Source organism: Mycobacterium kyogaense (assembly GCF_003254575.1).
Taxonomy (GTDB): domain Bacteria; phylum Actinomycetota; class Actinomycetes; order Mycobacteriales; family Mycobacteriaceae; genus Mycobacterium; species Mycobacterium kyogaense.
Window position 1 is genome coordinate 57456 of record NZ_QJUA01000016.1, and the last position, 51998, is coordinate 109453.

The following is a 51998-nucleotide window of genomic DNA, read 5'->3' on the forward strand; positions in this document are numbered from 1 at the left end:
GCCCGCCACGGCCACCGAGGCCGCCGACACCGCTTCCCGCCGCCGGCGATGCGCGATCCGCGACACCAGCCGGCCCACCGTGGCGGCTGCCGGCGCCACCAGCACCACGATCACGAGGACGAACCACTCGGTGCGGGTCGGGGTGCCGTCGATGTCGATCGTGTGCTTGCCCGTCACCGCGACGATCACGATCGAGAACGCCATACTCACCGCGAACGCGGCCAGCGCCGGCGCCGACCGGGACCACACCCCGCGCACCAGCGTGCCGGGCCGCAGCACCGCGGGTAGACCGCGGCGCAGGAACCACTGTTCTGCGGCCGAGCGCAGGTCGGAGTCGCCGGAACGGGTGATCATGATCGCCCTCATCTCACCACGCCGCCCAGCTCACCGACGGTATTCCGCACCGGGGCGCTGTGAGCCGTTCTGGGCGCACCTCTACGCTGGACGGCATGCAACGGATCATCGGAACGGAGGTCGAGTACGGCATCTCCTCGCCGTCCGATCCGACCGCGAATCCGATCTTGACGTCCACCCAGGCCGTGCTGGCCTACGCCGCGGCGGCCGGTCTGCAACGGGCCAAGCGCACGCGCTGGGACTACGAGGTCGAATCCCCGCTGCGGGATGCCCGGGGCTTCGACCTGAGCCGCTCATCGGGGCCGCCACCCATCGTCGACGCCGACGAGGTCGGTGCCGCCAACATGATCCTGACCAACGGGGCCCGCCTCTACGTCGACCACGCCCACCCCGAGTACTCCGCGCCCGAAGTCACCGACCCGATGGATGCGGTCATCTGGGACAAGGCAGGTGAGCGGGTCATGGAGGCGGCGGCCCGCCACGTGGCGAGCGTGCCCGGCGCGGCCAAGCTGCAGCTCTACAAGAACAACGTCGACGGCAAGGGCGCGTCGTACGGAACGCACGAGAACTACCTGATGAGCCGCCACACGCCGTTCTCGGCGGTCATCGCCGGCCTGACGCCGTTCCTGGTGTCGCGGCAGGTGTTCACCGGCAGCGGCCGCGTCGGGATCGGCCCGTCGGGCGACGAGCCGGGCTTCCAGCTGTCGCAGCGATCGGATTACATCGAGGTCGAGGTCGGCCTGGAGACGACGCTCAAGCGCGGCATCATCAACACCCGCGACGAACCGCATGCCGACGCCGACAAGTACCGCCGGCTGCACGTCATCATCGGCGACGCGAATCTGGCCGAGACGTCGACCTACCTCAAGGTCGGCACCACCGCGCTCGTCCTCGACCTGATCGAGGAGGGACCCCAACTCGGCCTCGACCTGTCCGACCTCGCGCTGGCGCGCCCCGTGCACGCGGTGCACGTGGTGTCGCGCGATCCGTCGCTTCGCGCCACCGTCGCGCTGGCCGACGGCCGTGAACTGACCGGCCTTGCGCTGCAGCGGATCTACCTCGACCGGGTGGCCAAGCTCGTGGACAGTCGAGATCCCGACCCGCGCGCCAGCCACGTCCTCGAGACATGGGCGCACGTTTTGGATCTGCTCGAGCGGGACCCGATGGAGTGCGCCGACCTGCTCGACTGGCCGGCCAAGCTGCGTCTGCTCGAGGGTTTCCGCCAGCGGGAGAACCTGAGTTGGAACGCGCCGCGTCTGCACCTGGTGGACCTGCAGTACTCCGATGTGCGGCTGGACAAAGGGCTCTACAACCGGCTGGTGGCCCGCGGCTCGATGCAGCGGCTGGTCACCGAGCAACAGGTGCTCGACGCCGTGGACAATCCGCCCACCGACACCCGGGCGTACTTCCGCGGAGAATGCCTGCGCCGCTTCGGTGCCGACATCGCGGCCGCCAGCTGGGATTCGGTGATCTTCGATCTCGGCGGTGACTCGCTGGTGCGCATCCCCACCCTCGAGCCGCTTCGGGGTAGCAAATCCCATGTCGGTGCACTGCTGGACTCGGTGGACAGCGCGGTCGAGCTGGTCGAACAACTCACGACCTGATCGGGCTATCCCCGGCAATCGGACGGCTGACCGGTAGTGTGGGGGAACGGCGAGCTGGGACATCTCGACATATCGCGGTGTCACCACTCGGAGTGAGAGACGCAGGAGGCAGCGATGGCGCAGGAGCAGACCAAGCGCGGCGGCGGAGGCGGCGAGGACGACGATCTCACCGGCAGCACGGCGGCCGGCCAAGAGCGCCGCGAGAAGCTGACCGAGGAGACCGACGATCTGCTCGACGAGATCGACGACGTCCTGGAAGAGAACGCAGAAGACTTCGTGCGTGCGTACGTGCAGAAGGGTGGACAGTGACCTGGCCGCATCGCGATCAGACCTCTGCCAACCAGGTACCGGGAGCCTTTGACGCCCTACCCGCAGGGCTGTCGCATGGTGGCGTGAACCCGTCGTCGTTCTCCGACTTCCTTCGTCACCAGGCTCCCCATCTGCTGCCGGGCGCCGGAGGCTCAGGTCTTCAGGTACCGGCGGCAGTGCCGACCGTCTTGCCGACCGACGCGGTGCCGCACGGCACCACGATCGTCGCGCTGAAGTTCCCCGGCGGTGTGCTGATGGCCGGGGACCGGCGCGCCACCCAGGGCAACATGATCGCCAGCCGCGACGTGCAGAAGGTGTACATCACCGACGACTACACGGTCACCGGCATCGCCGGCACCGCGGCGATCGCGGTCGAATTCGCCCGCCTCTACGCCGTCGAGCTCGAGCATTACGAGAAGCTCGAGGGTGTCCCACTGACGTTCCCGGGCAAGGTGAACCGTCTGGCCACGATGGTGCGCGGCAACCTCGGTGCCGCGCTGCAGGGCTTCATCGCGCTGCCGCTGCTGGCCGGTTACGACCTCGATGATCCGAATCCCGAAGGGGCGGGGCGCATCGTGTCGTTCGACGCCGCCGGCGGCCACAACCTCGAAGAAGAGGGCTACCAGTCCGTCGGCTCGGGTTCGATCTTCGCCAAGTCGTCGATGAAGAAGCTCTACTCCCGGGTCCGCGACGCCGATTCGGCGCTGCGGGTCGCCATCGAGGCGCTCTACGACGCGGCTGACGACGATTCCGCCACCGGTGGTCCGGATCTGGTGCGCGGCATCTATCCGACCGCCGTCGTCATCACCGCCGATGGCGCGGTCGAGGTGACCGAGCAGCAGATCGCCGGGCTGGCCCGCGAGATCATCGACAACCGTTCGCGGACCGACACTTTCGGGCCCGACGCTGAGCCTGTCCGGGGTGACGAGCTGTGAGTTTCCCGTATTTCATCTCACCCGAGCAGGCGATGCGCGAGCGTTCCGAGCTCGCTCGCAAGGGAATCGCCCGCGGTCGCAGTGTCATCGCGCTGGCCTATGCCGACGGCGTGCTGTTCGTCGCGGAGAACCCGTCGCGCTCACTGCAGAAGGTGAGCGAACTCTACGACCGCGTCGGCTTCGCCGCCGTCGGCCGCTTCAACGAGTTCAACAACCTGCGCAGCGGCGGGATTCGGTTCGCCGACACGCAGGGCTATGCGTACTCCCGCCGCGACGTGACGGGACGCCAGCTGGCCAACGTGTACGCCCAGACCCTCGGCACCATCTTCACCGAGCAGGCCAAGCCGTACGAGGTGGAGCTGTGCGTGGCCGAGGTGGCCCACTACGGCGAGACCAAACCCCCCGAGCTGTATCGGATCACCTACGACGGGTCGATCGCCGACGAACCGCACTTCGTGGTGATGGGCGGGACGACCGAGCCGATCTCGACGGCGCTGACCGACTCGTATTCGGAGAACCTGAGTCTCGGCGAGGCAGTGTCGGTCGCCGTGACCGCGCTCGGCGCGGGCGGAAACGGCAGCGAGCCGCGCGTGTTGGGCCCGGGCACCCTGGAGGTCGCGGTGCTCGACGCCAACCGGCCGCGGCGCGCGTTCCGGCGCATCACCGGCACCGCGCTCGAGGCGTTGCTGCCTGCCTCGGACACACCGGCTGCCGACACCGCCGAAAGCTGAACTCCTGCCCGTTCTCCGCGCGCGTGGTGCCCTGACTGGGTAGTGTCCCCGCTGGCGACGTCGAGACACCAGGCGAGGAGGCCGCAGCGGGCATGGACGGTCAACCTGACCTCTGTATCGGGGGTACCTGGCGGCACGCCTCCGACGGCGGCACTCGCGACATCGTCAACCCCGCCGATGGCAGTGTGGCGGCCGTGGTCGACGAGGCCACCCCTGACGACGCGCTCGCGGCGGTCGCGGCCGCTCGCGCCACGTTCGACGACGGGGCCTGGCGCGCCACCACGGCGTCCGAGCGCTCGGAGTTGCTGCACCGCGTCGCGGAGTTGCTGCAGCGAGACAAAGAAGACCTCGCGCTCCTGGAGACTCGCGACACCGGAAAGACGTTGGCCGAGAGCCGAATCGACATCGACGACGTCACGTCGGTGTTCCGCTACTACGCTCGCCTGATCGGCGTCGAGACCGATACTCTCGTCGATGTCGGCAATCCGGCGGTGATCAGCCGGGTGGTGGCCGAACCGATCGGCGTGTGCGTACTCATCGCGCCGTGGAACTATCCGCTGCTGCAGATGTCGTGGAAGGTGGCCCCGGCCCTGGCGGCGGGGTGCACGATGGTCGCCAAACCCAGCGAAGTCACCCCGTTGTCGACCATCGCGTTCGTCCGGCTGCTCGACGAGGCGGGCGTACCGCCGGGGGTGGTGAACCTGCTGCAGGGCAGCGGCGCAACGTTGGGCGCGGCGCTCACCGACAACCCGGACGTCGACTTCATCTCGTTCACCGGCGGCCTGTCGACCGGGCGCACCATCGCCGCGACCGCCGCCGCGCACGTCACCAAGGTGGCCCTCGAACTCGGCGGCAAGAACCCGCACATCGTCTTCGCCGACGTCCGCGACAGCGGCGACTGGGACGCCGCCGTCGACCACGTCCTGACCGGGGTGTTCCTGCACTCCGGGCAGGTGTGCTCGGCGGGTACCCGGGTCATCCTCGAAGAGTCCATCGCCGACGACTTCGTCGCCGCGCTCGCCCAGCGCGCCGCGACGATCCGCGTCGGCAACGGAATGGACCCGGCCAGCGAGACCGGGCCGCTGGTCTCCGAACAGCATCGCGCCAAGGTCGAAAGCTATGTGGCGCTGGGGATTTCCGAAAGTGCAACGCTGGTGTGCGGCGGCGCACGGCCGTCCGATCCGGCCCTTGCCGACGGCTACTTCTATCTGCCCACGATCTTCGACCACTGCGACCGGTCGATGCGCATCGTCACCGAGGAGACCTTCGGGCCGATCCTGACCGTCGAGCGGTTCGCCAGCGAGGACGAGGCCATCATGCTGGGCAACGACACGCGCTACGGGCTGGCCGCCGGTGTGCGCACGTCGGATGCGGCGCGCGGCGAGCGTGTGGTGCGTGCCCTGCGCCACGGCACCGTGTGGCTCAACGATTTTGGCTACTACACCGCTGCCGCGGAATGGGGCGGCTTCGGCGCCTCGGGGAACGGACGCGAGCTCGGGCCCTCTGGCTTGGCCGAATACCAAGAGCTCAAACACATCTGGCACAACACCGCCCCCGCTGCCGCGGGCTGGTTCCACAACTGAGAGCAGTCCCCTTCAGAAAGGCTCATCATGGTGATCAAACAGCCCCACCACGACAGCGGCATGGAGGATTTCGGCTACAAGGAATCGCTGGACCGCAGCATCGGCAAGTTCGCCAGCTTCGCCGCCGGGGTCAGCTACATCTCGATCCTCACCGGCACGTTCCAGCTGTTCTACTTCGGATTCTCCAGCGCCGGACCGGCGTACCTGTGGTCCTGGCCCATCGTCTTCGTCGGCCAGATGGCCGTCGCCCTGTGCTTCATGGAGCTCGCGGCCAAGTACCCGGTCGCCGGCTCGGTCTACAACTGGAGCAAGAAATTGGCCAGCCGGGTGGTGGGCTGGACATCGGGATGGCTGATGCTCACCGCGTCCATCGTGACCATCTCGGCGGTCGCGCTGGCCTATCAGCTCAACCTGCCCCGGTTGTGGAGCGGATTCCAGATCATCGGTGACGGCACCGGCGAGTACGACTACGCCGCCAACGCGGTGCTGCTCGGCACGATCCTCATCGCGTTCACCACCCTGGTCAATGCGCTCGGTGTGCGGCTGATGGCGATGATCAACAGTGCGGGCGTGTTCATCGAGCTGATCGCGGCCGTCCTGATCGCGGTCCTGCTGGCCGTCAACATCGAGCGCGGTCCCGACATCTTCTTCTCCACCAACGGATACGGCGCCGGGGAGTCGATGGGATACCTGGGCGCGTTCCTGGTCGCGTCGCTGGCGTCGGGATACGTGATGTACGGCTTCGACACCGCGTCCTCGCTCGGTGAGGAGACCGTCGAGCCGCGTCGCACCGCACCCAAGGCCATCCTTCGGGCCATCCTGGCCTCGTTCGTGATCGGCGGCGCGATCCTGGTGTTCGCGGTGATGGCCGCGCCCAACCTCGAGGATCCGAAGCTGGGGGAGAGCTCGGGCGGACTGCAGTACATCGTCGAATCGGTGATGTGGGGACCGCTGGGCAAGATCTTCCTGGTCTGCATCGTGGTGGCGGTGACGGTCTGCACGCTGGCCGTGCACACCGCGGCGATCCGGCTCACCTTCGCGATGGCCCGCGACAACGCGCTGCCCTTCGGTGAACGCCTCGCCACGGTGCATCCGAAGACTCAGACCCCGATCGTCCCCGCGGTGACGATCGGCGTGATCTCGGTGATCATCCTGGTGATCAACATCGAGCAGCCCAAGATCTTCACGGTGCTGACCTCGATCGCGATCATCATGATCTACCTGGCCTATCTGATGGTGACCGGTCCGCTGCTGAAGAAGCGGTTGCAGGGGCAGTGGCCGCCGGCGGATCTGAAGGAGGGTGGCTACTTCACGATGGGTCGCTGGGGTCTGCCGGTCAACATCGTCGCGGTGGTGTGGGGTGTCGGGATGGCAGTCAACCTCGCCTGGCCGCGCACGGCGGTCTACGGCGAGCCCTGGTACAACACCTGGGGCGCATTCGTCTACATCGGCGTCATCCTCGGTGCCGGTCTGCTGTGGTACGCGGTCAAGGGCCGCAACCACATCGGAACGCTCGAGTCGCACGCCGCCGCGACCGTCGCCGAGGCGCGTACCGATGGCTGAGACGGGTGTGTTCGACTACGTGATCGCCGGGGGCGGCACGGCGGGCTGCGTGCTCGCCGCCCGGTTGTCCGAGGATCCCGACGTCACGGTGTGCCTGATCGAGGCGGGTCCGTCCGATGTCGGCGACGACAAGATCCTGGTGCTCTCGGACTGGATGCACCTGCTGGACTCCGGGTACGACTGGGACTATCCGGTCGAACCGCAGGAGCGGGGCAACTCGTTCATGCGGCACGCGCGCGCCAAGGTGCTCGGCGGGTGTTCGTCGCACAATTCCTGCATCGCCTTCCATCCGCCGGCCGAGGCGCTCGACGAGTGGGCGGCCATGGGTGCGACGGGATGGAGCGCCGCCGAGGTGCTGCCACTGGTCGACCGGCTCACCCAGACGGTGATGCTGCGCGACGTTCCTCCCGACGATCCCTGCGGCGCATCAGTTCTCGAGGCCGCGGCGATGGTGGGACTGCCGACGGTGTCGTTCAACCGCGGCGAGACGGTGCGCAACGGTGCCGGGTGGTTCCAGATCAACGCCGGAGAAGACGGCATCCGGAACTCGACCTCTCACGCGTTCCTGCACCCCATCCTCGGGACGCGCAAGAACCTGGAGGTCCGGACCGACACCTGGGTGTCGGAGATCCTGTTCGACGACGCCCTGCGTGCGACCGGCGTGCGGTATCAACGCCCTGACCTGACCGGGTACGACACCATCGCGGCCCGCCGCGAGGTGATCGTGACCGCCGGCGCCATCGACACCCCGAAGTTGTTGATGCTCTCGGGAATCGGGCCCACCGCCCATCTGCGGGAGATCGGCATCGACGTCCGCGTCGACTCCCCGGGGGTGGGCGCCAACCTCGACGACCACGTCGAGGGTCTGGTGTTCTGGGAGGCCGCCCAGCCGATGGTGACCACGTCGACGCAGTGGTGGGAGATCGGGCTGTTCACCACGATCGACGACGGTGTGACCCAACCCGACATGATGATGCACTACGGCAGCGTGCCGTTCGACATGAACACGCTGCGCCGCGGGTATCCGACCACCGACAACGGATTCTGCTTGACGCCCAACGTGACTCAGGGACATTCGCGCGGAACGGTGCGGCTGAGCACCCGCGACTTCCGTGATCGCCCCCGTGTCGATCCCCGCTACTTCACCGACCCGGACGGTTACGACGACCGGATCATGCTCGCCGGAGTGAAGCTGGCCCGCCGTATCGCCGAACAGTCGCCGCTGGCGCCCTGGGTGGCGCGTGAGCTCGCGCCTGGGCCCGACGCGACGACCGACGACGAACTGCTCGACTACATCCACCAGTGCCACAACACCGTCTACCACCCGGCCGCGACTGCTCGCATGGGTGCGCCGACGGACCCGATGGCGGTGCTCGACCCGCAGTTGCGGGTCAAGGGGGTCACAGGGCTGCGGGTGGTGGACGCGTCGGCGATGCCGAAACTGCCTGCGGTGAACCCGAACATCACGGTGATGACGATGGCGGAGAAGTGTGCCGACCTCATCCGAGCGGGCTGACCGCGCCGCGCTGCCCCAGTTCCTGGCCGAGCACACCCCGTTCCAGGCCGCGACCGACGACGAGCTGACCGCCCTGGCCGACGGTGCCGCGATCGAGACGTTCCCCGCCGACGTCGTGGTGGCCGACTACGCGTCCCGGGTGCCCGATGCGGTGTGGATGGTGCGCGACGGGCTGGTCACGCTGCGGGCCAGCGGCGACGGCGCGTTGATCGACGTCGTCGGTCCGGGCGGGATCTTCGGCTACCTGCCGCTGCTCAGCGGCGCCGGAATGGATTTCCGGGCAACGACGTCGGCGCCCAGCACGCTGATCCGGTTACCGGGTGCCCTGGTTCAGCAGCAGTTCGCCAAACCCTCGGGACTGGCCTTCCTCGCCGCCTCGGGCTGGAACCGGGCCGCCGAGCGCGCGACCATCGCGCCGGCCACCGACGCCCGGCCGGTGGCCGAGCTCGTGCACGGCGATGTCCTGCTCGTCGAGCCCGGCGAGACGGTGCGCGACGTGGTGATCGAGATGACCGGACATCACGTGTCCTACGCCCTGATCCGGTTGCCCGACGGGGGTCTGGGGATCTTCACCGACCGGGATCTACGGACCCGGGTGGTGGCCGCCGGGCGGTCGGTCGACGTGCCCATCGCGTCGGTGATGAGTGCACCGGCCCGCACCGTCACCTCCGATCTGACGGCCGACAGCGTGCTGATGGAGATGTTGGAGTGCGGGCTGCGGCACATGCCGGTACTCACACCGCGCGGCGACGTGCTCGGGGTCCTCGAAGACGCCGACCTGCTGGCCGCCTCTGCGCGGCAGAGCTTTCTGCTGCGACGCTCGATCGCGCAGGCCGACGATGCAGCCCAGCTGCGCGAGGTGGGTCGGCAGGTCACCGGGACGGCGGTCGACCTGTTCCGTAGCGGCACCAAAGCGGTCGCGACGAGCGCCATCCTGTCTGTGGTCGTCGACAGCCTCGTGCGTCGAGCACTGGAAATCGTTGTGGCACAGGCAGAGAGCCCGCCGCCGGACGGTTTTGCCTGGCTCACGCTGGGCAGCGTCGCGCGCCGGGAGGCGATGCCGTCCTCCGACGTCGACAGTGCGGTGTCGTGGCGCGACGACCTCGACGCGCACGCCGGCCTGTTCCGGCACACCGCCGCGGAGGTCCACGAGCTGCTCGCGCAGGCAGGTCTGCCGACCGACCGCAACGGGGCCACCGCGGACAAGCCGAAATTCTCACGCTCGCAGTCGGAGTGGCGCACCGCCGCGCAGGGCTGGCTGGCCGAACCGCTTCAGGGCCGAGGGTTGATGTTCTCCTCGTTGCTGATCGACGGCCGCGTCGTGTGGGGTGATCCGGGTCTGCACACCGTGCCGTCGGCCTATCACCGCATCCGCGAGCAGTACCCGGAAGCCCTGCGCCTGCAGCTGCTCGACGCGCTGTCGGGCCGGATGCGGACCCGCTCCCTGCGGGATGTGCTGTCGCGGCGCGGAGGCACATTCGATCTGAAGAACCACGCCGTGACCCCGATCGTGAACCTCGCGCGCTGGGGCGGGCTCATGGCCGGGGTCACCTCGGCAGCGACCCCGACCCGCCTCTCCGCGGCCGCCCAGGCAGGGGCCCTGACCGAACGGGACGCCCGCACGCTGACCGAGGTGTTCACGATGCTGCAGCGCATGCGGATGGCGCATCAGGTCGAGCAGATCACCGCCGGCCGCCCGCCCGGGGACATCGTCGCGTCCTCGGAACTGTCCCCGCTGGACCGCAGCCAGCTCGGTGACGGGCTGCGTGAGATCGCCGCCGTGCGACGCCGGGTCGGCACCGTCGGCCTGTCGGGGCGCCAGGGCTGAAGCCGTCAGCGCACGCAGGGGATGCCGGCGCCGGACATCTCGGTCAGATCGGTCGGCGTGGGTGCGTGATTTCCGGTAGCGGTCGCATCGACCGCCGTGACCTTCGCAGTAGCGCCCGTGCTGCTCACGCTGGGCGATCTTTCGTTCTCATGGCCGTTCACGGGGTAGTCGGAGCCGATGGTGACGACGACGGTGTTGAGCGGCACCGCGGAGGACGATTCGGACGTCACGGCGATGGGCAACTCGTCTGCGACCGCGGCGGCTGTGTGCTCGGCGCCGGGGCCGTACTCGACGACGGTGGTGTCCGAGAGCCCGTCGGCGGTGCCGATGTCACCGCGGGTGAAGCCGTGGGCACTCAGTTCGTCGGCGACGCTGGTTGCCAGTCCCTTGTGTCCGGTCGCGTTGACGACGTGAACGATCGACGGCTCATCAGCGGACGGCGAAGGGGCCGCGGTGACAGTCGGGTTCGGTGAACCGGTCTCGAACAGGTTCCGCACGATCGATCGGATCGTCGCGACGTCGACGATGTTCACGTCTTGCCCTAGTGAGTCCTGACCGAATTCTCCGATTGGCAGTGTGTACAGCGACATCGGCTTGTCGCTCAGCGCCGACGCCTGCCCGAGAAAATTCATCATGTCGAATCCGGCGTCGACGGCCACGTTCTGCATGGCCACGTCGGCGAGATGTCGCAGCGCGATGGGGTTCGACAGGGCACCGCCGTCCCGCACGGCTCTCACCAGCGAGACGATGAACGCCTGCTGGCGGCGGGTGCGGTCCAGGTCGGTGAAGAGGTCGTTGTTGAGGTCACGGCGCTGCCGCACGAAGGCCATGGTCTGCGCGGCGTCGATCTGCTGAATCCCGCGGTGGAAGTCGGCGCCGGAGAAGTCGTCTGCGGTGTCGTCGTTCAGGCACACCGTGATCGGTTCGACGACGTGCGCGATCTGGAAGAACGCGCCGAGAGTGACCTCGATGAAGTGGTCGACGGGAACGCGCAGCAGGTCGCTGATCGTGTTGATCTGCGCCTTGCGACCGGCCTCGCGGGCGGCCTGCTCGTCGGCCGCGGGATCGGCGGACGCCGACCCGCTGGTGGCGAGCGAGTTCATCGTCTCCTGGTAGGCCAGACCGTAGGCCTGCTTGATCTTGCCCTGGCACTCGCCACTGGGGCAGCCGTGCAGGTGCACGTAGTCGTCGCGCGGGATCGACACCGCGGTCACGGGACCGTTGCCGCCCGGCACGTGCACGAGGATCAGGACGTTGGCGTTGTAGCCGCCGACCGTCTCGTCGCCGGCGTGCAGGGCGTCGTACACGTCCTTGGGGAGCGGGTTGCCGTGCTGGTCGAGGCGGCTGTCGAGACCCATGATGAGGATGTTCTGGTCTCCGCCAGTCGATGTCGCCGCACCGGCCAGCGCTTCCGACGTGGTGATCCCGACAGCGATGTTGCGGTACACCGACCAACCGATGCCAGTGGTCACCACCGTGGCGACCGCCAGCAGTGCGGTGATCGCGCGCAGCGCCACCCGCCCGCGGCGCCACGCAGTCGGCCGCGGCATGCGGTGCCGCGGGCCTCTCACCTGCGGCAGCACATCCGTGACCAGCTCAGCAGGCTCGCGTTGTGTCATGACGGTTCGAAATTATCTGCGGCGACTCTGAGAAACGCCTGATAGCAGACGTGTGGGAACGAAGTTCAGTCGAGTGACGTGGCACACGAAGTGCTGACCCGGCGTGATGCCCACCAGCGGGCGGAATCAGAGACCGTTGAGCTGAGAGAGGGTTGCGTGGGCAATGAGGAAATAGATGATCAGACCGGTACCGTCGACGATCGTCGCGATCGCTGGGGCCGAGACGAGCGCCGGGTCGACGCGCATCTTTTTCAGTAGTGGCGGCAGAACGGACGCCACCAACGCCGACCACATCACGATCGCCGCGACGGTCAAGGCCACGGTGATGGTGACCTCCGGGCCAACGCCCAGCATCCACGCCCGGATCACCGCCGCGATCCCCATCGTGGCCGCGATCAGGACTCCGGTGGAGAGCTCCTTGACCAGCACCGCCGGCAGATCCCTGAATCGCACGTGCCCGGTGGCCATGGCCCGCACCAACGTGGTGGTGATCTGGGTTCCGGTGTTGCCGCCGGTGCCGATGAGCAACGGGATGAAGAACGCCAGTGCCACGACGGCTTCGAGTTCGTCCTCGAAAGCACGTAGCACGGCGCCCGTATAGGCTTCGGCGGCGAAGAGCAAAAGCAACCACACAATTCGTTTGCGCCACAGCAGCCACGGCGAGGCCCTCAGATACGGAACGTCCAGTGGCTCCGAACCACCCTGCCGCGCAGCGTCTTCGGTGGCTTCCCACTCGGCGATGTCGGCCGCGGAGTCCTCGGTGAGGATGCCCAGCAACCGGCGCTCGGCGTCTACCACAGGGACCGCGACCAGGTTGAAGTCCGTCAGTGCCAGACCGGCCTCCTCGGCGTTGGTCAGCGGTGAGACCATCAGCAGGTCGTCGTTCATCAGCCGGGTCACTGGTTCCCGCGGATCAGCCAAGACCAGATCGCGGAACGCGACGACGCCCAAGAGGTGGGATTGCGCGTCGACGACGTAGATGTAGGCGCCTGTGCGCGAGTCGCTGCGCAGAGTCACCGCATCGTCGCGCACCGCAGCGATGGCCTCGCCGGCGGACATCTCGGGGGTCACCCGCAGGGTCTCGGGCACCATGTGGGCGGCTACCGAATCGTGTGGCCAGGACAGCAAACCACGACATAGTTGGGCGCGGTCCACGGGCAACGCCGCCAGAATGGACTCCCGAGACCCGTCCGGGATTTCCCGCAGGATGGCAACCGCATCGTCGGTATCGAGCGCATCTATGGTCCGCGCGGCGTCGGCGGCGGCCATTGCCGCCAGCAGGCGAGCGGCCACATCCTTGTTGACCGATTCCAGTAGGTCGACGATATCGGCGACATCGGCGTGCTCGCCGAGCCGTTGCAGTTCAGGATCAGACAACCTGAGCAACTGACGCTCGCGATCAACCGGACGGGGCACCTCCTTCAGCCACGCTGAGAGCTTGCGGTGGGCGCCGTCCTCGGTGAAGGCCTGCAGAACGTCGGTGATCAGGAAGCTGGGCGGTCGTGCTGGCATCTCTGCGCTCCTGAATTCGATCGAATGGCGACAAATCGCCGACACGATAGCCCACCCCTTTTCCACGGGTTCTTGCTCTGTACAACCGGCGGCGCGCCTACGGCGGGGTGTCACCCGAGCTTCGCGTGCTGCCAGGTCTCGGCGTCTCCGGTGATGACCGCCAGGATCGTGCGCCACGAGTCCGAGGGCCGGTTCAGCATGCCGCTGTGGGCGCCGAACCCGGCCACGAATCCGCCGTCGTCGTACCGGCCGGTGGCCAGCGGGATCACCCCGGCCATCTCGTCGGGGTCGGCGCCGTGCGGCCCGCCCGGGATGCCCTGGACCATCTCGATGAAATCGCCCGGCGCGGTCATCGAGAACCGCACGACGGCGGGGTTGCGGTTGTGCCACTCCGACGCGTCGTCGACGCCGACACCGGCGCCCGCCGCGGCCAGGAACAGCGTGCGATCCGAGGTCATGCCCATCGTCTCGGCCGTACCGACGATCGAGCCGCCGTAGGAGTGGCCGATGACCGTCACGGGCACGCCCGGGGCCACGGTGCGCTCGACGTCCTCGCTGAACGCGACCAGGCGCGGCGCCATGTCCAGCGCCTTGTCCGGATCGGCCGCATCGAGAAGGACCGCCAGCGGGTTGTGGACCTGTGGGAACGGGCCGCCCAGATAGGTGATCATCGCGACGTCGCCCTCGGATCCCGTCACGAATCGACGCGCCGTCGCGGCGTTGGCGGCCGAGCCCTCCATCGTGGTGTTGACCCCGGGAACCAGGACGGCGACGCCGCGCGCCGAGGCGAGGTCGCCGTGCAGTTCGATCAGCGACGCGCGGGCCGGGTCGAAACCGAGGATCTGGCGTCGGATGCGGCCGCCGGCATGGTTCGGGTCATCGACCTCGGCGAGAAGGTCGCGATAGAGCGCCAGTCGACGCCGCGAGCCGTCGTCGGCGCCGGACTCGGCGAGGATCGCCTCGGCGATGTTGACCCGGTTCGCGGCCATCCGCAGCGGCCAGGGCACGCCGTCGGTGTTGCCGACCTCTTTGGGGAACTCGTGCACCAGCCGGTCGCGTTGATCGGCCGTCATCGCCGCGATCTGGGCTGCGATCGCGTCCTGACCCATCCGCGGCCACGAACGCACCATGCCATCCGGGTCGGCCGGCGCTGTCGGGGCCGGATCGGTCGCGCCGCCGGCGCCCAGCGCGCTGGTGATGTCGGCGGCGGCGTCCTCGTCAGCAGTGGCCAGTCGGGCCAGAGCCGCGGCGATCTGACTCTGCAGGTCGGCGCCGCGCACCTCGAGCATCTGCGCAGCCGCGCCCACGTCTCCACCGGCCAGCAGGACCAGCATGGGGTCCGCGGTACCGGTGTGGCGCACCGAACCGTCGTCGGCGACGACGAAGCCGTCGCGCCGGGCGGTCTCCACGAGCTCGAGCAGATCGCCTCTGGCCGTGGCGATCTGGCCGGCACCATCGTGGGACGCCACGGATGCCGCGATGAGCGCCCGGGCCCGGTCGGCGCCCGCGGCGGCGAGTCGGCGGGCCTGCTCTGCCGCGGCGTCGGCCGCGTGGCCCGCCCAGTGCTCGCGGCTGGCCTCGGTCAACGCGACGACGGCGTCCGCGGCGTCGTCGACTCGCCGCGCGGCAGCATCCCAGGCTTGCGCGAGCTCGGCGAGTGCTCCCGGCCGCCACGCCTGCGCCTGCGTCAGCGTCGGAGCGTTCACCCGCCCAGCCGGTCGCTACCGGCACGGTCTGCACGGTCGAACGCCTCAGCCGACCGGCGGGCCGCCAGGGCCCACCCCCGCAGCCCGGCGACCATGTCGTCGAACTCGTCGACGAGTGCCGCAGCGCCGGCCACGTCGGCCACCGCCGACCCCGGCAGAGCTGACGGGTCCAGAGTCGGGCAACGCAGCGCCTCGATGTCGTCGGCGATCCCGGTGATGCGGTCGGCGAGCTCGATCAGGCGCTGCAGGTCGACCCGCGTGATTTCCCCCATGGCTCATGCTGGCACTCCGGCACCCCTCGTCCCCGGGGTTATCCACAGGCGTCTTGGGCGTGGGCGCCCACGCATGCGCCGACCAGCTTGTAGTCTCGATGAGGTGCAGCGACGGATCATGGGCATCGAGACCGAATTCGGCGTGACCTGCACGTTTCACGGGCATCGCCGGCTGAGTCCGGACGAGGTCGCCCGCTACCTGTTCCGGCGGGTGGTGTCGTGGGGCCGCAGCAGCAACGTCTTCCTCCGCAACGGCGCGCGCCTGTACCTGGACGTCGGCAGCCACCCCGAATACGCGACGGCCGAATGTGACAACCTCACCCAGCTGGTCACCCACGACCGCGCCGGCGAACGCGTGCTCGAAGACCTGCTGATCGACGCCGAACAGCGCCTGGCCGACGAGGGCATCGGCGGCGACATCTACCTGTTCAAGAACAACACCGACTCCGCGGGCAACTCCTACGGCTGCCACGAGAACTACCTGATCGTGCGGGCCGGCGAGTTCTCCCGGATCTCCGACGTGCTGCTGCCGTTCCTGGTGACCCGCCAGCTGATCTGTGGGGCCGGCAAGGTCCTGCAGACCCCCAAGGCGGCGACGTTCTGCCTGTCGCAGCGCGCCGAGCACATCTGGGAGGGCGTCTCGAGCGCCACCACCCGCTCGCGCCCCATCATCAACACCCGCGACGAGCCGCACGCCGACGCAGAGAAGTACCGGCGCCTGCACGTCATCGTCGGCGACTCCAACATGTGCGAAGCCACCACGATGCTCAAGGTCGGCTCGGCATCGTTGGTGCTGGAGATGATCGAAGCCGGCGTGGCATTCCGGGACTTCTCCCTCGACAACCCCATCCGGGCGATCCGCGAGGTCAGCCATGACCTGACCGGCCGTCGTCCGGTGCGGCTGGCCGGCGGCAGGCAGGCCAGCGCGCTCGACATCCAGCGCGAGTACTTCGCGCGCGCCGTAGAGTACCTGCAGACCCGCGAACCCAACACCCAGATCGAGCAGGTCGTCGACCTGTGGGGCCGCCAGCTCGACGCGGTCGAGAGCCAGGACTTCGCGAAAGTCGACACCGAGATCGACTGGGTGATCAAGCGCAAGCTGTTCCAGCGCTACCAGGATCGCTACAACATGGATCTCTCCGACGCCAAGATCAGCCAGCTCGACCTCGCCTACCACGACATCAAGCGGGGCCGCGGGGTGTTCGATCTGCTGCAGCGCAAGGGCCTGGCCACCCGCATCACCACCGACGAGGAGATCGAGGCGGCGGTCAACACCCCGCCGCAGACCACCCGGGCCAAGCTCCGCGGCGAGTTCATCAGCGCCGCACAGGAAGCCGGCCGCGACTTCACCGTCGACTGGGTGCACCTCAAGCTCAACGATCAGGCGCAGCGCACGGTGCTGTGCAAGGACCCGTTCCGGTCGGTGGACGAGAGGGTCAAGAGGCTCATCGCTTCTATGTGAGTTGGTGCACCGACACGGCGTAGTCGCCGTTGTCGAACGGCGCCTGCTCCCAGGTCGCCCAGCGGTGCACCAGCCTCAGACCCGCTGAGGTCGCGATGTCGTCGTAGCGCTGCAGCGTCAGCCGGCCGGCGAGCAGCTGGAAGCCGGCCACGAGCAATCCGCCGGGCGTGAGCCGGTCCGCGAGCTGCGCGACGACCGTGGATTCGGTGCCCTGGTCGAGGAAGATCATCACGTTGCCCGCCAGCACCACCATGTCGAACTCGTCGGGAACCGCCGTGGCGGTGTCGACGAGATCGGCCTGGACCCACCGCAGTTCGGGGGCCTTGTCTCGGGCGACGGTCAGCATCGCGGGATCGGCGTCGACACCGACCACGGAGAAGCCGCGGCCCGCCAATTCGATCGCGACGCGCCCGGTACCGCAGCCGGCGTCGAGCGCCCGGGTGCCACCTGAGGCGCGCAGCAGCGATTCGATGAGGTCGGCCTCGCCGTGCACACTGCGACCAGCTGCCTCGAGCTGCGCCCATCGCGCGTCGTAGTCGGCGCCGCGGGGCCGGTCGGAGGACTGCCAGCGGCTGCTCATCGGCCCATGCTGTCATGGCGCGCCGCGACAGCCGTCCGAGCCCACCGCCGATTCGTCCTAAGCTCTACGCCGTGGGGATCTCGAAAGTCGAACGGTTGATGAACCTCGTCATCGCGCTGCTCTCGACGCGCACGTTCATCACCGCCGACCGGATCCGCGACACCGTCTACGGCTACTCCGACGGATCCAGCGACGAGGCGTTCTCCCGGATGTTCGAGCGCGACAAGAACGAACTCCGCGACCTCGGCATCCCGCTGGAGACGGGCCGGGTGTCGTCCACTGACCCCACGGAGGGCTACCGGATCAACCGCGAGGCGTATGCGCTGCCCGCCGTCGAGTTGACCGCCGACGAGGCCGCTGCCGTCGCGGTGGCCACCCAGCTGTGGGAGTCACCCGAACTGATCACCGCCACGCAGAGCGCCCTGCTCAAACTGCGGGCCGCGGGAGTCGACGTCGACGCGCCCGACGGCGACGTGACGATCACGTCGACCGCGGCGCTGCCCGGGTTGCGCGGCTCCGAGGACGTCCTCGGAATCCTGTTGTCCGCCATCGATTCCGGCCGCGCGGTGCAGTTCCCGCACCGGCCGTCGCGCAGCGAGCCGTACACGACCCGCACCGTCGAACCGTGGGGTGTCGTCACCGACCGGGGCCGCTGGTATCTGGTCGGCCACGACCGCGACCGCGACGCCGTGCGGACGTTCCGGCTCTCCCGCATCGGCGCCGAGGTGACCCCGATCGGCGAGCCCGGCGCGGTCGCGCGCCCGCCCGAGGTCAACCTGCGCGAGATCGTCGCGCGGGTGGTGGGGGACTGGCCCGGTGCCGGGCAGGCCCGTGTCTGGGTCGCCGACGGACGGGCAACCGCGCTGCGCCGCCAGGCCACCGTGGTCGGCGCGAAGACGCTCGGCGGACGGCTGGGGCAGGAGATCACCGTGGACGTCGGCATGTTCGACCGGCTCGCCCGCGAGATCGCCAGCTACGGCGCCGACGCCGTGGTGCTGGAGCCCGCGTCCCTGCGCGAGGACGTCATCGCACGTCTGCGGGCCCAGGCCGGCGTCCAGCAGGTGCAGGCATGACCGCGCTGAGCACCCGGCTGGTCCGGCTGCTGAACATGGTCCCGTACTTCCAGGCCAACCCGAGGATCACCTACGACGAGGCCGCCGCGGACCTGGGGGTCAGCGTCAAACAGCTGCGCGACGACCTCAACCAGCTGTGGATGTGCGGCCTGCCCGGCTACGGGCCCGGCGACCTGATCGACTTCGAGTTCTCCGGCGACACCATCGAGGTCACGTTCACCGCGGGTATCGACCATCCGCTGCGGCTCACCTCGCCCGAGGCCACCGGCATCCTGGTGGCCCTGCGCGCCCTGGTCGACGTGCCGGGCATGGTCGATCCCGAGGCGGCCCGCAGCGCGATCGCCAAGATCGAATCCGCGGCCGGCAGCGCTTCGGTGGAGGGCACCGCCGTCGACGAGCCGGCGCCGGTGGAGAGCGACGCGGCGGCGGCCGTGCGGACCGCGGTGCGCGGCGACCGGGCCCTGGCCATCGAGTACTACTCGGCCTCCCACGACATGCTCTCGGCCAGGGTGGTCGACCCGATCCGCGTGGTGCTGGTCGCCGACCACAGCTATCTCGAGGCGTGGTGCCGCACCGCCGAGGCGGTCCGGTTGTTCCGCTTCGACCGGATCGTCGACGCCCGGGTGCTCGACGAACCGTCGGCGCCCCCGCCGCCCGCCGTGCAAGCCGGCCCCGACACGTCGCTGTTCGACCCCGACACCGCAGACCCGTCGCTGCCCACCGCGACGCTGCGCGTGGACCGGTCGGCGTCGTGGATGTTCGACTACTACCCGCTGAGGGTGCTGCGCGAGTATCCCGACGGATCGTGCGACGCCGCGATGACCTACGCCTCCGACGACTGGATGGCCCGATTCGTGCTCGGCTTCGGCTCCGCAGTGCGCGTTCTCGAGCCGCAGCCGCTCGCCGAACGGGTGCAGCGCGCGGCCGTGGCCGCGCTCGACGCCTATCGGGTGGGCACCGACGGCGGGTAGACTCGACCGCAACGTCTGGAGGTAACCAAATTGGGTGGTCTACAACCCTGGCACTGGATCATCGTCATCGCTGTGTTCGTGCTGCTCTTCGGTGCCAAGAAGCTGCCGGACGCGGCCCGCTCCCTGGGCAAGTCGATGCGCATCTTCAAGTCCGAGATCAAGGAGATGCAGGCCGACGGGAAGTCGGACCAGCCGACTCAGATCTCGTCGGAGCGGATCGACGCCGAGCGGCCCGTCGGGCACACCGAGCCGTCGTCGGACAAGCGCCCCGCCTGAATCGTCACCTCGGCACGACGCGGGCAGTGTCCGCGTCGTGCCGTAATGCCTGTTGACAGGTAGGCCATTTCGATAGTGCAGATTCCCGGACTCTTCAAGAAGCTCGATCCTCGCCGGCGCCGTTCCCGGGTCAATCCCGACGGCACGATGTCGTTGGTCGATCACCTCACCGAGCTACGCACACGTCTGCTCATCTCGGTCCTCGCCGTGCTGCTCACCACGATCCTGGGCTTCGTCTGGTACAGCCACGGCGCGTTCGGCCTGCCCAGCCTCGGAGATTGGTTGCGGGGCCCCTACTGTTCGCTGCCGGCGTCGGCACGCGCATCGATCGCGCCGGACGGAGAGTGCCGACTCCTCGCCACAGCGCCGTTCGACCAGTTCATGCTGCGGCTGAAGGTCGGCCTCACCGCGGGTCTGGTGATGGCCTGCCCGGTGTGGCTCTACCAGCTGTGGGCGTTCATCACCCCGGGCCTCTACAGCCGCGAACGCCGGTTCGCGATCGCCTTCGTCACGATGGGGGCGGCCCTGTTCATGACCGGCGCGGTGCTGGCCTACGTGGTGCTGTCCAAGGCGTTGGGGTTCCTGCTGACGGTCGGCAGCGACGTCCAGGTGACGGCTCTGTCGGGCGACCAGTACTTCGGCTTCTTGATCAACCTCCTTCTGGTGTTCGGGATCAGCTTCGAGTTCCCGCTGCTGATCGTCATGCTCAATCTGGTCGGCGTGCTCACCTATGAGCGGCTGCAGGCATGGCGGCGCGGGCTGATCATGGGCCTGTTCGTGTTCGCGGCGTTCGCCACCCCCGGCTCGGACCCGTTCTCGATGCTCGCCCTGGCGCTGGCGCTCACGGTGCTGCTCGAGGTGGCGATCCAACTCGCCCGCGTCAACGACCGCCGGAAAGCGCGGCGCGCCCTCGACACCGTCGGTGACGACGAAGCCGCCCCGATCGGCGCGGCCGAGCCGGTGGAAGCGCCGTCACCGGTGCCCGCGCCATCGCGACTGTCGATCGACGACGATGCAACCTGAGGTGACCGCTGACTCGGTCGCGGCGTTCACCGAACTGATCCCGTTCGCGCTGGACGGGTTCCAGCGCCGTGCCTGTGACGCTCTGGCGCACGGCCACGGGGTCCTGGTGTGCGCGCCCACCGGCGCGGGGAAGACGGTTGTCGGCGAGTTCGCTGTCCACCTCGCCCTCGCAGCGGGCCGAAAGTGCTTCTACACCACGCCGATCAAGGCCCTGAGCAATCAGAAGCACAACGATCTGGTGCGCCGCTACGGCCCGGAGCGCATCGGTCTGCTCACCGGCGACCAGAACATCAACGGCGACGCGGACGTGGTGGTGATGACCACCGAGGTGCTGCGCAACATGCTCTACGCGGATTCGCCCGCCCTGCAGGGACTCTCGCACGTCGTGATGGACGAGGTGCACTTCCTGGCCGACCGGATGCGCGGCGCGGTGTGGGAGGAGGTGATCCTGCACCTGCCCGACGACGTGCGGCTGGTCAGCCTGTCGGCCACGGTGAGCAACGCCGAGGAGTTCGGCGGCTGGATTCAGACCGTGCGCGGCGACACCACCGTGGTCGTCGACGAGCACCGACCGGTCCCGCTGTGGCAGCACGTGATGGTCGGCAAGCGCCTGATGGATCTGTTCGACTACCGAGCCTCGGGTCCGCCGCGTGGTGGTCGGGACCTCCTGGTCGATCCGGAGTTGTTGCGCCACATCGCCCATCGCCGGGAAGCCGACCGCCTCACCGACTGGCAACCCCGGGGCCGCGGCGGTCGGGGCGGGCGGCCACCGATCTACCGCACGCCCGGCCGAGCCGACGTGATCAGCGTGCTCGAGCAGCGCGATCTGCTGCCCGCGATCACGTTCATCTTCTCCCGGGCCGGCTGCGATGCCGCGGTCAAGCAGTGCCTGCGGTCGTCGCTCCGGCTGACGACCGACTCCGAACGGGCGCGCATCGCCGAGATCGTCGACCGCCGTACCGCCGATCTGAACGACTCGGATCTGATCGTGCTCGACTTCCACGAGTGGCGCGAGGGGCTGCTGCGCGGCCTGGCCGCCCACCACGCCGGCATGCTGCCGGTGTTCCGCCACACCGTCGAGGAGCTGTTCACCGCGGGCCTGGTCAAGGCGGTGTTCGCCACCGAGACCTTGGCGCTGGGCATCAACATGCCGGCCCGCACCGTGGTCCTGGAGCGGTTGGTGAAATTCAACGGCGAGCAACATCTGCCGCTCACTCCCGGCGAATACACGCAGCTGACCGGTCGGGCCGGTCGGCGCGGCATCGACGTCGAAGGCCACGCGGTGGTGCTGTGGAACCCTGACATCGACCCGGCCGAGGTGGCCGGGCTGGCGTCGACGCGGACGTTCCCGCTGCGCAGCTCGTTCGCCCCGACCTACAACATGACCATCAATCTGGTGCACCAGATGGGTCCCGAGCAGGCCCATCAGCTGCTCGAGCGGTCGTTCGCGCAGTATCAGGCAGACCGGTCGGTGGTCGGGCTGGTGCGCGGCGTCGAACGGGCGGAGAAGCTGCTCGACCAGCTCGCCGCCGAGTTCGGCGGCCGAGAAGCACCGATCCTCGACTACGCGCGGCTGCGGGCACAGATCGGTGAGCGGGAACGCGCCCAGTCGCGGGCATCCCGGTTGCAGCGCAGGCAAGCCGCCAACGACGCGCTCACCGCGCTGCGGCGCGGCGACATCATCACGATCACCCACGGCAGGCGCGGCGGGCTGGCCGTCGTCCTCGAGCCGGCCCGTGACGACGACGACCCGCGCCCGCTGGTCCTGACCGAGACCCGCTGGGCGGGCCGGATCTCCTCGGCCGACTATTCGGGGGCGATCGGCCCGATGGGCCGCATGACGCTGCCCAAACGCGTGGAACACCGCAACCCGCGGGCGCGCCGCGATCTGGCCTCGGCGCTGACGTCGGCCGCGGCGGGTCTCGACGTCCCGTCGGCCCGCAGGCGCCGCAGCGGTCCCGCCGACGAACCCGACGTCGACCCCGAGCTGGCCGCGCTGCGCGACCGGATGCGAGCCCACCGGGCCCATCAGCTTCCCGACCGGGAGGACAAGGCGCGCCTGGCCGAGCGCTACCTGAAGATGGAACGCGAGAACGAGGCGTTGCGCCGCAAGATCGCGACCGCGACGAACTCGCTGGCGCACACGTTCGACCGGATCGTCGTGCTGCTCACCGAGCGCGGCTACGTCGCGGGGGACGGCGAGAGCCGTTCCGTCACCGCGGACGGTCGCCTGCTGGCCCGCATCTACAGCGAGGCGGATCTGCTGGTCGCCGAATGTCTGCGCACGGGTGTGTGGGACGACCTCGATGCGCCGGAACTCGCGGCGGCCCTGTCGTCGGTGCTCTACGAGTCGCGGCGGGACGGGCACGGACCGACCGACGGGTCCGGTGTGCCGACGGGCCGGCTGAGGCGCGCGCTGAACCGGACCCGCCGGCTGTGGACCGAGCTGCGGTCCGACGAGCAGCGGCACCGGCTGGCGCCCAGCCGCGAACCCGACGACGGTTTCGTCGCGGCGATCTACCGGTGGGCCAGCACGGGGGACCTCGCCTCCGCGCTGGCCGCCAGCGATCCCGGCACCGGGGTCACGATGCCGGCGGGCGATTTCGTGCGGTGGTGCCGCCAGGTGCTCGATCTCGCCGATCAGGTCCGCATCGCCGCGCCGTCGCAGGCTTTGCGAGCGACCGCGAAACGCGCCATCAACGACGTTCGGCGCGGCGTCGTGGCCGTTGACGCCGGGTAGTGTGTGGCCAGCTACACCACCAGACCGCCGCGCACGACCGAGGAGAGAAATGAGCGGACCGCAGGGATCTGATCCGAACCAGCAGTGGCCGGGTCATCAGCCTGAGTCTGGCGCGGAGCAGCAGCCGTCGAGCGAGGCAGCCGCCAACCAGGGTTGGCAGCCGCCGTCCGGGTCGCAGCAGCCGCAGGCGCCGGACCAGCAGTCCTGGCAGCCGCCGGCCTACACGCCGCAGCAGTACCCGCAGTACCAGCAGCCCACGTACCCGCCGCAGCAGTACCCGCCGACGGAGCAGTACGGGACCAGTCCCACCGGATACCCGCCGCCGGGACAGTACGGCCAGCCCGGCGCCTACGGTCAGCAGCCGCAGTACGGGCAGCCCGGCGCCTACGGCCAGCAGCCGGGGCAGCCCGGTCAGTACGGACAACCGGGTCAACCCGGGCAGTACGGCCAGTACCCGAACTACCAGGCCCCGGGCGGCGAAGAAGGCTCCAAGAAGTCGATGGCCGTCGTCGGGACCATCGTCGGCCTGCTCGCCGCGATCATCGTCGCGGTCGTGCTGGTCCTCGGATTCTGGAAGCCGGGCTTCTTCGTGACCACCAAGCTCGACGTCAACGCCGCGCAGACCGGTGTGCAGCAGATCCTGACCGATCAGACCAATGGATACGGCGCCAAGAACGTCAGCAACGTCAAGTGCAACAACGGCGTCAGCCCGACGGTGAAGAAGGGTGACACCTTCAACTGCGAGGTCAGCATCGACGGCACCAAGCGCCAGGTCACCGTCACCTTCCAGGACGACAAGGGCACCTACGAGGTGGGCCGGCCCAAGTAGTCCGGCCCGTCAGCCCGGCTCGTCAGGGCAGGCCGTCGAGCGCCTTCTGCAGGCGGCCGATCGACGACGACACGCCGTAGCGTTCGGCGAGTTCGACGACTTTGCGCGGGTGCTCGGCGGCCAGCGGCAGCGTGTCGTCGGACCGGGAGAACGTGACCGGTGCGTCGGTGGCGACGCGCACCACGGGTTCGGCGGCGGCCAGGTACTCGGCGGCCGAACGCAGCTTGGTGCGCTGCGCCTTGGCCAGTTTCGACGCCGGATCCTCGATGGCACCACGCAGTTCCGCCAGCGATCCGTACTTCGTCAGCAGGGTCGAGGCGGTCTTCTCGCCGATGCCCGCCACCCCGGGCAGCCCGTCGGACGGGTCGCCGCGCAGCAGCGCGAGTTCGGCGTAGGCCGGGCCGGCGCGGTCGATCGGCACGCCGTAGTTCTCGGCCACCTCGGCGGGCCCGTACTTCGTGGCCTTGGCCAGGCCGCGGCCCAGGTAGAGGACCCGCACCGGGGTCGGCTCGTCGCGGACGACCTGCAGCAGGTCGCGGTCGCCGCTGACGACCACGACCGGATCGCGGGTCTCCCGACTGGCCAGGGTGCCCAGGACATCGTCGGCTTCGTGGTCGGGCGCGCCGGCGGTCGCGATGCCGAACGCGTCGAGGATCTCCATGATCATGTCGACCTGCGGGGTCAGCTCGTCGGGTACTTCTTCGATGTCGGGCTCGTCGCCGGGGTTTTCCTGCACCACCCGGTGGGCCTTGTACGACGGCACCAGGTCGACCCGCCATTGCGGGCGCCAGTCGTCGTCGCGGCACACCACCAGGCGGTGGGGCTGTTCGCGGGTGATCACGGTCGCGACGGCGTCGAGGAAGCCGCGCAGCGCGTTGACGGGACGGCCGTCGGGTGCGGTGATCGACGACGGCACACCGAAATACGAGCGGAACCACATGCTCGCGCCGTCGAGCAGCACCAGGGGAGCAGTCACCCCGCCATCCTGCCAGGCCGGTTTCTCCGGCGACCAGACGCGAACTCGAGTGTTCTGCCCGGCGTGTCGCGCGAGTTCGCGTCTGGTCGCGCGAGGGAACGTGGGCACTAACCTGGTGGGCATGAGCGCACAGTCCCGATTCGGCACCGACGTGTACGCCCACCGCCTGCAGGCCGCGGCCCGCGCCGCGGCCGACGCGGGACTTGCCGGTCTGGTCATCACCCCCGGCTACGACCTGCGCTACCTGGTGGGCTCGCAGGCGCAGACGTTCGAGCGGCTGACCGCGCTGGTGCTCCCGGCCGACGGCACGCCGACGATCGTGGTGCCCCGCATGGAGCTGGCCTCGCTGAAGGAGTCGGCGGTGCCCGACCTCGACGTGACCGTGCGTGACTGGGTCGACGGCGATGATCCTTACGCTCTGGTCGCCGATGCGCTGGGCGGTGCCCCGGTGAGCGTGGCAGTGACCGACGCGATGCCCGCGCTGCACCTGCTACCGCTGGCCGGAGTGCTCGGCGCGGTGCCGGTGCTCGCCACCGACGTGCTGCGCACGCTGCGCATGGTCAAGGACCCGGCCGAGATCGACGCGCTGCGCAAGGCCGGAGCCGCGATCGACCGGGTGCATGCGCGGGTGCCCGAATTCCTCACCCCCGGCCGCACCGAGGCAGACGTCGCCGCTGACATCGCCGAAGCCATTGTGGCTGAAGGACATTCAGAGGTGGCCTTCATCATCGTCGGTTCCGGACCGCATGGGGCCGATCCCCACCACGAATGCTCGGACCGCGCACTGCAGGCCGGTGACATCGTGGTCGTCGACATCGGCGGCCCGTACGAACCCGGCTACAACTCCGACTCCACTCGCACGTACAGCATCGGCGAACCCGACCCGGAAGTGGCTCGCCGCTATGGGGTGCTCCAGCGGGCCCAGCAGGCCGCGGTGGCAGCCGTGCGTCCCGGTGTCACCGCCGAACAGGTCGACGCCGCGGCGCGCGACGTGCTGGCCGCCGAGGGACTCGCCGAGTACTTCGTGCACCGCACCGGACACGGCATCGGATTGTCGGTGCACGAGGAGCCTTACATCGTCGCCGGCAACGACCTGCCGCTGCAGGAGGGCATGGCCTTCTCCGTCGAGCCGGGCGTCTACTTCCCCGGGCAGTGGGGGGCGCGCATCGAGGACATCGTGATCGTCACCGCCGACGGCTCGGAGTCGGTGAACAACCAGCCCCACGACCTGGTCGTGGTGCCGGTGTGACCGGCTAGCTCTCGCCCCGGTCCAGCAGACCCGACGAGCCGAGCACCCGCTCCACCCGCACCTCGATCACGACCCGCTTGGGGTTCGGTCGCGGCGTCCGATAGCGCTGCGCATACCGCCGTTCGGCGTCGCGCACCTTGTCTTCCTCGGTGTGGACGGTGGAGGAGCCCTCCAGCGAGAGCCAGCGTGCACCGTCGACCTGGCTGAGCACCGCGACGCCGCGCTGGTCGGCGTTGACGGCCTTCTGCGAGCCGCCGGTGGTGATCACGCGCGCGATGTGGGTGGCCGGGTCGAACGTGAACCCGACGGCGACCACGTGGGGAGAATTGTCCGACCGCAGCGTCGTGAGCATCGCCAGATGCCGCTCCGTCAGGAATGCGATCGCATCGGTGGTCAGCCGCGTGGTTGCCTTGCCCATCGGGCTCCACGCTAGCGCAGGACATAATCGCAGCCATGAAAGACACGGCTCAGACGGCCGACACCGACCTGGTCGTGGTGTTCGGAGGCCGCAGCGAGATCGGCATCGAGGTGGCGCGCCGGCTGGCCAGCGGTGCCACGGTGGTGCTGGCGGCACGCCGACCCGACGATCTCATCGCCCAGACCACGGCGCTGCACGACGCGGGCGCCCGCGAGGTGCACACGGTCGCCTTCGACGCCGACGACCTGGGCTCCCACGCCAGCGTCGTCGCCGACATCGTGGCGCGCCACGGCGCGATCGGCACCGCGGTGCTGGCCTTCGGCATTCTCGGCGACCAGGCACTGGCCGAGCGGGATGCCGCCCATGCGGCCGCGATCGTGCACACCGATTACGTCGCGCAGGTCAGCCTCCTGACGGTGCTCGCCGAGACGATGCGGTCCGCCGGGCGCGGGACGCTGATCGCGTTCTCGTCGGTGGCCGGGGTGCGGGCGCGGCGGGCGAACTACGTCTACGGGTCGGCCAAGGCCGGTCTGGATGCCTTCTGCAGCGGGTTGACCGACGCCCTGCACGGCACCGGCGTGCGGCTGCTGCTGGTGCGGCCGGGCTTCGTGGTCGGCCGGATGACCGAAGGCATGACGCCCGCGCCGCTGTCCAGCACGCCCGGGCACGTCGCGGACGCCACTGTGGCCGCGCTGCGGCGCGGACGCAGCGTGGTGTGGGTGCCGGTCGCCCTGGTCGGTCTGGCGGCAGCGTTTCGCGTCACGCCGCGCCCGGTGTGGCGGAGGTTGCCGAGGTGATGAGCGCTCGCGAGACGAACGGACACGCCATGATCGTCGTCGTCGGGATCGGCGCCGACGGGATGGCCGGCCTTGCCCCGCCTGCGCGCACCGAATTGGCGAGGGCCACAGTGATTTACGGATCGCAGCGTCAACTCGCTCTGCTCGACGACAGCGTGCGGGCGGTGCGGCGGCCGTGGCCGAGTCCGCTGTTACCCGCGATCGACACGCTGCTCGACGGCGCGGACGCCGATGTCCACGTGATCGCCAGCGGTGACCCGCTGCTGCACGGCATCGGCAGCACGCTGATCCGCGCGTACGGGGCAGACCGGGTCGCGGTCCTGCCGCACGTGTCGTCGGTGACGCTGGCGTGCTCACGGCTCGGGTGGGCGGTGCAGGACACCGAGGTGATCAGCCTGGTCACCGCGGACACGGTCAGTGCCATCAGGCGTGGCGGACAGGCCGTGGTGCTGTCGAGGGATCGCGCCAGCCCCGTCGAGTTGGCGCGGCTGTTGACCGCAACGGGCCGTGGGGATTCCGAGGTGACGATCCTCGAACAGCTCGGCGGGCCACGGGAGCTGCGCCGCTCGTCGACGGCACGGGAGTGGGTCGCGCGCCCGCCGGGCGACGTCGACGACCTCAACGTCGTCGCGGTGCGATACCTCCCTGACGATCGCCGCTCCGGTGCGCTACCCGACGATCTGTTCGACCACGACGGGCAGCTCACCAAGCAGGGGATGCGGGCGGTCACCCTGACCGCGCTGGCGCCGCGCCCGGGGGAGTTGCTCTGGGACGTCGGTGCCGGATCGGGCAGCGTCGCGATCGAATGGTGCCTGACCGGATCCGGTTGTCGCGCCATTGCTTTCGAACGCGACAGCGAACGGCGCCGCCGGATCGCCGACAACGCGCGGACATTCGGCGTGGCCATCGACATCCGCGGCAGCGCACCGGCCGAGCTGACGGACGCACCCACGCCCGCGGCGATCTTCGTCGGCGGCGGAGTCACGAACCCCGGCCTGCTGCAGGCCTGCTGGGAGCGGCTGCCCGCCGGTGGTCGGCTCGTCGCCAACGTGGTCACGGCGGAGTCGGAAGCCGTTCTCGTCCAGTGGTATTCACAACACGGGGGAGAGCTGGCGAAGTTTCAGCACTACCGCGGCGAGCCGGTCGGTGCGTTCACCGGGTGGCGGCCCGCGATGCCGGTCATGCAGTGGTCGGTGACCAAGCCTGATACGACCTGATCAACTCGATCGTGCCGAGTTCACGCACCGCCCGGCAGCCCCGGCTCAGCATGGCCAGGATCATCTCGTCCCCGCGGTCGGTGGATGCCGAGAACGCGAACCCCAGCGCCGTCAGGAACGGAGCCTGCAGAGCTCCGAGACGGTAGTCCTGCCAACAGGTGTCGAGGTCGTAGTCGGTGACGCCGTACCCCGACACCGCGGCGTGGTAGCGCTGCACGAGGTCCCGTTCGACCGTGGCGCGGGTCTCGGGCGCCAAGCTGGTCGCGGTGAAGTAGGCGAGGTCGCGGGCCGGCAGTCCGAGCCCGATGGTCTGCCAGTCCACGACGGTGACCCGCGTGCGCTGCGGGTCGAACAGCAGATTGTCCAGCCGGAAGTCGCCGTGCAGCAGTGAGAACCGGTCTGCCTCGGCCGACAGCCACGGTGTCACCAGGTTCATCGACGTCGTCAGGGTCTCGCGATCGGCATCGCTGATCCGCGCGCCGAGGCGGTCGAGGGTGATGGTGGCCGCCATCGCCGACACCTCGCCCATACCGGCGGCCGCGGCTTCGTCGCCAGGCTTGGGCATGATGATCGAGGTCAACTCGTACCAGCGCGCCTGACACCAGCTGGGGCCGTGCAGGCCGGCCAGCGCGTCGACGGCCAGCGCCGCCTCGTCCGGCGTACAGCCCGCGAGCTGATCGCCCTGTTCGGCCGGCGCCATGTCGGCCAGCACGAGTACGAAATCCATTCCATCGGAGGAGATGTCGCTGTGCACACAGGCCGGCACCGGCACGGCGACCTCGGCGCTGACCGCGGCGTAGAACTCGACTTCCGACTTGTATCCCAGCGCCACCCGTTCGCGCACCGCGTCGTCCTGGGCGGGCAACTTCACCGCGAACGTCGCGGGCAGGCTCGTCGCGCCGGCGTAGGTCACGCTCACCCGGTAGGTGGCGCCGGTCTGCCCCGTGCCGATCGGGGTCACGTCGGCATCGGTGACGGCAGCGCCCAGCGCCGAGCTCAACCAGGCGGCGGTGATGTCGGCCGGCGTGCGGGGAATGGTCATGGCTGCGCCCTCCGTCACTGCTGCGGGTAGTACCGCGGCGTGAACACCCGATCGGGGTTCGGCTCCGCCGAATACCACTGCGTCTGCGACGATCCCACGATCAGCAGGCACCGCATGTCGACGTCGGCGGGATCGAGGTCGGCCAGGCGTACCACGCGCACCGACTCTGTCGGTCCGGCGACGTCGCGACCGATCACGACCGGCGTGCCGGCATCGCGATGGGCCAACAGGAGGTCGCGCATCGCACCCACCTGCCAGGTCCGCGTCTTCGACGCCGGGTTGTAGATCGCCAGCACCATGTCGGCGCGCGCGGCCGCGTCCAGCCGCGCCGCGATGATCTCCCACGGCTTGAGGCGATCCGACAGCGAGATCACGGCGTAGTCGTGCCCGAGCGGGGCTCCCACCCGACTGGCCACCGCCTGCGCGGCCGTCATCGCCGGGATCACCCGGACGTCCACGCCGGGCCACTGTTTGGCTTCTTCGAGCACCGCTGTCGCCATCGCGAACACCCCCGGGTCTCCGGAGGACACCACAGCCACGGCGTGGCCCTGCTCGGCCAGTGAACAGGCGAGGCGGGCGCGGGCCGGTTCGTCGGTGTTGTCGCTCGGGTGCCGGCGCTGGCCCTCGCGTACCCCGACGCGGTCCAGGTAGGGCCCGTAACCGATGAGGTCGGTGGCCGCGGCGAGCTCGCGGCGACTCTGCGGGGTCATCCAGGCTGTACCGCCGGGACCGAGCCCGACGACGGTGACCGATCCGGTGGCCGTCTCAGAGGTGGCGTCGGTGGCCGAACCCGGGGCGTCCGGGTCCTGCATCGGCCCCGGCAGCATGGTCAGCGCGAAATAGGGCACCGAGTCGTCCTCGACATCGGCGGCGGGCAACACCCGCTGGCGCGAGGTGCTGGCCCGTTCCACGTAGTAGGTGTCCTGCAGCCGACCGGCGGCCGAGAGTGCTTGCCGCACAGCAGGATAGGAGCGGCCGAGTTTCATGATGATGGCTGCGTCGGTGTCGGCGAGGCGGCGTTCGAGCTCGGCGGGCGCCATGGTGCCCGGAAGGATGGTCAGCACCTGATCGCCCTGGACCAGCGGCGTGGACACCGCTGCCGACGCCGCGCTCACCGACGTCACCCCGGGCACGATCACGGCGTCGAAGCGCTGCGTCAGCCGGGTGTGCATGTGCATGTACGAGCTGTAGAACAGCGGGTCGCCCTCGGCCAGCAGCGCGACGTCCCGCCCGGCGTCGAGGTGCGCCGCGATACGGGCGGCCGCCTCGCGGTAGAAGTCCTCCATCGCCCCCGCATAGCCCCCGGGATGTTCGGAGGTCTCGGTGGTGACCGGGTAGACCAGATGTTCCTCGATCTGATCGGCGCGCAGGTAGGGCTCGGCGATGCCGCGCGCGATGCTACGGCCGTGCCGGGCGCTGTGGTAGGCCACCACGTCGGCCTCGCCGATCACCCGGGCTGCCTTGACCGTCACCAGTTCGGGGTCGCCCGGTCCCAGGCCGACCCCCCACAGCGTGCCGCGTTCGCTCATCGTTCGCTCATTCGATGGTTGTCGCAATCGCGTTGACGGCGGCGGCGGCCATCGCGCTGCCGCCGCGCCGGCCGGTGACCACCAGATAGGACATGCCGCGCGGGTCGTCGATGAGTTCCTGCTTGGACTGCGCGGACCCGACGAAGCCCACCGGGCCGCCGAGTACCGCTGCCGGCGGCGCGACCCCGCCGTCGACGAGCTCGAGAAGTCGGAACAGGGCCGTCGGGGCGTTGCCGATCGCCATCACGGCGCCGGGCAGCCGGTCGGCCCACAGGTCGACCGCCGCCGCGGAGCGGGTGGTGGCGTGCTGGGCTGCGAATGCCGGTGCCCGCTCGTCGGCGACGAGGGAGACCACCTCGTTGTCGGCGGGGAGCCGCGAGCGGGTGATTCCGGCGGCGACCATCGACGAGTCGCACAGGATCGGGGCACCGGAGGCCAGCGCCTCGTAGGCCCGGACGACGACGTCGGGGGTGTAGGCGACATGCTCTGGCACGTCGGTCTGGCCGCAGGTGTGGATCAACCGGACCACGACCCGGGCGACGTCGGCGGGGAACCCGGACAGGTCGGACTCGGCACGGATCGTCGCGAACGACTGCCGGTAGATCTCCCCGGCATCGCGGATGTAGTCGAGCACCCGATCACCCTACGGGTGGGCCCGCCGCGGTTGGTAGCCATCTCCGGTGGCGATCAGCACGTCCGCGTCCGGGGGGCTGCCGCACGCCCGGTCGCAGCCGACGAAGTGCCGGTGACGTGGCGCTGCGTCGTCGAGTGCTGCGGAGTCGGTGAGCGCAGCCGCGGCGTCGGCGCGCACGTCGGCCACTGCGTGTGCGCAGCCCGGCCGGCCCGTGCAGGCCGACACGGACAGCCACGGCGACGCCTCGTCGAACACGAATCCCAGGGGTGCCAGCACGCGCAGCGCCGCGTCGGCCACCCCGTCGTCGAGGTCGGCGATCAGCACCGATCGCCAGGGCGTGATCACCAGGGGCGCCTGCACCGCGGCCAGGTAGCGGGCCAGCTCGGCGTCGAGCACACCCAGCGGCACGGCCGCGCCGAGAGTGATCCGGCCGTCGTCCTGGGTGAGCCAGCCGACCGGGGGACGGGTTCGCGCCGGCCATGTCCGGCCGGGCGGCGCCGTCGCGCCGAACCCGTCCACAACGACCTCGGGTGTCGCCAATTCCTTGATCCGCCAGGCTTTTCCCCGCACCGAGACGAACCGGCGGGCAATGGCCAGCAGCGTGTCGACCGCGTCGGCTGCGGGCACCCGGACCCCGGTGTCGGTGCCGGACAGCACAACCGCAACGGTGTCCGGGCTGACGGCACAGCCGGCGACGTCGGCGCCGAGGCCGGCGATGTCGCCGCGACCGTCGTCGATACCGAACAGGAAGCGCCCCGGCAGATCGGTCAGTGTCGGGTCCTGCTGCAGCGCGACATCGAGCGCGTGCACCATCGCGCGGACGTCGAGCAGACCGCCCTGGCGCCCCGACAGCGGCGACGCCACGATGTTGCGGATCTTCTCGCGGTCCGGCGACGGCAGCAGACCGGCTTCGGTGAGTCGACGCCCGAGTTCCGCCACGTCGCGGATACCGCGGATCTGCACGTTGCCCCGGGAGGTGAGCTCCAGCGCCGGTGCGGCGAGATCGAGAGCGGCGGTGGCGATGGCCTCCATCTGCTCTGCGGTCAGCATTCCCGCCGGCAGCCGAACGCGGGCCAGGTCGCCGTCGGCGGCCCGGTGCGTCTGGAGCGCGCCGGGACAGGCGTCGGTGTCCCGGCTTCTGGCCATCCGACCACGGTACGCGGGCGGCCCTGGCGCCGTTCTCAGCTGACCAGCCGCACCGGCACGACGATGTCGGAGTATGTCGATGCGTCACCGGCGATCACCCGGCTGCGCTGCCCGTGGACGTCGACGGGAACGTCACCGGCCAGCGTCACCCGCGTCAGGCGGCGGAACTGGTCGTCGTAGTCCGCGATCGCGTAGTGCTGAGTGGCACGATTGTCCCACACGGCCAGATCGCCGAGCTCCCAGTTCCATCGCACCGTGTGCTCCAGCTTGGTGATGCGCGTCTGCAACAGGTCGAACAGGGCCGCCGACTCGGTGCGTCCGAGGCCGACGAAGCCCTTGACGAAGTTGCCCAGCAGCAGCACCCGCCGCCCCGTCTCGGGGTGGATCCGCACCACCGGGTGTTCGGTCTCGTAGTAGTCCGAGACGAATTCTTCGCGGTACTGACGTTCGGTGTCGGCCAGCGCTTCTCGCCGGCCGTCGATGTCCTTGGCGTAGTCGTAGGTGTTGGTGTGAACAGCCCACAGGTTCTCGGCCAGCGCGCGCAGCGGCTCCGGGAGCCGGTCGTAGGCGGCTTCCGTCGACGCCCACGTGGTGCTCCCGCCGTAGGGCGGCAGCGTGACGGCACGCAGGATCGACGCCTTCGGGATCCGATCGACGAACGTGACGTCGGTGTGCCAGCTGTTGGCCTTGTCGTAGCGGGAGTCGATCGGCAGCACCTTCGTCCCGCGCGAGGTCACCGTCGGGTGCGCGATCGTCGGGGTGCCCAGCGACCGCGCGAAGGCCAGCTGACCCTCGTCGTCGAGATCGTGCTGGCCCCGGAAGAAGATCACCTTGTGTTCGAGCAGAGCGTCGTTGATCTGCGCTGCGGTGGCGGCATCGATACCGCGGGCCAGATCGACACCCTCGATGCGCGCGCCGATCACGGCACCCAGCTTGACCACTCGAACCATCGACTGCCTCCTCGTGACGTTCTCGCGCGACTGTCCTCTGCGAGAGGGACGCCCGCCCAGCCTTAGGTTCACCGAGAGTCGAACCCGTGCCGTTTCGCGCGGGTGAAGATCGGGTAACGCAGCACGACCGGAGCGCATCGAGTCAGCAAAGGCGCACGAAATCGAGGGGGCTGTGGGAGTGACGCGGTGACCTCGAATTCCACCTCGAATTCAACGGTGTGGGGGTATGTCTCCACCCACTACGAACAGTTGCTGTTCGACTCGTATCAGCACGTCAGTGCCGTCGTGCAGAGCGTGCTGATCGCGACGGTCATCGGCGTGGTCATCGGGGTGCTGACCTACCGCAACACGCTGGCGGCAAACCTCGCGACGACGACGTCGAGCGTGATCCTGACCGTTCCGGCGTTCGCTCTGCTCGGTCTCCTTATCCCGCTGTTCGGGCTCGGGGTGATTCCCAGCGTCGCGGCTCTGGTGCTGTATTCGCTGCTGCCGATCATCCGCAACACGATCGTCGGGCTGAACTCCGTCGATCCCGCGCTGACCGATGCGGCGCGGGGCATCGGGATGAGCCGGCTGGGCACGCTGACGCGCGTGGAGCTACGGCTCGTCTGGCCGGCGATCCTGTCGGCGATGCGGTTGAGCACGCAGATGTCGATGGGAGTGCTCGCGATCGCGGCCTACGTCAAGGGGCCCGGTCTGGGCAACCTGATCTTCGCCGGGCTGGCGCGGGTGGGCAGTCCCACCGCGTTGCCGATGGCGTTGACCGCGACGCTGCTGATCGTCATCCTCGCCCTCGCGCTCGACGCCATCCTGGTTCTCGTCGGGCGCTTGACCACATCGAAAGGTGTTCGATGACAACCGATGTCACCGGGGTTCGCATCGAACTCGACCATGTGTCCAAGGTCTATCCCGGGGCGAAGCAGCCCGCGGTCGACGATGTGTCACTCGACATCCCGGCCGGCGAGATCGTCGTGTTCGTCGGGCCGTCGGGCTGCGGGAAGACCACCACGATGCGCATGATCAACCGGCTCAGCGAGCCGACGTCCGGCCGCATCCTCATCGGCGACGACGACGCCCTGTCGATCAAACCGACCGAGCTGCGCCGCTCGATCGGTTATGCGATCCAGCAGGCAGGTCTGTTCCCGCACATGACCATTCGGCAGAATGTCGCGCTCGTACCCGGTCTGCTCAAGTGGGACCGGCAGCGCATCGCCGACCGGGTCGACGAATTGCTCGACCTGGTGGGGCTCGAACCTGGCCAGTACGCCGATCGCTATCCCCGCCAGCTCTCCGGTGGGCAGCAGCAGCGAGTGGGCGTCGCCCGCGCGCTGGCTGCCGATCCGCCGGTGCTGCTGATGGACGAGCCGTTCGGCGCGGTGGACCCGATCACGCGCAGCACGCTGCAGGACGAATTACTGCGGCTGCAGGACGAACTGCACAAGACGATCGTTTTCGTCACCCACGACTTCGGAGAGGCGGTCAAGCTCGGAGACCGCATCGCCGTGCTCGGCCAGCAGTCGGCGGTGTTGCAGTACGACACCCCGCAGAACATCCTGGCCAGCCCGGCCGACGACACCGTGGCGGGCTTCGTCGGCTCCGGGGCGTCACTGCGTCAACTCGGACTGTTGCGGGTGAAGGACGTGGCACTGGAGTCGCGGCCGTCCGTGCGCCACGACGACACCGTCGACCAGGTGCGCGCGACCATCGCCGCAAGCGACTGTGACTGGGCGGTCGTGCTCGACGACCGGGGACGGCCCGTCAGCTGGGTGCGCGCCAACCGGTTGCGGCATGCCGGCGCACTCGCCGATGCCGCAGAGCACCTCGACGTGGTCAGCACCCAGGCGACGCTCGAGGACGCCCTGGAGGCGATCCTGGCCGAACAGCACGCCTCGGCCGTCGTGACCGGCCCCGGAGGTCGGTACGAAGGCGTGGTCACCCTCGACACCCTCATCGACACCATCACGCGGTTGCGTCACGAGGCCGAAGACAGTGCCGCCGAAGAGCCAGCCGACGGGGACGCCCCGTCGTGACCACTCAGACCGCGAACCCGGATACGGCCACTTCCGGTGCGCCGGCGCGCACGGCCGCCGAGCGGCTGCGGTTGTTCATCCAGCCCGTGCTGGTGCTGATCGTCGCGGCCGCCGTGGTGTTCTGGGCGTTCGATCGCGACCTGACCGCCACCCAGCGCGAGAACATCAATCCCGCCAGTGTGGCGACACTGATCTGGCAGCACCTGCTGATCACCGCGGCGGTCACCGCCATCGTCGTGCTGGTCGGGGTGCCGCTCGGTGTCCTGGTCACGCGGCCGGGAGCGAAAGCGTTGCGGCCCTTCGTGATCGGCATCGCGAATGTCGGTCAGGCGGCTCCCGCGATCGGCCTGCTGGTGCTGCTGTTCCTGCTGACAGCGCGTACCGGCTTCTGGATCGGTGTACTGCCGATCGCGCTGTACTCGCTGCTCCCGGTGCTGTCGAGCACGATCCTCGGCATCGACCGCGTGGACCGGGCGCTGATCGATGCCGGTCTCGGACAGGGGATGTCGCGCGCCGCCCTTCTCACGCGCGTAGAACTCCCGCTCGCGGTGCCGTTCATCCTCGCCGGGCTGCGGACGTCCCTGGTGTTGGCAGTGGGCACCGCCACGCTGTCGTTCCTCGTCAATGCCGGCGGCCTGGGCATCCTCATCGACACCGGATACAAGTTGCAGGACAACGTGACCCTGATTCTCGGCAGCGTGCTCGCGGTCTGTCTGGCGCTGCTGGTGGATTGGCTGGGCGGGCTCGCCGAGTTCTACGTCGGCCCCAAGGGTCTGCGATGAGCCGCCGCGGGCTGGCTGCGCTCGCCGCCGTGGTCCTGCTGGTGACGACCGCCTGCGGGCTGGGGTCGGGCAGCGCGGTTCCGCTGCAGGTCGGGCCGGGCTCGATCAAGCCCACGCCGGGTCTGGAAGGGGTGCAGATCACCGTCGGCTCCAAGGAGTACACCGAGCAGGTCATCCTCGGCTACATCCTGGAGTACACGCTCGCCGCTGCCGGCGCGCAGGTACGCGACCTGACCGGCATCGTGGGCAGTCGCAGCACCCGGGGCGCCCAGCTGTCCGGTCAGGTCGACGTCGCCTACGAGTTCACCGGCAATGCCTGGATCAACTACCTGGGCCACGAGAAGCCTCTGCCCGACACCCGCAAGCAGTACGAGGCGGTGCGCGACGAGGATCTCGCCCGCAACGACATGGTGTGGCTGGAGCCGGGGCCGATGGACGACACCTACGCGCTGGCTGCCAGCACGCGCACGGTCGAGCGCACCGGCGTCCGGACGCTGTCGGACTACGCTGCGCTCGTCATGCGCGATCCTGCCGCCGCGCGCACCTGCGTCGACACCGAGTTCCGGGCCCGGCAGGACGGTTTCCCAGGCATGGCGTCGGCGTACGGTTTCGATCCGGCCCGCGCGAACACCCCCATCCTGCAGGTCGGGATCATCTATCAGGCCACGGCCGACGGCACGCAGTGCGACTTCGGGGAGGTCTTCACCACCGACGGCCGGATCGTGGCTCTGGATCTCACAGTGCTCGAAGACGACAAGCAGTTCTTCGCGCACTACAACCCGTCCGTGACGATGAAGCGGAGCTTCTTCGAGGCCCATCCCGAGATCGCCGAGGTGACCGCGCCGGTCACGGCGGCGATCACCAACGAGGTCATCACGGAGCTGAACAAGCAGGTCGACGTCGACGGTCGCGACCCCAGCGTGGTGGCCCGCGACTGGATGGTGTCGCGGGGCTTCGTGACGGCCGGCTGACAGCTTCGGCATCGTCTGATGTGACGGTTGTCACAGAATTGCGGCATGAGTTCCGTGCCGCACCTTTCCCGCTGAGAACCCGGTACCGGCGGTACCGTCTGCGCTCAGTGGCCTCGTGATCATCGGGGTCGCGGGAAAGGAACAACGATGTTCACACTCATCGCATTCGCCATCGTCATCGGCGGTCTCGCCGTTGTCGCGGGCACGCCCTACCGGCAGACCTGGTACGGCCGCTGGAACCGCTGACGGTTCGAACCGTCCACTGACCACGCCGAGGTCACGGAGCTCGCCGGAGTCCGGTACGAATGGGGGGTGACGACCGTTCTCCTGCTGTCCACGTCGGACACCGACCTGATCACCGCCCGCGCGTCCGGCGCCGGCTTCCGCTGGGCCAACCCGGCGCGCCTGGTCGACGGTGAGCTCGAAGAACTGCTGGCAGACGCCGACGTGGTGGTGGTCCGGATCCTCGGTGGCTATCGCGCGTGGGAAGACGGTATCGACGCGGTGGTCGCCAGCGGGGTGCCGGCCGTGGTGGTCAGTGGCGAACAGGCGCCCGACGCCGACCTGATGAACCGTTCGACCACGCCGGCGGGCGTCGCATTGCAGGCGCACGTGTATCTCGCCCAGGGTGGCGTCGAGAACCTCGCGAACCTGCACGCCTTCCTGTCCGACACGCTGCTGATGACCGGCTTCGGTTTCGCGGAGCCGGCCAGCACCCCGGCCTGGGGTGTCCTGGACCGGGTCGCAGGCCGAACCGACGGGCCCGTCGTCGCCGTGCTGTTCTATCGGGCCCAGCAGCTCGCCGGAAACACCGCGTACATCGAGGCTCTGTGTGAGGCCATCGAAACCGCTGGGGGAGTGGCACTTCCGGTGTTCTGTGCCTCGCTGCGCACGCCAGAGCCCGCGCTGATCGAACTGCTGGGCACCGCCGACGCGATGATCACCACGGTGCTCGCGGCCGGTGGCGCGACTCCGGCGGCGGTGACGGCAGGCGGGGCCGACGACACCTGGAACGTGGCTCACCTTGCAGCCCTTGACGTCCCGATCCTGCAGGGCCTGTGCCTGACGTCGTCGCGCGCCCAGTGGGACGCCAACGACGACGGGATGTCGCCGCTCGACGTGGCCACCCAGGTCGCCGTACCCGAGTTCGACGGCCGGATCATCACAGTTCCGTTCTCGTTCAAGGAGATCGACGACGAGGGGCTCATCACCTACGTCGCCGATCCCGAACGCTGCGCGAGGGTCGCCGGACTGGCCGTGCGGCACGCCCGGCTTCGGTCGATCGCCCCCGCCGACAAGCGGGTCGGCCTGGTCTTCTCCGCCTACCCGACCAAGCACGCCCGCATCGGCAACGCCGTGGGCCTGGACACGCCCGCCAGCGCGATCGCTCTGCTGGACGCCATGCGCGACGCCGGCTACGACGTCGGCGAGATCCCGGGACTGGATGCCGGCGACGGCGACGCGCTCATCCACGCGCTCATCGAACGCGGCGGCCAGGATCCGGACTGGCTCACCGAGACTCAGCTGGCCGGCAACCCGATCCGGGTGTCGGCCGCGGACTACCGCGCCTGGTTCGCCACGCTGCCCCGCGAGCTCGCGGACGCGGTGGTCGAGCACTGGGGTCCACCGCCAGGGGAGTTGTTCGTCGACCGCAGTCGCAATCCCGAGGGCGACATCGTCATCGCGGCAATGCAATCGGGCAATGTCGTGATCCTGGTTCAGCCTCCCCGCGGGTTCGGTGAGAACCCGGTGGCCATCTACCACGATCCCGATCTACCACCCAGTCACCACTACCTCGCGGCCTACCGCTGGTTGGATGGCGCGTTCGGCAACAGCTTTCGCGCCGATGTCGTCGTCCACCTGGGCAAGCACGGCAACCTGGAATGGTTGCCGGGCAAGACGCTGGGCATGTCGTCGTCGTGCGGCACCGATGCCGCGCTGGGCGATCTGCCGCTGGTCTACCCGTTCCTGGTCAACGACCCGGGGGAGGGCACCCAGGCCAAGCGGCGCGCCCACGCCACGCTGATCGACCATCTGATCCCGCCGATGGCACGGGCCGAGACCTACGGCGACATCGCCCGGCTCGAGCAGCTCCTCGACGAGCACTCCACCATCTCCGCACTCGACCCCGGCAAGCTCCCCGCGATCCGTCAGCAGATCTGGACGCTGATGCGGGCGGCCAAGATGGATCACGACCTCGGTCTGGAGGACCGGCCGGACGAGGACTCCTTCGACGACATGCTGCTGCACGTCGACGGATGGTTGTGCGAGATCAAGGACGTCCAGATCCGCGACGGTCTGCACATCCTCGGCCGACGACCTGCCGACGAGAGCGAGCTCGACCTCGTCCTGGCGATCCTGCGGGCCCGGCAACTCTTCGGCGGGGAGCAGACCGTTCCCGGTCTGCGTCAGGCGCTCGGACTGGCCGAGGACGGCAACGACGAGCGGTCGGCCGTCGACGAGGCAGAGGGCAGGGCCCGGGAACTCGTTGCCGCACTGCAGGACAGCGGCTGGAACGCCGACGTCGTCGACTCGCTGACCGACAACTGCGACGTCGCGGCGATCCTGCGGTTCGCCGCCACGGAGGTGGTGCCGCGGCTGAGGCAGACGTCCGGTGAGATCGACCAGGTGTTGCGCGCTCTCGACGGCCACTTCATCCCGTCGGGACCGTCGGGATCGCCGCTGCGCGGACTGGTCAACGTGTTGCCGACCGGACGCAACTTCTACTCGGTCGACCCCAAGGCTGTTCCGTCGCGGTTGGCGTGGGAAACCGGTGTGGCGATGGCGGATTCGCTACTCGAACGCTACCGGGCCGATCACGGGCGCTGGCCGGAGTCGGTCGGGCTCTCGGTGTGGGGGACGTCGGCGATGCGCACCTCCGGTGACGACATCGCGGAGGTGCTGGCGCTGCTCGGAGTGCGCCCGATCTGGGACGATGCGTCGCGTCGCGTGGTGGATCTGGAACCCATCCCGCTGGCCGAGTTGGGCCGGCCGCGCATCGACGTGACCGTCCGGATCTCGGGGTTCTTCCGCGACGCGTTCCCCCACGTGGTCGCGATGCTCGACGACGCGGTACGACTGGTCGCGGGCCTGGACGAGTCCGACGAGGACAACCTCGTGCGCGCGCACGCCCAGGTGGACCTGGCCGAGCACGGTGACGACAGACGCGCCACGACAAGGATTTTCGGCTCCAAGCCGGGTACCTACGGAGCCGGCCTGCTGCAGCTCATCGACAGCCGCAACTGGCGCGACGACGCCGATCTGGCCGAGGTCTACACGGCGTGGGGTGGGTTCGCGTACGGCCGGGGCCTCGACGGTGCGCCTGCCACCGACGACATGAACCGGGCCTATCGTCGAATCGCGGTGGCTGCCAAGAACACCGACACCCGCGAGCACGACATCGCCGACTCCGACGACTACTTCCAGTATCACGGCGGCATGGTCGCCACGGTGCGCGCGCTGACCGGTACCGCGCCCGCGGCCTACATCGGCGACAACACCCGGCCCGACGCGGTGCGCACGCGCACCCTGTCGGAGGAGACGACGCGCGTGTTCCGGGCCCGAGTGGTCAACCCGCGCTGGATGACCGCGATGCGACGGCACGGGTACAAGGGCGCGTTCGAGATGGCCGCGACCGTCGACTACCTGTTCGGCTACGACGCCACCGCGGGAGTGATGGCCGACTGGATGTACGAGCAGCTCTCGCAGAGTTACGTGCTCGACGACGAGAACCGCAAGTTCATGAACGAGTCCAACCCCTGGGCACTGCACGGGATGGCCGAGCGGCTGTTGGAGGCGGCGGGGCGCGGGATGTGGGCGGCGCCGGAGCAGGCCACGCTCGACGGCTTGCGGCAGGTACTGCTGGAGACCGAGGGGGATCTCGAGGGCTGACCTGCGCGCACGCACACCAGCTACATTTGTGCCATGCCCGTGACGTTCGCCGAGGTCGCCAAGTCCGAGTACATCCTTCTCACGACGTTCACCAAGGATGGCCGGCCCAAGCCGACCGCGATCTGGGCGGCGCCGGCGGGGGACAAGTTGATCGCCATCACCCAGGAGAAGTCGTGGAAGGTCAAGCGCATCCGCAACACTCCCCGGGTGACCATCGCGCCCTGTGACCGAGGCGGTAAACCCAAGGGCGAGGCGGTGGAGGCGACCGCGCGCATACTCGACAAGTCCGCCAACGCCGCGACCTACGACGCGATCGGCAAGCGCTACGGCCTGCTGGGCAAGGTGTTCAACTTCTTTTCCAAGTTGCGCGGCGGCATGGACAAGAACGTCACCATCGAGCTGACGGGGAACTGAGCCGTGGCACCCACCTTCGCCGACGTGTACCGCGAGAAGTACCTGCTGCTGACGACCTTCACCAAGGACGGCAAACCGAAGCCCACCCCGGTGTGGGGTGTTCCCGACGGCGACAAACTGCTGATCATCACCGACGACGGGTCGTGGAAGACCAAGCGGATCAACAACACTCCGCGGGTGACGATCCAGAAGTGCGGCGTGCTCGGCAAGGTCAAGGGTGAGCCGGTGGAAGCCGTGGCCCGGATGCTGCCGAAATCGGAGACCCGCCGGGTGTTCACCATGATCATCAAGCGCTACTGGAACCACGCCTGGTACTTCATCCCCCAGGCGATCCTGCGCGGCGGTATCGACAAGGTGCACGCCGCAATCGAGGTGACCGCACCTCCTGCCGGGGCCCAGGAACCCTGACACCGAGGAGGAACCGAACGCGTGCCCCGGACGTTGACCGGACATGGCGATGAGGCTCTTCGTGCTCTACGTGGTGGTCGAGATGGCCGTGTTGGTCGGATTGACTGCGACTATCGGTTTCGGCTGGACCATGCTGGCGGTCGCGGGCATGTTCCTGCTGGGCCTCGCGCTGGCCGGGTCTCAGCTGCGGCGGCACCTGCGGCGGCTGCAGTCCGGGCTCACCGCTGACAACGCCGCCGGGGTGGTCACCGACAGCGCCCTGGTGGCGCTCGGTACGGTGCTCGTCGTGATTCCCGGGCTGGCCAGTTCCGTCGTCGGCGCACTGCTGCTGCTTCCCCCCACGCGCACGCTCGCGCGTCCCGTCGTCACCGCGATGGCCGCCCGCCGGGCGCCGCTGATCGTCGGTGCGGGCACCGCCTCGAGGTTCGGCGCACAGCGGTTCGTGTACCGGCCCTCTCGCGGTGAGTACATCGACGGTGAGGTGATCGACGTCGTCGATGCTCCTGCCGACCCGGCAGGCAGCCAGGCCGAACCGCGCCGTCTGCCGGGGTGAACGCCACCCGCCTCCTGCTCGGCGGGCGCATCCACAGCCCCGCCATGCCCGACGCCACCGCGATGGCGGTCCGTGACGGTGTCGTCGCCTGGCTGGGCAGCGACGACGTCGGCCGGGCGCAGTTCCCCGACGCCGACATCGTGGACCTGGGCGGCGGGTTCGTCGCCCCGGCGTTCGTCGACAGCCATGTGCACGTCACCGCCACCGGTCTGAGCCTGACCGGCCTGGATTTGAGGGCGGCGACGTCCCGTCAGCACTGTGTCGACCTGCTCGCCGCCTACGCGCGGTCCCATCCGGACGGTGTGCTGTGGGCCCACGGTTGGGACGAATCGGGCTGGCCCGACCCCACCCCACCGACGGTCGACGACGTCGACGCCGCGGTCGGCCCGGGCCGAATGGCGTACCTGGCCCGGGTGGACGTGCACTCCGCGCTCGCCTCGACGGCGCTGCAGCGCGCCGCGGGTGTCGCGGGACAGGGCCCCCTGACCGCAGACGACCACCATCGGGTGCGCCGTGTCGCCCGCGAGCGCCTGACCGTCGCCCAACGTGACGAGGCTCGCCGGGCCGCGCTCGACCTCGCGGCGTCGCGCGGCGTCGTCGCGGTCCACGAGTGCGCGGGACCGGAGATCGGTGGCCTCGACGACTGGCGGGAGCTGCGCGCGCTGGATCACGGCGTGGACGTGGTGGGCTACTGGGGTGAGGCGGTCGGCAGCGCCGACGCCGCCCGGGCCCTGCTCGCGGAGACCGGCGCGCAGGGGCTGGCCGGCGACCTGTTCGTCGACGGCGCCCTCGGTTCGCGCACCGCCTGGCTGCACGAGCCCTATGCCGACGCACCGGCGGGATGCGCCGCGCCGCACGGCAACGCCTACCTGAGCACCGACGCGATCACCGCGCATCTGATGGCCTGCACCGAGGCCGGCATCACCGCCGGCTTCCACGTCATCGGCGACGCCGCCGTCACCGCGGTCGTCGAGGCCCTCGGTGCGGTGGTCGATCAGCTTGGCAGCGTCGCGGTCGCCCGCTGCGGGCACCGCCTCGAACACCTCGAGATGGTCTCCGACGAGCAGGCTGCGGCGCTCGGCCGCTGGGGTGTGATCGCGAGCATGCAGCCCGCCTTCGACGCGCTGTGGGGCGGTCCGCACGGAATGTATGCCCAGCGTGTCGGGCCGACGCGGGCGTCAGGGATGAACAATTTCGCGCTGTTAGCATCCCAAGGCGTGCCCCTCGCTTTCGGTTCCGATGCCCCGGTGACCGACCTGGACCCGTGGTCTGCGGTGCGCGCAGCGACCACCCATCAGAGCGCCGGCAGCGCTGTGTCGGCCCGGGCCGCCTTCGCGGCCGCCACCCGCGGAGCCTGGCGGGCCGGTGGCGTCCGCGACGGGGTGACGGGCACCCTCGTACCGGGTGCGCCCGCTTCCTATGCCGTGTGGGATGCCGACGAATTCGACGTCAACGCCCCCGCCGACGCGGTGCAGCGCTGGTCCACCGACCCCCGCTCCCGCGTTCCTGTGTTGCCCCGCCTGGACGGCGAAGCGCCGCGGTGTCGGCAGACGGTGCATCGAGGCGCGATCCTGCATGGCTGAGGCCACCGAACGCGTACCCGATACCGAATCAGACACCGGCGCACCGCCGTCGCGACGACAGCGGATCGGCCGCGCCGTCCTGAGCCGGCTGCCGCAGCTGACCGTGGCGCTGCTCGGCGGTCTGATGCTGTGCCTCAGTTTCCCGCCGTTCGGCTGGTGGTTCCTCGCCTTCCTGGCCTTCGCGGGGTTGGGCTGGCTGCTGACCGTGCCCTCGGTGACCGCGAAAGGCGGGTTCGGCTACGGGCTGTTGTTCGGCCTGGCGTTCTACATCCCGCTGCTGCCCTGGATCAGCGGGCTGGTGGGGCCGGTGCCGTGGCTGGCGCTCAGCGCGGTCGAGGCGCTGTTCCCCGCGCTGTTCGGCCTCGTCGCCGTCCTGGTGCGCAGGGTGCCCGGCTGGCCCCTGTGGTTCGCCGGTCTGTGGTCGGCGCAGGAGTGGTTGAAGTCGACGGTGCCGTTCGGCGGATTCCCGTGGGGGGTGGTCGGTTACTCGCAGACGCAGAGTCCGGCGTTGCCGCTGGCGTATTTCGGCGGCGCTCCGCTGGTGTCGTTCGGCGTCGCCCTGGTCGGCTTCGCTCTCGCAGCGCTGACGATCGAGGTGATCAGGTGGTGGCGCAGCGATCGCGCCGCGCGCGTCGCCGCGCCGCCTGCCGTGGTGCTGCCGGGCCTCTGCGTGGCCGTCGTGCTGCTGATCGCGGCACTGGCCTGGCCGCACGTGCGCACCTCCGGTGCCGGCGTCGGTGACGAACCACCGGTCACCGTCGCCGTGGTGCAGGGCAACGTGCCGCGGCTGGGTCTCGAGTTCAACGCCCAGCGGCGGGCGGTCCTCGACAACCACGTCGACGAGACGATTCGACTCGCCGATGACGTGCGGGCGGGTCGAGCGCCACAGCCGATGGTGGTGATCTGGCCGGAGAACTCCTCGGACATCGATCCGTTGGCCAACGCCGACGCCGCGAAGGAGATCTCCGCGGCGGCCGCCGCGATCCGGGCGCCGATCCTGGTGGGCGGCGTGCTCGCCGCACCCGGTTACCGCCGCGACAACCCGGTGTCGACGAACTCGGTGATCGTGTGGAACCCCGACACCGGTCCCGCCGACCGCCACGACAAGCAGATCATCCAGCCGTTCGGCGAATACCTGCCGTGGCGCAGCTTCTTCAGCAAGCTCTCGTCCTACGCCGACCGTGCCGGCTACTTCGTGCCGGGACACGGTGACGGCGTGGTGCGGGCGGCAGGGGTGCCGATCGGTGTCACCACGTGCTGGGAAGTGATCTTCGACCGGGCCGCCCGGGAGGCGGTGCGCAGCGGAGCGCAGATGCTGGCCGTCCCCAGCAACAACGCGACGTTCGACGAGTCGATGAGCGAACAGCAACTCGCGTTCGCCCGGTTGCGGGCAGTCGAACACGAGCGCTACGTCGTGGTCTCCGGGACCACCGGGATCAGCGCTGTGATTTCGCCCGCAGGCCGCGAGCTCGCGCGCACACAGTTCTTCGAGCCGGCCTACCTGGACCAACAGGTCCGGCTGCGGACATCGCTGACCCCGGCGACCCGGTTCGGTCCCTACGTCGAGGCGCTGCTGGTGGGCATCGGCGTTGCAGGACTTCTCGCAGCCATGCTGCACAATGATTTCTTCGTGGGCCGCTTCGGGCCACGAAGAACGACGCGTCGCACATCGACGTCCGAGAACGGCAAAGGAGCCGCATGAGCGTCCCCGGTAGTCCCGGTGGCCGGGAAGCCGGCCAGGAAGCTGTGGCGAAACCCAGCGCACGCACCCTCGTGATCATCCCGACCTACAACGAGCGCGACAACCTGCTCAAGATCGTCGGCCGGGTCACCGACGCGGCGCCGCAGGTCCACGTGCTGATCGTCGACGACGGCAGCCCGGACGGCACCGGCGCGCTGGCCGATGAGCTCGCGCTGGCCGATCCGGACCGCGTCCATGTCATGCATCGCACCTCCAAGGACGGGTTGGGCGCGGCCTACCTCGCCGGCTTCGCATGGGGATTGAGCAGGCAGTACACCGTGCTGGTGGAGATGGACGCCGATGGCAGCCACGCTCCGGAGCAGCTGTACCGGTTGCTCGACGCGGTCGATGCGGGCGCCGATCTGGCGATCGGCTCGCGCTACGTCGACGGTGGGGAAGTGCGCAACTGGCCGCGGCGCCGCATGGTGCTGTCGAAGACCGCCAACGGCTACTCCCGCATTCTGCTGGGCGTGGGCGTCCACGACATCACCGCGGGCTACCGTGCCTATCGGCGCGAGGTGCTCGAGAAGATCGATCTCGCGGCCGTCGATTCCAAGGGCTATGGGTTCCAGGTGGATCTGACCTGGCGTTCCATCAACGCCGGATTCACGGTCGTGGAAGTGCCGATCACGTTCACCGAACGCGAGCACGGCGTCTCGAAGATGGACGGTTCGACCATCCGCGAGGCCATCGTCAAGATCGCCCAGTGGGGCATGCGGGCCCGGCTGGACCGGGCCCGGGGCACCGCCCGCTGATCAGCCCCGACGGCGGGTCTTGATGATCTCGAGGCGCTCCTTGAGGAGCTCCTCGAGTTCCTCCACCGAGCGCCGCTCGAGCAGCATGTCCCAGTGGGTGCGCGGCGGCTTCACCTTCTTGGGCTCCGGCACGTCACCTTCGATGAGCGTGCCCTCCATGCCGTTGCGGCACAGCCACGTACCGGGGATCTCGGCATCGTCGGCGAACGGAACGTCGAATTCCTCGCCGTTGTCCGTGCGGTAGCGGGCGACCTGACGCGGCGCCAAGTCGTGATTGCGGTCCGTCTCGTAGCTCACGGCTCCGAGGCGGCTGCCCCTCAAGACACGATCAGCCATCGTCAACTCCTCTTCAGCGCTTTTGGTCCGGGGTATTCAACGCAGATCTCTTCCGCGGAGTTCCCGACTCGGCCCCCGATGATACCGGGATCCGAGTATCGGTCGGTTTAGAGTCGGCCCGTGACCGCCTCCCCGGACCGGCTGGCTCCCCCTCGCAGATCGCGCACGCGCCCGCAGATGTGCCGCTGGTGTGGCCGCGAAGTGGCCGACGCCGGGCTCGGTAGACGACGTCAGTACTGCCGGCAGTCCTGCCGTCAGCGGGCCTACGAGCAACGCGCCCTGGTGAAGGGGTCCGCGGTGGCCGAGGACGCGGTGGTCCTCAGCGCAGAGGAGGCTTCGGTCCTGTCCGACCGGGTCTATGAGGTGCGCTGCGCCGCTGAGGACATGGCGACCGCTCTCGAGGAGGGCGCGGAGGCCAGTGAACTGCGTGAACTGTGTGACGCGGTGATGCGCGCGGCCCGTGCGGCCGACGGCTGGCGCTGACCCGACTTCTGCGTCCTCACACGGAATTCGCTCACGCCGAATCAAACGCTTCATCGGCGGGGCGACCGGCCGTAACGTCGCCTGACCGTGACCAGTCCCGCCGATCTGGCCGTGCCGTCGGCCCCTACCGCCCCGCGCCCACGGGGTCAGCGCAGATGGGTGCTCATCCGGCTCGCCTCGCCGTTCGTGCTGTTGGCGCTGTGGCAGATCGGCAGTGCGATCGGGCTCATTCCTCAGGACGTGCTACCTGCACCGTCGCTGATCGCCGAGGCGGGGGTCGAGCTGCTCAGAACCGGCCAGCTGGCAGACGCCCTCGCCGTATCGGGGGTCAGGGTTGTCGAAGGCCTGCTTCTCGGCGGCGTGGTCGGCATCTCCCTCGGCATCGCCGTCGGCTTGTCGAAATGGTTCGAGGTCACCGTCGACCCGCCGATGCAGATGATCCGCGCATTGCCGCACCTGGGGTTGATCCCGCTGTTCATCGTGTGGTTCGGCATCGGTGAGCTACCCAAAGTGCTGCTCGTCGCGCTCGGGGTCAGCTTCCCGCTCTACCTCAACACCTTCTCTGCCATCCGCCAGGTCGATCCGAAGTTGCTCGAGACCGCGCAGGTGCTCGGCTTCTCGTTCTGGCAGAAGCTGCGCACGATCATCGTCCCGAGCGCGGCGCCTCAAGTTCTCGTCGGCCTTCGGCAATCGCTGGCGATCGCCTGGCTCACCCTGATCGTGGCCGAACAGATCAACGCGGACAAGGGAATCGGCTTCCTGATCATGAACGCGCGGGACTTCCTGCGGATCGACATCATCATCTTCGGTCTGATCATCTACGCCCTGCTGGGCATCGGTACCGACGCGCTGGTCCGCGCGCTCGAGAACAGGGCGGCGAGGTATCGGGGATGACGTTGACGTCTGACACATCCAGCCGCGCGACCGGTCGACGTGCCGAGAGTGCCGGCGAATTACGCACCGTGAACAAGTGGTACGGCTCTCGCCACGTGCTGACCGACCTGTCCGTGCGCATCGGCCACGGCGAGATCGTCGCGCTGATCGGCCGCAGCGGCTCGGGCAAATCGACCGTGCTGCGAGTGCTCGCCGGATTGTCGAGCGATCACACCGGCGACCGCGCCGTCGCCGGCGCGCCGGCGGTGGCCTTCCAGGAGCCGCGATTGTTCCCATGGCGCGACGTACGCACCAACGTCGCCTATGGGTTGACCCGGACCCGGTTGCCGAAGGCCGAGGTGCTCACCAGGGCCGAACAGGCGCTGGCTGACGTGGGCCTGGCCGATCGCGCCGCGGCGTGGCCGTCGACCCTGTCCGGCGGTCAGGCGCAACGGGTGTCGCTCGCCCGGGCGCTCGTCGCCGAACCGCAACTCCTGCTCCTCGACGAGCCGTTCGGGGCGCTCGACGCGCTGACCCGGCTCTCGATGCGCGCCCTGCTGCTCGACCTGTGGCGTCGACACGGCTTCGGCGTGCTGCTGGTGACCCATGATGTCGACGAGGCGGTCGCGCTGGCCGACCGCGTACTCGTGCTGGAGGACGGCGCGATCGTGCACACCCTCGACATCCCCGATCCGCGGCGGGTGCCCGGCGAAGGCCACACCGACCGCTACCGCGCCGAGCTGCTCGACACGCTCGGCGTGCAGTCCTGACCATCGTCGACGAGAGGGCCCTCATGTCCAGGGTTGTTGCTGTGATCGCGGCCGTGAGCCTGTTGCTGGCGGGTTGCGTTTCGCGCCAGGAGGTCTCGGGCGCGCAGGAGGCTCCGGAGACGGTACCGCTGTCGGAGTTGGCAGGGCTGACGTTGCAGGTGGGCGATCAGAAGGGTGGCACTGAGTCCCTGCTGCGCGCCGCAGGTGCGCTCGACGGCCTGCCCTATCGAATCGCGTTCTCGACGTTCACCTCCGGGCCACCGCAGATCGAGGCCGCGACGGCGGGCAAGATCGACTTCGCGATCACCGGCAACACCCCGCCGATCTTCGGTGCGGCAGCGGGGGCGAAGGTCAAGGTCGTCTCCGCCTACGACGGTGGCGGCAACGGCGATCAGGTTCTGGTGCACCAGGATTCGCCGATCACCTCGATCTCCGATCTGCGTGGCAAACGGATCGCCGTGGGGAAGGGCAGCTCGGCGCACGGGCACATCCTCGCGCAGCTCGAGAAGGCGGGACTGACCCCGGACGACGTCACGCTGGTGTTCCTGCAACCGGCCGACGCGCTGTCCGCGTTCTCGCAGCGCCAAGCCGATGCGTGGGCGATCTGGGACCCCTACACCGCGCAGACTGCTGCGCAGCTGCCTGTGCGCTCGATCGGGCAGGCCCGCGACGTCACCAACGGCTACTGGTTCGGGGTGGCATCGGATCAGGCGCTGGCCGACCCCAAGCGCAACACCGCGCTCGCGGACCTACTGGTCCGGTTCGAGAAAGCCGCGCGGTGGGCTCAGGACCATCGCGAGCAGTGGGCCAGCAGTTACGCCCAGGCCGTCGGGCTGAGCCCCGAGGTGGCGACGGTGTCGCAGTCCCGCAGCCTGCGGTTGCCGACCGAACTCGACGACGACGTGGTGGCCTCCGAGCAGAAGATCGCCGACCTGTTCGCCAAATCGGGTCAGATCGCCTCTCCGGCACCGGAATTCGACAAGTGGGTGGACCGTCGCTACAACGACGTGCTGCGCCCCTTGCTCGCCGCGACAAGTTAGGAATCCATGCCTTCTGCGAAGTTCTTCTGGTTCCTGCCCACCAACGGGGACAGTCGCTCCATCGTCGGCGCGTCTCACGCATCGTCGCATCACACGGTGCCGCCCGGCTATCGGCCACCCACGCGGCGTTACCTCGCCGAGGTCGCACGGGCGGCCGACCGGCTCGGCTACGAAGGCGTGCTGACCCCGACCGGCACCTGGTGTGAGGACGCCTGGCTCACGGCGTCGGCGCTGCTCGCCGAAACCGAACGCCTCAAGTTCCTCGTGGCGTTCCGTCCCGGGCTGATCCCACCCACACTGGCCGCCCAGCAGACGGCAACGCTGCAGCGGTATTCCGAAGGCCGCGTACTGCTCAACATCGTCAGCGGCGGAGACGATCGGGAGCAGCGCCGCTTCGGAGACTGGCTCGACCATGATCAGCGCTACACGCGCACCGGTGAGTTCCTGCACATCGTGACGTCGATCTGGCGGCAAGAGCACCTGGATTTCTCGGGTGCCCACTACGAGGTCGCCGACGCGCGGGTGTCCGCACCGCCGGATCCGTTGCCGCAGATCTACTTCGGGGGCTCGTCGGCGGCGGCACTGCCGATCGCGGCCGAGTACGTCGACGTGTACCTGACGTGGGGTGAGCCGCCGCAGGACGCGGCCGCCAAGATCGCGAAGGTGCGGGCGCTGGCCGAAGAGCGCGGCCGCCGGGTGCGCTTCGGTATTCGGCTGCACACCATCAGCCGAGACACCTCGGAGGCGGCGTGGGCGGTCGCCGATGACCTGCTCGCCCAGCTGAGCCCCGAACAGATCGCCAATGCCACGGCGCTGCATGCGAAGTCCGAATCCGAGGGCCAGCGCCGCATGACTGCGCTGCACGGCGGGCGCATCGACCAGCTCGAGATCTATCCGAACCTGTGGGCGGGGGTGGGTCTGGTG

48 protein-coding genes (1 of these 48 only partly in view) are annotated in these 51998 nt (G+C 69.3%); 34 read left to right on the plus strand and 14 right to left on the minus strand.

From position 1 onward, the window contains the following. On the minus strand, positions 1-354 hold the beginning of the coding sequence (locus DMB80_RS13325; protein WP_111510319.1) for a hypothetical protein. It extends 825 nt beyond the left edge of the window; 354 of the gene's 1179 nt are visible here — the first part of the coding sequence; its start codon is at positions 352-354; its stop codon lies off the left edge, out of view. A gap of 95 nt (positions 355-449) precedes the next feature. On the opposite strand from DMB80_RS13325, the gene dop reads away from it, so the two are divergent. The 8 genes from dop (at position 450) to DMB80_RS13365 (ending at position 10423) form a co-directional block, all read left to right on the plus strand. Then, positions 450-1958: a depupylase/deamidase Dop gene (gene dop, locus DMB80_RS13330; RefSeq protein ID WP_111510282.1), complete on the plus strand. Its 1509-nt coding sequence runs from the start codon at positions 450-452 to the stop codon at positions 1956-1958. A gap of 114 nt (positions 1959-2072) precedes the next feature. Beyond that, entirely contained in the window at positions 2073-2267 is a 195-nt protein-coding gene (locus DMB80_RS13335; RefSeq protein WP_046365221.1) for a ubiquitin-like protein Pup, read from the plus strand. Further along, the gene (prcB, locus tag DMB80_RS13340) at positions 2264-3202 is read left to right on the plus strand and encodes a proteasome subunit beta (protein WP_162938521.1); all 939 of its coding nucleotides are present in this window, start codon (positions 2264-2266) and stop codon (positions 3200-3202) included. The genes DMB80_RS13335 and prcB overlap by 4 nt, the downstream gene beginning before the upstream one ends. Then, entirely contained in the window at positions 3199-3933 is a 735-nt protein-coding gene (gene prcA, locus DMB80_RS13345; RefSeq protein WP_111510284.1) for a proteasome subunit alpha, read from the plus strand. The genes prcB and prcA overlap by 4 nt, the downstream gene beginning before the upstream one ends. A 92-nt stretch (positions 3934-4025) precedes the next feature. Continuing rightward, entirely contained in the window at positions 4026-5516 is a 1491-nt protein-coding gene (locus DMB80_RS13350) for an aldehyde dehydrogenase family protein (protein ID WP_111510285.1), read from the plus strand. 27 nt (positions 5517-5543) lie between these two features. Then, the gene (locus DMB80_RS13355) at positions 5544-7079 is read left to right on the plus strand and encodes an APC family permease (RefSeq protein ID WP_111510286.1); all 1536 of its coding nucleotides are present in this window, start codon (positions 5544-5546) and stop codon (positions 7077-7079) included. Next, complete coding sequence (locus DMB80_RS13360; RefSeq protein WP_111510287.1) at positions 7072-8595, plus strand: GMC family oxidoreductase; 1524 nt, start codon at positions 7072-7074, stop codon at positions 8593-8595. The genes DMB80_RS13355 and DMB80_RS13360 overlap by 8 nt, the downstream gene beginning before the upstream one ends. Continuing rightward, a complete protein-coding gene (locus DMB80_RS13365) occupies positions 8570-10423 on the plus strand; it encodes a putative nucleotidyltransferase substrate binding domain-containing protein (protein ID WP_111510288.1) in 1854 nt (617 codons plus the stop codon). The genes DMB80_RS13360 and DMB80_RS13365 overlap by 26 nt, the downstream gene beginning before the upstream one ends. A gap of 5 nt (positions 10424-10428) precedes the next feature. Here the strand turns inward: DMB80_RS13365 and DMB80_RS13370 are convergent, their stop codons facing one another. The 4 genes from DMB80_RS13370 to DMB80_RS13385 all read right to left on the minus strand — a co-directional run bounded on the left by DMB80_RS13370 (position 10429) and on the right by DMB80_RS13385 (position 15532). Beyond that, positions 10429-11973 carry an LCP family protein gene (locus DMB80_RS13370; RefSeq protein ID WP_111510320.1) on the minus strand — a complete coding sequence of 515 codons (1545 nt, stop codon included), beginning with the start codon at positions 11971-11973 and terminating at the stop codon, positions 10429-10431. Between the two features lie 195 nt (positions 11974-12168). Next, positions 12169-13554: a magnesium transporter gene (mgtE, locus tag DMB80_RS13375; RefSeq protein ID WP_111510289.1), complete on the minus strand. Its 1386-nt coding sequence runs from the start codon at positions 13552-13554 to the stop codon at positions 12169-12171. Positions 13555-13664: 110 nt separating this feature from the next. After that, positions 13665-15260 carry an alpha/beta hydrolase gene (locus DMB80_RS13380; RefSeq protein WP_111510290.1) on the minus strand — a complete coding sequence of 532 codons (1596 nt, stop codon included), beginning with the start codon at positions 15258-15260 and terminating at the stop codon, positions 13665-13667. Continuing rightward, positions 15257-15532, minus strand: a complete 276-nt coding sequence (locus DMB80_RS13385) for a DUF7162 family protein (protein ID WP_046365213.1) — start codon at positions 15530-15532, stop codon at positions 15257-15259. The genes DMB80_RS13380 and DMB80_RS13385 overlap by 4 nt, the downstream gene beginning before the upstream one ends. A 103-nt stretch (positions 15533-15635) precedes the next feature. On the opposite strand from DMB80_RS13385, the gene pafA reads away from it, so the two are divergent. Then, positions 15636-16994 carry a Pup--protein ligase gene (gene pafA, locus DMB80_RS13390; protein ID WP_110797983.1) on the plus strand — a complete coding sequence of 453 codons (1359 nt, stop codon included), beginning with the start codon at positions 15636-15638 and terminating at the stop codon, positions 16992-16994. Here pafA and DMB80_RS13395 read toward each other — a convergent pair. After that, positions 16987-17574 carry a class I SAM-dependent methyltransferase gene (locus tag DMB80_RS13395; RefSeq protein WP_111510291.1) on the minus strand — a complete coding sequence of 196 codons (588 nt, stop codon included), beginning with the start codon at positions 17572-17574 and terminating at the stop codon, positions 16987-16989. The genes pafA and DMB80_RS13395 overlap by 8 nt on opposite strands. Before the next feature lie 71 nt (positions 17575-17645). Here DMB80_RS13395 and DMB80_RS13400 point away from each other — a divergent pair, with 71 nt between their 5' ends. The 6 genes from DMB80_RS13400 to DMB80_RS13425 all read left to right on the plus strand — a co-directional run bounded on the left by DMB80_RS13400 (position 17646) and on the right by DMB80_RS13425 (position 24486). Continuing rightward, on the plus strand, positions 17646-18647 hold the full coding sequence (locus DMB80_RS13400; protein WP_111510292.1) for a helix-turn-helix transcriptional regulator: 1002 nt from the start codon (positions 17646-17648) through the stop codon (positions 18645-18647). After that, on the plus strand, positions 18644-19618 hold the full coding sequence (locus DMB80_RS13405) for a helix-turn-helix transcriptional regulator (RefSeq protein WP_046365210.1): 975 nt from the start codon (positions 18644-18646) through the stop codon (positions 19616-19618). The genes DMB80_RS13400 and DMB80_RS13405 overlap by 4 nt, the downstream gene beginning before the upstream one ends. A 30-nt stretch (positions 19619-19648) precedes the next feature. Continuing rightward, positions 19649-19894 (plus strand): Sec-independent protein translocase subunit TatA, encoded by a 246-nt coding sequence (tatA, locus tag DMB80_RS13410; RefSeq protein WP_046365209.1) that lies wholly within the window; start codon positions 19649-19651, stop codon positions 19892-19894. A 75-nt stretch (positions 19895-19969) separates the two neighbouring features. Then, positions 19970-20917 (plus strand): twin-arginine translocase subunit TatC, encoded by a 948-nt coding sequence (gene tatC / locus DMB80_RS13415; RefSeq protein WP_111510293.1) that lies wholly within the window; start codon positions 19970-19972, stop codon positions 20915-20917. Between the two features lies 1 nt (position 20918). Next, positions 20919-23657: a DEAD/DEAH box helicase gene (locus DMB80_RS13420; RefSeq protein WP_240431170.1), complete on the plus strand. Its 2739-nt coding sequence runs from the start codon at positions 20919-20921 to the stop codon at positions 23655-23657. 49 nt (positions 23658-23706) lie between these two features. Further along, the gene (locus DMB80_RS13425) at positions 23707-24486 is read left to right on the plus strand and encodes a DUF4333 domain-containing protein (protein WP_046365242.1); all 780 of its coding nucleotides are present in this window, start codon (positions 23707-23709) and stop codon (positions 24484-24486) included. 22 nt (positions 24487-24508) lie between these two features. Here the strand turns inward: DMB80_RS13425 and DMB80_RS13430 are convergent, their stop codons facing one another. Beyond that, positions 24509-25462: a 5'-3' exonuclease gene (locus DMB80_RS13430; RefSeq protein ID WP_240431171.1), complete on the minus strand. Its 954-nt coding sequence runs from the start codon at positions 25460-25462 to the stop codon at positions 24509-24511. A gap of 121 nt (positions 25463-25583) precedes the next feature. Between DMB80_RS13430 and DMB80_RS13435 the strand changes: the two genes are divergently transcribed. Beyond that, a complete protein-coding gene (locus DMB80_RS13435) occupies positions 25584-26711 on the plus strand; it encodes a M24 family metallopeptidase (protein WP_111510321.1) in 1128 nt (375 codons plus the stop codon). A 4-nt stretch (positions 26712-26715) separates the two neighbouring features. Here DMB80_RS13435 and DMB80_RS13440 read toward each other — a convergent pair whose 3' ends face one another. Further along, the gene (locus DMB80_RS13440; protein WP_111510296.1) at positions 26716-27129 is read right to left on the minus strand and encodes a F420-dependent biliverdin reductase; all 414 of its coding nucleotides are present in this window, start codon (positions 27127-27129) and stop codon (positions 26716-26718) included. Positions 27130-27164: 35 nt separating this feature from the next. Between DMB80_RS13440 and DMB80_RS13445 the strand changes: the two genes are divergently transcribed. After that, a complete protein-coding gene (locus DMB80_RS13445; RefSeq protein ID WP_111510297.1) occupies positions 27165-27926 on the plus strand; it encodes a decaprenylphospho-beta-D-erythro-pentofuranosid-2-ulose 2-reductase in 762 nt (253 codons plus the stop codon). A 29-nt stretch (positions 27927-27955) separates the two neighbouring features. Continuing rightward, positions 27956-29143 (plus strand): precorrin-6y C5,15-methyltransferase (decarboxylating) subunit CbiE, encoded by a 1188-nt coding sequence (gene cbiE / locus DMB80_RS13450; RefSeq protein ID WP_111510322.1) that lies wholly within the window; start codon positions 27956-27958, stop codon positions 29141-29143. Here the strand turns inward: cbiE and DMB80_RS13455 are convergent. From DMB80_RS13455 to DMB80_RS13475, 5 genes are read right to left on the minus strand one after another with little or no spacing between them, the layout of a single operon-like run. Continuing rightward, positions 29106-30185 carry a phosphotransferase family protein gene (locus DMB80_RS13455; RefSeq protein WP_111510298.1) on the minus strand — a complete coding sequence of 360 codons (1080 nt, stop codon included), beginning with the start codon at positions 30183-30185 and terminating at the stop codon, positions 29106-29108. The two genes, cbiE and DMB80_RS13455, sit on opposite strands and share 38 nt — an antisense overlap. Before the next feature lie 14 nt (positions 30186-30199). Next, positions 30200-31714 (minus strand): precorrin-2 C(20)-methyltransferase, encoded by a 1515-nt coding sequence (locus DMB80_RS13460; protein ID WP_111510299.1) that lies wholly within the window; start codon positions 31712-31714, stop codon positions 30200-30202. A gap of 7 nt (positions 31715-31721) precedes the next feature. Next, a complete protein-coding gene (locus DMB80_RS13465; protein WP_111510300.1) occupies positions 31722-32348 on the minus strand; it encodes a precorrin-8X methylmutase in 627 nt (208 codons plus the stop codon). Between the two features lie 9 nt (positions 32349-32357). Continuing rightward, the gene (cobG, locus tag DMB80_RS13470) at positions 32358-33494 is read right to left on the minus strand and encodes a precorrin-3B synthase (protein WP_111510301.1); all 1137 of its coding nucleotides are present in this window, start codon (positions 33492-33494) and stop codon (positions 32358-32360) included. Positions 33495-33529: 35 nt separating this feature from the next. Further along, positions 33530-34444, minus strand: a complete 915-nt coding sequence (locus DMB80_RS13475; protein WP_111510302.1) for a TauD/TfdA dioxygenase family protein — start codon at positions 34442-34444, stop codon at positions 33530-33532. 186 nt (positions 34445-34630) lie between these two features. Between DMB80_RS13475 and DMB80_RS13480 the strand changes: the two genes are divergently transcribed. From DMB80_RS13480 to DMB80_RS13530, 11 genes are all read left to right on the plus strand, one after another. Then, complete coding sequence (locus DMB80_RS13480; protein WP_111510303.1) at positions 34631-35299, plus strand: ABC transporter permease; 669 nt, start codon at positions 34631-34633, stop codon at positions 35297-35299. After that, the gene (locus tag DMB80_RS13485) at positions 35296-36474 is read left to right on the plus strand and encodes an ABC transporter ATP-binding protein (RefSeq protein WP_111510304.1); all 1179 of its coding nucleotides are present in this window, start codon (positions 35296-35298) and stop codon (positions 36472-36474) included. Before DMB80_RS13480 ends, DMB80_RS13485 begins: the two co-directional genes overlap by 4 nt. Beyond that, positions 36471-37256 (plus strand): ABC transporter permease, encoded by a 786-nt coding sequence (locus DMB80_RS13490; RefSeq protein ID WP_111510305.1) that lies wholly within the window; start codon positions 36471-36473, stop codon positions 37254-37256. Before DMB80_RS13485 ends, DMB80_RS13490 begins: the two co-directional genes overlap by 4 nt. Continuing rightward, positions 37253-38227, plus strand: coding sequence for a glycine betaine ABC transporter substrate-binding protein (locus DMB80_RS13495; protein WP_111510306.1), 975 nt, complete (start codon positions 37253-37255; stop codon positions 38225-38227). The genes DMB80_RS13490 and DMB80_RS13495 overlap by 4 nt, the downstream gene beginning before the upstream one ends. A 312-nt stretch (positions 38228-38539) precedes the next feature. Beyond that, a complete protein-coding gene (gene cobN, locus DMB80_RS13500; RefSeq protein WP_111510307.1) occupies positions 38540-42118 on the plus strand; it encodes a cobaltochelatase subunit CobN in 3579 nt (1192 codons plus the stop codon). A gap of 33 nt (positions 42119-42151) precedes the next feature. Continuing rightward, entirely contained in the window at positions 42152-42532 is a 381-nt protein-coding gene (locus DMB80_RS13505) for a PPOX class F420-dependent oxidoreductase (RefSeq protein ID WP_111510308.1), read from the plus strand. A 3-nt stretch (positions 42533-42535) separates the two neighbouring features. Further along, on the plus strand, positions 42536-42940 hold the full coding sequence (locus DMB80_RS13510; protein ID WP_111510309.1) for a PPOX class F420-dependent oxidoreductase: 405 nt from the start codon (positions 42536-42538) through the stop codon (positions 42938-42940). Positions 42941-42983: 43 nt separating this feature from the next. After that, positions 42984-43493, plus strand: a complete 510-nt coding sequence (locus DMB80_RS13515; protein WP_111510310.1) for an FxsA family protein — start codon at positions 42984-42986, stop codon at positions 43491-43493. Between the two features lie 44 nt (positions 43494-43537). Then, entirely contained in the window at positions 43538-45076 is a 1539-nt protein-coding gene (locus tag DMB80_RS13520) for an amidohydrolase (RefSeq protein ID WP_111510323.1), read from the plus strand. Next, positions 45069-46778: an apolipoprotein N-acyltransferase gene (lnt, locus tag DMB80_RS13525; RefSeq protein WP_111510311.1), complete on the plus strand. Its 1710-nt coding sequence runs from the start codon at positions 45069-45071 to the stop codon at positions 46776-46778. Before DMB80_RS13520 ends, lnt begins: the two co-directional genes overlap by 8 nt. Further along, positions 46775-47572: a polyprenol monophosphomannose synthase gene (locus DMB80_RS13530; RefSeq protein WP_111510312.1), complete on the plus strand. Its 798-nt coding sequence runs from the start codon at positions 46775-46777 to the stop codon at positions 47570-47572. The genes lnt and DMB80_RS13530 overlap by 4 nt, the downstream gene beginning before the upstream one ends. On the opposite strand, the gene rbpA is transcribed toward DMB80_RS13530, so the two are convergent. Continuing rightward, entirely contained in the window at positions 47573-47908 is a 336-nt protein-coding gene (gene rbpA, locus DMB80_RS13535; RefSeq protein ID WP_043409883.1) for an RNA polymerase-binding protein RbpA, read from the minus strand. Between the two features lie 177 nt (positions 47909-48085). On the opposite strand from rbpA, the gene DMB80_RS13540 reads away from it, so the two are divergent. From DMB80_RS13540 to DMB80_RS13560, 5 genes are all read left to right on the plus strand, one after another. After that, the gene (locus DMB80_RS13540; RefSeq protein WP_046365695.1) at positions 48086-48391 is read left to right on the plus strand and encodes a hypothetical protein; all 306 of its coding nucleotides are present in this window, start codon (positions 48086-48088) and stop codon (positions 48389-48391) included. Between the two features lie 87 nt (positions 48392-48478). Next, positions 48479-49285: an ABC transporter permease gene (locus tag DMB80_RS13545; protein WP_110798050.1), complete on the plus strand. Its 807-nt coding sequence runs from the start codon at positions 48479-48481 to the stop codon at positions 49283-49285. Then, positions 49282-50034 (plus strand): ABC transporter ATP-binding protein, encoded by a 753-nt coding sequence (locus DMB80_RS13550; protein WP_111510313.1) that lies wholly within the window; start codon positions 49282-49284, stop codon positions 50032-50034. The genes DMB80_RS13545 and DMB80_RS13550 overlap by 4 nt, the downstream gene beginning before the upstream one ends. 23 nt (positions 50035-50057) lie before the next feature. Next, on the plus strand, positions 50058-51074 hold the full coding sequence (locus DMB80_RS13555; RefSeq protein WP_111510314.1) for an ABC transporter substrate-binding protein: 1017 nt from the start codon (positions 50058-50060) through the stop codon (positions 51072-51074). A gap of 6 nt (positions 51075-51080) precedes the next feature. Continuing rightward, on the plus strand, positions 51081-51998 hold a 918-nt coding region (locus DMB80_RS13560; RefSeq protein ID WP_111510315.1), incomplete at its 3' end, for an LLM class flavin-dependent oxidoreductase.

What these genes read in the sequence shown, in the direction of transcription:
- DMB80_RS13350 (WP_111510285.1), top strand. Translation starts at nt 4,026, where the DNA reads ATGGACGGTCAACCTGACCTCTGTATCGGGGGTACCTGGCGGCACGCC.
- DMB80_RS13370 (WP_111510320.1), bottom strand. Translation starts at nt 11,973, where the DNA reads ATGCCGCGGCCGACTGCGTGGCGCCGCGGGCGGGTGGCGCTGCGCGCG.
- DMB80_RS13455 (WP_111510298.1), bottom strand. Translation starts at nt 30,185, where the DNA reads ATGACCATTCCCCGCACGCCGGCCGACATCACCGCCGCCTGGTTGAGC.
- DMB80_RS13460 (WP_111510299.1), bottom strand. Translation starts at nt 31,714, where the DNA reads ATGAGCGAACGCGGCACGCTGTGGGGGGTCGGCCTGGGACCGGGCGAC.
- DMB80_RS13335 (WP_046365221.1), top strand. Translation starts at nt 2,073, where the DNA reads ATGGCGCAGGAGCAGACCAAGCGCGGCGGCGGAGGCGGCGAGGACGAC.
- dop (WP_111510282.1), top strand. Translation starts at nt 450, where the DNA reads ATGCAACGGATCATCGGAACGGAGGTCGAGTACGGCATCTCCTCGCCG.
- DMB80_RS13385 (WP_046365213.1), bottom strand. Translation starts at nt 15,532, where the DNA reads ATGGGGGAAATCACGCGGGTCGACCTGCAGCGCCTGATCGAGCTCGCC.
- DMB80_RS13355 (WP_111510286.1), top strand. Translation starts at nt 5,544, where the DNA reads ATGGTGATCAAACAGCCCCACCACGACAGCGGCATGGAGGATTTCGGC.
- rbpA (WP_043409883.1), bottom strand. Translation starts at nt 47,908, where the DNA reads ATGGCTGATCGTGTCTTGAGGGGCAGCCGCCTCGGAGCCGTGAGCTAC.
- DMB80_RS13445 (WP_111510297.1), top strand. Translation starts at nt 27,165, where the DNA reads ATGAAAGACACGGCTCAGACGGCCGACACCGACCTGGTCGTGGTGTTC.
- DMB80_RS13475 (WP_111510302.1), bottom strand. Translation starts at nt 34,444, where the DNA reads ATGGTTCGAGTGGTCAAGCTGGGTGCCGTGATCGGCGCGCGCATCGAG.
- DMB80_RS13495 (WP_111510306.1), top strand. Translation starts at nt 37,253, where the DNA reads ATGAGCCGCCGCGGGCTGGCTGCGCTCGCCGCCGTGGTCCTGCTGGTG.
- DMB80_RS13520 (WP_111510323.1), top strand. Translation starts at nt 43,538, where the DNA reads ATGCCCGACGCCACCGCGATGGCGGTCCGTGACGGTGTCGTCGCCTGG.
- DMB80_RS13505 (WP_111510308.1), top strand. Translation starts at nt 42,152, where the DNA reads ATGCCCGTGACGTTCGCCGAGGTCGCCAAGTCCGAGTACATCCTTCTC.
- DMB80_RS13425 (WP_046365242.1), top strand. Translation starts at nt 23,707, where the DNA reads ATGAGCGGACCGCAGGGATCTGATCCGAACCAGCAGTGGCCGGGTCAT.
- mgtE (WP_111510289.1), bottom strand. Translation starts at nt 13,554, where the DNA reads ATGCCAGCACGACCGCCCAGCTTCCTGATCACCGACGTTCTGCAGGCC.
- DMB80_RS13550 (WP_111510313.1), top strand. Translation starts at nt 49,282, where the DNA reads ATGACGTTGACGTCTGACACATCCAGCCGCGCGACCGGTCGACGTGCC.
- DMB80_RS13440 (WP_111510296.1), bottom strand. Translation starts at nt 27,129, where the DNA reads ATGGGCAAGGCAACCACGCGGCTGACCACCGATGCGATCGCATTCCTG.
- DMB80_RS13360 (WP_111510287.1), top strand. Translation starts at nt 7,072, where the DNA reads ATGGCTGAGACGGGTGTGTTCGACTACGTGATCGCCGGGGGCGGCACG.
- DMB80_RS13485 (WP_111510304.1), top strand. Translation starts at nt 35,296, where the DNA reads ATGACAACCGATGTCACCGGGGTTCGCATCGAACTCGACCATGTGTCC.
- DMB80_RS13530 (WP_111510312.1), top strand. Translation starts at nt 46,775, where the DNA reads ATGAGCGTCCCCGGTAGTCCCGGTGGCCGGGAAGCCGGCCAGGAAGCT.
- cbiE (WP_111510322.1), top strand. Translation starts at nt 27,956, where the DNA reads ATGATCGTCGTCGTCGGGATCGGCGCCGACGGGATGGCCGGCCTTGCC.
- DMB80_RS13405 (WP_046365210.1), top strand. Translation starts at nt 18,644, where the DNA reads ATGACCGCGCTGAGCACCCGGCTGGTCCGGCTGCTGAACATGGTCCCG.
- cobG (WP_111510301.1), bottom strand. Translation starts at nt 33,494, where the DNA reads ATGGCCAGAAGCCGGGACACCGACGCCTGTCCCGGCGCGCTCCAGACG.
- DMB80_RS13435 (WP_111510321.1), top strand. Translation starts at nt 25,584, where the DNA reads ATGAGCGCACAGTCCCGATTCGGCACCGACGTGTACGCCCACCGCCTG.
- DMB80_RS13515 (WP_111510310.1), top strand. Translation starts at nt 42,984, where the DNA reads ATGGCGATGAGGCTCTTCGTGCTCTACGTGGTGGTCGAGATGGCCGTG.
- lnt (WP_111510311.1), top strand. Translation starts at nt 45,069, where the DNA reads ATGGCTGAGGCCACCGAACGCGTACCCGATACCGAATCAGACACCGGC.
- DMB80_RS13395 (WP_111510291.1), bottom strand. Translation starts at nt 17,574, where the DNA reads ATGAGCAGCCGCTGGCAGTCCTCCGACCGGCCCCGCGGCGCCGACTAC.
- DMB80_RS13540 (WP_046365695.1), top strand. Translation starts at nt 48,086, where the DNA reads ATGTGCCGCTGGTGTGGCCGCGAAGTGGCCGACGCCGGGCTCGGTAGA.
- DMB80_RS13555 (WP_111510314.1), top strand. Translation starts at nt 50,058, where the DNA reads ATGTCCAGGGTTGTTGCTGTGATCGCGGCCGTGAGCCTGTTGCTGGCG.